44 protein-coding genes and 2 pseudogenes are annotated in these 44,166 nt (G+C 69.4%); 26 read left to right on the top strand and 20 right to left on the bottom strand.

Annotated features, from left to right (window positions below; translation table 11 throughout):
- Positions 1–108 precede the first annotated feature (108 nt).
- The 12 genes from spt to AC07N1_RS12725 all read right to left on the bottom strand — a co-directional run bounded on the left by spt (position 109) and on the right by AC07N1_RS12725 (position 11,726).
- Positions 109–1,323 (bottom strand): serine palmitoyltransferase, encoded by a 1,215-nt coding sequence (gene spt, locus AC07N1_RS12780; protein ID WP_494672166.1) that lies wholly within the window; start codon positions 1,321–1,323, stop codon positions 109–111.
- Positions 1,324–1,326: 3 nt separating this feature from the next.
- The gene (locus AC07N1_RS12775; protein ID WP_198575767.1) at positions 1,327–1,578 is read right to left on the bottom strand and encodes an acyl carrier protein; all 252 of its coding nucleotides are present in this window, start codon (positions 1,576–1,578) and stop codon (positions 1,327–1,329) included.
- Between the two features lie 80 nt (positions 1,579–1,658).
- A complete protein-coding gene (locus tag AC07N1_RS12770) occupies positions 1,659–2,615 on the bottom strand; it encodes an NAD-dependent epimerase/dehydratase family protein (protein ID WP_494672165.1) in 957 nt (318 codons plus the stop codon).
- Position 2,616: 1 nt separating this feature from the next.
- Complete coding sequence (locus AC07N1_RS12765) at positions 2,617–4,329, bottom strand: fatty acyl-AMP ligase (RefSeq protein ID WP_494672164.1); 1,713 nt, start codon at positions 4,327–4,329, stop codon at positions 2,617–2,619.
- A complete protein-coding gene (locus AC07N1_RS12760; protein ID WP_494672163.1) occupies positions 4,326–5,711 on the bottom strand; it encodes a lipopolysaccharide biosynthesis protein in 1,386 nt (461 codons plus the stop codon). The genes AC07N1_RS12765 and AC07N1_RS12760 overlap by 4 nt, the downstream gene beginning before the upstream one ends.
- Positions 5,708–6,862, bottom strand: a complete 1,155-nt coding sequence (locus AC07N1_RS12755; protein ID WP_494672162.1) for a CDP-glycerol glycerophosphotransferase family protein — start codon at positions 6,860–6,862, stop codon at positions 5,708–5,710. Before AC07N1_RS12755 ends, AC07N1_RS12760 begins: the two co-directional genes overlap by 4 nt.
- 12 nt (positions 6,863–6,874) lie before the next feature.
- The gene (gene lptC / locus AC07N1_RS12750) at positions 6,875–7,483 is read right to left on the bottom strand and encodes an LPS export ABC transporter periplasmic protein LptC (protein ID WP_494672161.1); all 609 of its coding nucleotides are present in this window, start codon (positions 7,481–7,483) and stop codon (positions 6,875–6,877) included.
- 101 nt (positions 7,484–7,584) lie between these two features.
- Positions 7,585–8,124 carry a hypothetical protein gene (locus tag AC07N1_RS12745; protein ID WP_494672160.1) on the bottom strand — a complete coding sequence of 180 codons (540 nt, stop codon included), beginning with the start codon at positions 8,122–8,124 and terminating at the stop codon, positions 7,585–7,587.
- Between the two features lie 65 nt (positions 8,125–8,189).
- Positions 8,190–8,384 (bottom strand): hypothetical protein, encoded by a 195-nt coding sequence (locus tag AC07N1_RS12740; RefSeq protein ID WP_494672159.1) that lies wholly within the window; start codon positions 8,382–8,384, stop codon positions 8,190–8,192.
- A gap of 45 nt (positions 8,385–8,429) precedes the next feature.
- Positions 8,430–9,578 carry a DSD1 family PLP-dependent enzyme gene (locus tag AC07N1_RS12735; protein WP_494672158.1) on the bottom strand — a complete coding sequence of 383 codons (1,149 nt, stop codon included), beginning with the start codon at positions 9,576–9,578 and terminating at the stop codon, positions 8,430–8,432.
- 3 nt (positions 9,579–9,581) lie between these two features.
- Positions 9,582–10,856 (bottom strand): D-arabinono-1,4-lactone oxidase, encoded by a 1,275-nt coding sequence (locus tag AC07N1_RS12730; protein WP_494672157.1) that lies wholly within the window; start codon positions 10,854–10,856, stop codon positions 9,582–9,584.
- A 204-nt stretch (positions 10,857–11,060) separates the two neighbouring features.
- Positions 11,061–11,726, bottom strand: coding sequence for a TetR/AcrR family transcriptional regulator (locus AC07N1_RS12725; protein ID WP_494672156.1), 666 nt, complete (start codon positions 11,724–11,726; stop codon positions 11,061–11,063).
- Between the two features lie 149 nt (positions 11,727–11,875).
- Between AC07N1_RS12725 and AC07N1_RS12720 the strand changes: the two genes are divergently transcribed.
- The gene (locus AC07N1_RS12720) at positions 11,876–12,976 is read left to right on the top strand and encodes a serine hydrolase domain-containing protein (protein ID WP_494672155.1); all 1,101 of its coding nucleotides are present in this window, start codon (positions 11,876–11,878) and stop codon (positions 12,974–12,976) included.
- An 82-nt stretch (positions 12,977–13,058) separates the two neighbouring features.
- The gene (locus AC07N1_RS12715) at positions 13,059–14,465 is read left to right on the top strand and encodes a M20/M25/M40 family metallo-hydrolase (RefSeq protein WP_494672245.1); all 1,407 of its coding nucleotides are present in this window, start codon (positions 13,059–13,061) and stop codon (positions 14,463–14,465) included.
- Between the two features lie 47 nt (positions 14,466–14,512).
- Here the strand turns inward: AC07N1_RS12715 and AC07N1_RS12710 are convergent.
- Positions 14,513–14,644 (bottom strand): annotated as a pseudogene (locus AC07N1_RS12710) (hypothetical protein).
- Between the two features lie 390 nt (positions 14,645–15,034).
- Here AC07N1_RS12710 and ftsQ point away from each other — a divergent pair.
- The 11 genes and pseudogenes from ftsQ to AC07N1_RS12655 all read left to right on the top strand — a co-directional run bounded on the left by ftsQ (position 15,035) and on the right by AC07N1_RS12655 (position 26,126).
- Positions 15,035–15,943, top strand: a complete 909-nt coding sequence (gene ftsQ / locus AC07N1_RS12705; protein ID WP_494672154.1) for a cell division protein FtsQ — start codon at positions 15,035–15,037, stop codon at positions 15,941–15,943.
- A gap of 33 nt (positions 15,944–15,976) precedes the next feature.
- A complete protein-coding gene (gene ftsA / locus AC07N1_RS12700) occupies positions 15,977–17,302 on the top strand; it encodes a cell division protein FtsA (protein WP_110118110.1) in 1,326 nt (441 codons plus the stop codon).
- Positions 17,303–17,745: 443 nt separating this feature from the next.
- On the top strand, positions 17,746–19,290 hold the full coding sequence (ftsZ, locus tag AC07N1_RS12695) for a cell division protein FtsZ (protein WP_494604311.1): 1,545 nt from the start codon (positions 17,746–17,748) through the stop codon (positions 19,288–19,290).
- Positions 19,291–19,567: 277 nt separating this feature from the next.
- Positions 19,568–20,038: an Lrp/AsnC family transcriptional regulator gene (locus AC07N1_RS12690; RefSeq protein WP_494672153.1), complete on the top strand. Its 471-nt coding sequence runs from the start codon at positions 19,568–19,570 to the stop codon at positions 20,036–20,038.
- Positions 20,039–20,360: 322 nt separating this feature from the next.
- Complete coding sequence (gene hisC / locus AC07N1_RS12685; protein ID WP_494672152.1) at positions 20,361–21,473, top strand: histidinol-phosphate transaminase; 1,113 nt, start codon at positions 20,361–20,363, stop codon at positions 21,471–21,473.
- Positions 21,474–21,500: 27 nt separating this feature from the next.
- Positions 21,501–22,562, top strand: a complete 1,062-nt coding sequence (gene hppD / locus AC07N1_RS12680) for a 4-hydroxyphenylpyruvate dioxygenase (protein ID WP_494672151.1) — start codon at positions 21,501–21,503, stop codon at positions 22,560–22,562.
- A 13-nt stretch (positions 22,563–22,575) separates the two neighbouring features.
- Positions 22,576–22,642, top strand: a pseudogene (locus AC07N1_RS12675) (hypothetical protein); the annotation flags it as partial.
- Positions 22,643–22,702: 60 nt separating this feature from the next.
- Positions 22,703–23,980 carry a homogentisate 1,2-dioxygenase gene (gene hmgA, locus AC07N1_RS12670; protein ID WP_494672150.1) on the top strand — a complete coding sequence of 426 codons (1,278 nt, stop codon included), beginning with the start codon at positions 22,703–22,705 and terminating at the stop codon, positions 23,978–23,980.
- A 25-nt stretch (positions 23,981–24,005) separates the two neighbouring features.
- A complete protein-coding gene (locus AC07N1_RS12665; RefSeq protein WP_494672149.1) occupies positions 24,006–25,010 on the top strand; it encodes a fumarylacetoacetate hydrolase family protein in 1,005 nt (334 codons plus the stop codon).
- On the top strand, positions 25,007–25,381 hold the full coding sequence (locus AC07N1_RS12660; RefSeq protein ID WP_494672148.1) for a Rieske (2Fe-2S) protein: 375 nt from the start codon (positions 25,007–25,009) through the stop codon (positions 25,379–25,381). The genes AC07N1_RS12665 and AC07N1_RS12660 overlap by 4 nt, the downstream gene beginning before the upstream one ends.
- A gap of 181 nt (positions 25,382–25,562) precedes the next feature.
- A complete protein-coding gene (locus AC07N1_RS12655; RefSeq protein WP_494672147.1) occupies positions 25,563–26,126 on the top strand; it encodes a GNAT family N-acetyltransferase in 564 nt (187 codons plus the stop codon).
- A 386-nt stretch (positions 26,127–26,512) separates the two neighbouring features.
- On the opposite strand, the gene AC07N1_RS12650 is transcribed toward AC07N1_RS12655, so the two are convergent.
- Both AC07N1_RS12650 and AC07N1_RS12645 read right to left on the bottom strand, forming a co-directional pair.
- Complete coding sequence (locus tag AC07N1_RS12650; RefSeq protein ID WP_487287583.1) at positions 26,513–27,334, bottom strand: flagellin; 822 nt, start codon at positions 27,332–27,334, stop codon at positions 26,513–26,515.
- A 318-nt stretch (positions 27,335–27,652) separates the two neighbouring features.
- On the bottom strand, positions 27,653–27,997 hold the full coding sequence (locus AC07N1_RS12645; RefSeq protein WP_494672146.1) for a hypothetical protein: 345 nt from the start codon (positions 27,995–27,997) through the stop codon (positions 27,653–27,655).
- A 75-nt stretch (positions 27,998–28,072) separates the two neighbouring features.
- Between AC07N1_RS12645 and AC07N1_RS12640 the strand changes: the two genes are divergently transcribed.
- Both AC07N1_RS12640 and AC07N1_RS12635 read left to right on the top strand, forming a co-directional pair.
- A complete protein-coding gene (locus AC07N1_RS12640) occupies positions 28,073–29,065 on the top strand; it encodes a helix-turn-helix transcriptional regulator (RefSeq protein WP_494672145.1) in 993 nt (330 codons plus the stop codon).
- A complete protein-coding gene (locus AC07N1_RS12635; protein WP_494672144.1) occupies positions 29,062–29,502 on the top strand; it encodes a hypothetical protein in 441 nt (146 codons plus the stop codon). Before AC07N1_RS12640 ends, AC07N1_RS12635 begins: the two co-directional genes overlap by 4 nt.
- A 3-nt stretch (positions 29,503–29,505) precedes the next feature.
- Here AC07N1_RS12635 and AC07N1_RS12630 read toward each other — a convergent pair whose 3' ends face one another.
- The gene (locus AC07N1_RS12630) at positions 29,506–30,516 is read right to left on the bottom strand and encodes a DNA topoisomerase IB (RefSeq protein ID WP_494672143.1); all 1,011 of its coding nucleotides are present in this window, start codon (positions 30,514–30,516) and stop codon (positions 29,506–29,508) included.
- Between the two features lie 105 nt (positions 30,517–30,621).
- Here AC07N1_RS12630 and rlmJ point away from each other — a divergent pair, with 105 nt between their 5' ends.
- The 3 genes from rlmJ (at position 30,622) to phaH (ending at position 33,562) form a co-directional block, all read left to right on the top strand.
- On the top strand, positions 30,622–31,446 hold the full coding sequence (gene rlmJ, locus AC07N1_RS12625; protein WP_487291666.1) for a 23S rRNA (adenine(2030)-N(6))-methyltransferase RlmJ: 825 nt from the start codon (positions 30,622–30,624) through the stop codon (positions 31,444–31,446).
- Positions 31,447–31,450: 4 nt separating this feature from the next.
- The gene (gene chrA / locus AC07N1_RS12620) at positions 31,451–32,725 is read left to right on the top strand and encodes a chromate efflux transporter (RefSeq protein WP_494672142.1); all 1,275 of its coding nucleotides are present in this window, start codon (positions 31,451–31,453) and stop codon (positions 32,723–32,725) included.
- Positions 32,726–32,815: 90 nt separating this feature from the next.
- The gene (phaH, locus tag AC07N1_RS12615) at positions 32,816–33,562 is read left to right on the top strand and encodes a phasin PhaH (RefSeq protein WP_494672141.1); all 747 of its coding nucleotides are present in this window, start codon (positions 32,816–32,818) and stop codon (positions 33,560–33,562) included.
- Here the strand turns inward: phaH and AC07N1_RS12610 are convergent.
- A complete protein-coding gene (locus AC07N1_RS12610) occupies positions 33,559–34,017 on the bottom strand; it encodes a PaaI family thioesterase (RefSeq protein ID WP_494672140.1) in 459 nt (152 codons plus the stop codon). The two genes, phaH and AC07N1_RS12610, sit on opposite strands and share 4 nt — an antisense overlap.
- A 222-nt stretch (positions 34,018–34,239) precedes the next feature.
- Here AC07N1_RS12610 and AC07N1_RS12605 point away from each other — a divergent pair, with 222 nt between their 5' ends.
- From AC07N1_RS12605 to AC07N1_RS12575, 7 genes are all read left to right on the top strand, one after another.
- The gene (locus tag AC07N1_RS12605) at positions 34,240–35,016 is read left to right on the top strand and encodes a DUF1444 domain-containing protein (RefSeq protein WP_494672139.1); all 777 of its coding nucleotides are present in this window, start codon (positions 34,240–34,242) and stop codon (positions 35,014–35,016) included.
- A complete protein-coding gene (locus AC07N1_RS12600) occupies positions 35,013–35,315 on the top strand; it encodes a DUF3253 domain-containing protein (RefSeq protein WP_494672138.1) in 303 nt (100 codons plus the stop codon). The genes AC07N1_RS12605 and AC07N1_RS12600 overlap by 4 nt, the downstream gene beginning before the upstream one ends.
- Before the next feature lie 100 nt (positions 35,316–35,415).
- Positions 35,416–36,072 (top strand): glutathione S-transferase family protein, encoded by a 657-nt coding sequence (locus AC07N1_RS12595; RefSeq protein WP_494672137.1) that lies wholly within the window; start codon positions 35,416–35,418, stop codon positions 36,070–36,072.
- 63 nt (positions 36,073–36,135) lie between these two features.
- Positions 36,136–36,519, top strand: coding sequence for a hypothetical protein (locus AC07N1_RS12590; RefSeq protein WP_494672136.1), 384 nt, complete (start codon positions 36,136–36,138; stop codon positions 36,517–36,519).
- Positions 36,520–36,567: 48 nt separating this feature from the next.
- Positions 36,568–37,152: a uracil-DNA glycosylase family protein gene (locus AC07N1_RS12585; protein WP_494672135.1), complete on the top strand. Its 585-nt coding sequence runs from the start codon at positions 36,568–36,570 to the stop codon at positions 37,150–37,152.
- Positions 37,149–38,183 carry an alpha/beta hydrolase gene (locus tag AC07N1_RS12580; RefSeq protein WP_494672134.1) on the top strand — a complete coding sequence of 345 codons (1,035 nt, stop codon included), beginning with the start codon at positions 37,149–37,151 and terminating at the stop codon, positions 38,181–38,183. The genes AC07N1_RS12585 and AC07N1_RS12580 overlap by 4 nt, the downstream gene beginning before the upstream one ends.
- A 134-nt stretch (positions 38,184–38,317) precedes the next feature.
- Positions 38,318–39,379 (top strand): Leu/Phe/Val dehydrogenase, encoded by a 1,062-nt coding sequence (locus AC07N1_RS12575; protein ID WP_494672133.1) that lies wholly within the window; start codon positions 38,318–38,320, stop codon positions 39,377–39,379.
- A 127-nt stretch (positions 39,380–39,506) separates the two neighbouring features.
- Here AC07N1_RS12575 and AC07N1_RS12570 read toward each other — a convergent pair whose 3' ends face one another.
- Entirely contained in the window at positions 39,507–40,952 is a 1,446-nt protein-coding gene (locus AC07N1_RS12570; RefSeq protein WP_494672132.1) for an MFS transporter, read from the bottom strand.
- 271 nt (positions 40,953–41,223) lie between these two features.
- Here AC07N1_RS12570 and AC07N1_RS12565 point away from each other — a divergent pair, with 271 nt between their 5' ends.
- Positions 41,224–42,402: a vWA domain-containing protein gene (locus AC07N1_RS12565; RefSeq protein ID WP_494672131.1), complete on the top strand. Its 1,179-nt coding sequence runs from the start codon at positions 41,224–41,226 to the stop codon at positions 42,400–42,402.
- 169 nt (positions 42,403–42,571) lie between these two features.
- Here the strand turns inward: AC07N1_RS12565 and AC07N1_RS12560 are convergent, their stop codons facing one another.
- Positions 42,572–43,057: a MerR family transcriptional regulator gene (locus tag AC07N1_RS12560; RefSeq protein ID WP_494672130.1), complete on the bottom strand. Its 486-nt coding sequence runs from the start codon at positions 43,055–43,057 to the stop codon at positions 42,572–42,574.
- Positions 43,054–44,166 (bottom strand): biotin/lipoyl-containing protein (locus AC07N1_RS12555; RefSeq protein WP_494672129.1); only part of this gene is annotated, 1,113 nt, incomplete at its 5' end. The genes AC07N1_RS12560 and AC07N1_RS12555, both read right to left, overlap by 4 nt.

The raw sequence follows: 44,166 nt of genomic DNA, 5'->3' as shown, positions 1-44,166 counted from the left end.
CCCCCTCAGTCGCTCCGCGACAGCTCCCCCAGAGGGGGAGCATCTGAGCAACGAAAAAGCCCCGGTCTTTCGACCGGGGCTTTCGTCTTTTCAGCTTGTCGCCGCGCCTCAGGCGGTGGCGCGCTTCTGGCCGTCGATGACGCCGAGCGCCGCGCCGACTTCGGCGAACACCTTGAGGACCTGGTCGATCTGCTCGTGGGTGTGGGCGGCGCTGATGCTGGCGCGCAGCAGCGGGCGGCTGTCGGGCGTGGCCGGCGGCAGGGCGAGGTTCAGGTAGACGCCCGACTGCAGCAGGCCGTTCCACATGGCGATGGCGCGCTCGACGTCGGGCATGGTGGCCGCGACGATCGGGCTGGCGGCCGGACCGGTGACGAAGCCCAGGGCGTTGAGACCGTCATAGAGACGGCAGGCGTTGCTGTTGAGCTGCTCGCGCAGCTGCGGCTTGGCGATCATCTGCTCCAGGGCGACCAGGGTCGAGGCGACCACGGCCGGGGGCAGCGAGGCGGTGAACATGTACGGGCGGCAGATCACCCGCATGACCTCGAAGTCGTCGAGGCTGGAGACGCAGAAGCCGCCGATGGCGCCCAGGCTCTTGGAGAAGGTGCCGACGATGAAGTCGACGTCGTCTTCCACGCCCGCGGCCTCGGCCAGGCCCCGGCCGGTGGCGCCGAGCACGCCCATCGAGTGGGCCTCGTCGACCAGCAGGTAGCCGCCCATCTCGCGCTTCACGGCGGCGATTTCCTTGAGCGGCGCGGTGTCGCCGATCATCGAATAGATGCCTTCGACGACGATCAGGCGCTCGCCGGGCACGTCCTTGAGGCGACGCAGGCGCTTGGCCAGGTCTTCGGGGTCGTTGTGGCGGAAGCGGATGACCTCGGCGTGGCCCAGGCGCGAGCCGTCATAGATCGAGGCGTGGCTGTCGGCGTCGAGGATCAGGTGGTCGCCGCGGCCCACCAGGGTCGACAGCACGCCGAGGTTGGCCTGGTAGCCGGTGGTGAACACCATGGCGTGCTTGCGGCCGTAGAACTTGGCCAGCGCTGTCTCCAACGCCACGTGGGCCTCGAAGCTGCCGTTGGCGATGCGGGAACCGGTGGTGCCGGTGCCGCGTTCCTGCACAGCTTTGACCGAGGCGGCGATCGCCTTCTCGTCGAAGGTCAGGCCCAGATAGTTGTTGGTGCCCAGCAGAATGGTGGGACGGCCCTCGACCACGCCTTCGGTCGGCGAGACGACGGCGTCGAAACGGACGGTGAACGGGTCGGCGCCCGCCTGCTGGATGGCCTTATACGCGTCGCGATAGGCCAGATGCTTGTCGAACAGACCCATCGGTCAAGCCTTGGTTCGGAGATCGTTGATCAGTTTGGAGAGGTCGCCGGTGGTTTCCACCGAGGCGAGGCGATCGAGGGGGATGGAGATGTCGAAGGTGTCTTCGAGCTCCATCACGATATTCATCAGCGCCAGCGAATCCACGGCGAGGTCGCGGCCGATATGGGTGTCGTGGGTCACCTCGACGGTCCGGCCGAGCACCTTGCTCGCGGCCAGGCCGATCTCACGCAAACTAAGATCCGTCACTGTATCCATGCCAAACGCCAGTCGCCCCCGACACAAGCACTGTCACCGTACCGTAACAGCGTCCATGTCAGATATCTGCCACAATTGAACTAGTCGCTGTATTTTTTCGGCAACCAGCCGTGAAGGCGATACCAATTGACCGTATCGCCGAAGCCGGCGGCAACATCGTGACGACTCGGCGAAGGCGCAAGGGACGGATCGGTCAAAAAGGCCCAATCGGGGTGCGACAGTTCGCGCGCCTTGCCCGGACCGAACACCGTGGGTTGTTTTGAGGTCTTGCCTGCTATCCCGGCGATCGCTCCGGCGGCGTGGATGACGGCGTCCGGGATGCGCAGCAGGCGCGGCCTCGGCGCGCCGACGGCGGTCGCGGCGGCGGCCATTATCTCGCTCCAGCCATAGCCGTCGGGCCGGCCGTCGCAGATCGAGGCCAGCCCCGTGCGGTCGCTTTCCAGCAGATCGAGGATCTGGGTCGCGGCGTCGTGCACGTGGATCATGGCCACGCGCGAGGCGGGCGACAGCACCGGCAGCAGGCGGCTGGCCTGAGCGGCGGCGAACAGGCCCAGGGTCTCGCGGTCGCCGGGACCGTAGATGGCCGGCGGTCGGACGATCAGGGCCGACGGCAGGGCGGCCAGCACCGCCTCTTCGCCGGCGCGCTTGCTGGCGGCGTAGTCGGAGAGCTGGGGCTCGCGGGCGGCCAGGCTCGAGATCAGCACCAGGCGGGCGCCGGCCTCACGGGCCGCCTCGGCGACCGCGACGGCGCCGGCCACATTGACCTTGTCGAACCCCGCGCGGGAGGCGGCCTTGATCAGGCCGGCGGCGTGGATCACCGCGCCGGCGCCGTCGCAGAGGCGTTTCAGGGCCTGGGCGCCGCCCAGGTCGCCCAGCACCACCTGCGGCTCGATCCCGCGCCAGAACGGCGAGACCGGGTCGCGGCGCGACAGGATGCGCGGAACATAGCCCCGCTCGGCCAAGGCCCGGATCAGGTGCTGGCCCAGAAAGCCGGTCGCGCCGGTGACGGCGACGACGCGATTTCCGGCCGGGGCCACCTCAGGCGCGCTCGTAGGCGCCGGCCAGGTAGGCGGCCTTGGCCTTGGAGCGGCTGAGCTTGCCCGACGAGGTCTGGGGCAGGGCGTGGGCGCCGACCAGCTTGACCTGGGTCTCGACGCCGTGGCGGGCGCGCAGCACCCCGGCCACGGTCTCGACCAGGGCCGCGCGGCTCTCGGCGTCGCCGCCGCGGGCCTGGACCAGGATGGTGACGATCTCCTCCTCCTCGGCGTCGCCGGGGACGGAGAAGGCGGCCACGTCGCCGCTGCGCAGGCCGGGGATCTCGCGCTCGGCGGTCCACTCCAGGTCCTGCGGCCAGATGTTGCGGCCGTTGAGGATGATCAGGTCCTTGGCGCGGCCGGTGATGACGATCTCGCCCTCGACCAGGAAGCCGATGTCGCCGGTGTCGAGCCAGCCGTCGGCGGCCAGCACGCGGGCGGTTTCTTCGGGCTGCTCGAAATAGCCGCCCATCAGGCTGGGGCCGCGGGCGAAGATGCGGCCGGCCCGGCGCTCGGCCAGCACCGCGCCGTCGGCGTCGCGCACTTCCAGCTCGTGGTGGGGCAGGGCGGGACCGCAACGGGCGAAGGCGCGGGCGCGCGGGGCGTCGCTTCCGACGCTGACGGCCAGGTCGTCGCGCTCCAGCCGCTCGATGTCGAGGATCTCCAGCTTCAGGCCCTGGCCCAGCGGAGCCATGGAAAGCGCCAGGGTCGCCTCGGCCATGCCGTAGCTGGCGACATAGGCCTTTTCCGAGAAGCCGACGGCGGCGAACCTTTCCGCAAAGGCCTCGACCGGGGCGGTGCGGATCATGTCGCCGCCCAGGCCCGCGCTGCGCCAGCGCGACAGGTCCAGATGGTCGATCGAGGCGGCCTCGGCGCGGCGGGCGCAGAGTTCGTAGCCGAAGGTCGGGCTGTAGGCGATCGTGCCGCCGTTGCGGCTGATCAGGTCGAGCCACAGCAGCGGCCGGCGCACGAAGGCGCCGGTGGGCAAGAGGTCGACGCTCATCTGGCTCGTCAGCGGGCTGAGCAGGAAGCCGATCAGGCCCATGTCGTGATAGAGCGGCAGCCACGAGACGGCGCGGTCGTGCGGCTTCACCTGCAGGCCGTCGCGGGTGATGGCGACGGCGTTGGCCATCAGGGCCTTGTGGGTCACCAGCACGCCGGTCGGGAAGCGGGTGCTGCCCGACGAGAACTGCAGGTAGCAGGGATGCTCGGGCGTGATGTCGGGCAGGGCCGCGCCGACGTCTTCCGGCAGCTGGGCCAGCGAACCGGAGAAGGCCAGATCGCCGGCCGCGCCGATGTCCTTCAGCCACTCGGCCATGCCGGCCGGACCGATCAGGATCTTCGCATGGGCCGAGGCGCACATGCGGGCGATCTGCTCGATATAGGCCTCGCGGCCGCCCAGCGGCGCGGGCAGGGGCAGGGGCGCGGGCACCAGGCCGGCGTACTGACAGGCGAAGAAGGCGCGCACGAAGTCGCCGTCGGTCTCGGCGATCAGGGCGACGCTGTCGCCGATCTTGGCTCCAAGCGCCAGCAGGCGGCGGGCGAGCACGAGGGACTCCTCGCGCAGCCGGGCGTAGGACAGGGCCTCGACCAGCTCGCCGCGCAGCGAATGCAGGTTGATCCCGGTCTCGCCGGTCGCGGCGAAATCCAGGGCGGCGGTCAGGGTCGGAAAGTCGGCGAACCGAACGGTCCGGCCGGAAGCGGTGGGCGTAGTCATTGCGGATCGCCTTTGCGCTCGTTCCGGGGGTCCATGCAAGTCTGTTCGCGCGCCAGTGCGTTTTCGCTCTCCCGCTCGGCGGCGGCTTCATGGCGAAGCTTCGACCTGAGGGTGAGGAACATGCCGACCGCCATGCCGGCCATGGCCAGGACCAGGGCCGCGCCGGCGCCGGTCAAACCAAAGGTCTTCAGCAGCGGGGCGAGGGCCAGCAGATAGGCGACGCTGACCACCAGGCGCACGCGCAGGGCCGCGCCGGCCGCGCGCATCGAGACCAGCATCGGTTCGATCGGCAGGGCCATGACGCCGATGGCGGCGGCGGCCACCTGCCAGGTCATGATGCCGGCGGCGGGGGCGAACTCCGCGCCCATGACGATGGTCAGCAGCCATTGGCCGGCGACCAGGCAGACCAGCAGCAGCAGCCCTGCGACCCCGCCGCCGATCAGGCCGATCTGGCGGGCCAGGCGCAGCATGGCGGCGTCGTTCTTTTGGGCGCGCAGCTTGGCGAACTCGGGATGCAGGGCGGGCAGCATCAGGCGGGCGGGTTTGGCCATGCCGTCGGCCACCTGCCGGCCCACGCGCCACAGCGCCGCCGGGCCGGGTCCGACCAGGGCGCCGACGGCCAGGGTCAGCACGTGGGTGAAGCCGACGTCGATGGTGCTGCTGAAATTGGTCGCCCAGGCGAAGCGCCAGACGCCCGGCAGGCCCGCACCGAGCGGTCCCTTGAAGGTGAAACCGTCGAGCAGGCCGCGTCCGTGCAGGCTCCAGACCGCGACGGCGGCGACGTAGGTGAAGGAGGCGACCGTGCCCGCCGCCCAGGCCAGCAGGAAACCCTCGACGGGCGCATGCAGGGCGGCGGCGATCGCGCAGCCGATCAGGCGCACGGTCGAGGAGATCGCCTGCTCGCCGGCCAGCACCTTGAAGCGGTCGAACAGGCGCAGCAGGCCCACCGCCGTGGCCGAGGTCATGGCGGCGATCGACAGGCAGTAGAGCGCCGCCGCCGGGGCCAGGTCCTGCGACCAGCCCAGCCAGCGGCTGAACAGCAGGGCGCCGCCGACTCCGAGGGTGACGCCAATGAGCGCGCCGACGCCGTCCAGCACCAGGGCCAGGCGCAACACCTGCTGGAAGGTGGTTCTGTCGCCGTCGAGCAGGGGCTTGGCGCCGTACTGCACGACGGTCTGCCAGGACTGGAACTTGGCCATGTCGCCCAGGGCCTGGGCGAAGGCGTTGATCAGGGTCAAGGCGCCGAACAGGGCCAGGCCCAGGCTCCGGCCGGCCAGCGCCATGTAGGCCAGGCCGACCACGGCGTTGACCCCCCGGCCGCCGAGCAGGGCGCCGGCGTTGGCCAGCACGCGGGCCAGGGGATTGGCCTTTTGCGGGCTCATCGGTCGAGGACGGCCAGGCGATCGACGATGGCGCGGGCGGCGCGCAGCGACGAGGCCTCGTCGGTCAGGTCGAAGGTCTCGGCGACGCCGGTCGTCTGGGCGTCCAGATAGTCGCCATGGCCGGCGAAGGCGGCGGCGGTCGCGTCGCAGACGCCGTCGGCGGTCTCAAGAACGGGGCCGTAGCGCCAGTGGTGGAAGCTCTCGTCGCCCTTCCAGTCGGCATGGGCGGGGTTGAGGAACAGGCACGGCTTGGGCGTGCGCAGGAACTCGTAGACCTGGCTGGAGGCGTCGCCGAGATAGAGGTCGGCCGAGCGCGTATAGGTCATGTCGAAGGCGGCCGGGCCGCCGAGATCGATGTGGATGCGCGGATGGCCTTCGAACCGAGCGACGGCGCGGTGGTCGGCCTCCGAAGCGGTCTCGAACAGTCGCACATGCGGGGCGAAGACCAGGTTGAACCGCTCGTCGGCGGCGAACTGCTCCAGGATCGACAGGCCGAAGGCCGGCCACGAGCCCAGGGTTTCGTGGAAGTGCGGGTTGTAGACGATGGTCGGCAGCGGCTTTTCGAAGGCCGGCACGGCGCTGGGCGGCAGGGCGTCCACGAGGTCGAACTTCGGATAGCCGACCATGGCGCAGGCTTCGGGCCGCACCCAGCCCTCGTCGACCATCCGGTCGCGCTGCTTGGGGCCGGCGGCCATCACCAGGTCGAAGGCCCGCAGGCGCGGCTCGAACGGCCCGCCGCGATCGCCGGCGCCGTGCTGGGTGTAGACGAGCGCCGTGCGGCGCACGCCCAGCTTGCGCAGCAGGGCGGTGGTGCGTTCCGGCGTGACCAGGGCGTCGTAGGTGGACAGGCGCGCGGCGTTCAACGCCAGCATCAGGGCCTTGGGCGGCGGGGCGTTCTTCGACAGCCTGCGCAGCCAGGCCGGCGGCAGCAGGCGCAGGGTCACCGGCGCGCCGCCCAGGCCGTCGAGCATGCCCTGGATGTAGTCGAGGTGGCCGGCCGAGGTGGCGGCGATCTCGACCTGGATCTGCGGCCAGCCGCGCGCCAGGGCCACGGCGGTCGACAGGCTGTGCCAGACCTGGTGCGGCTGGGCGATGTAGAGGAAGCAGATGCGGGTCGCGCGGGCGCGGTCCAGGAGTCCGAGGCCGGTCATGACGTGCGGGGCCTACTGGGTCTGGACGCGGGTGCGGACGCGGCCCTTGAAGACCACGCGGTCGCCCTTGTCGCTGACGCTGTAGCTGTCGGCGCGGACATTGCCCTGCGGTCCGGCCCCGGCGATCGGCGCGCCGCCCACGGCCTCGCCGGTCTTGGTGTCGATCCGGGCTTCCTGCGAGGCGAACTGGTAGCCCTGGCCGTTGTCGATCTTCACGTCCTTGGTCAGCACCAGCAGGTTCTGGGCTTCCTGGTAGACGCCGTCCTTCGAGGTCACCCGGGTGGCGTCGGGCTGGCCGTAGCCGCGCACCAGGGTCGGATCGACCAGCTTGACCTTGTTGGGATCGACCGCGTCGCGCTCGGCGCGGCGGGCGGTGATCAGGAAGGCGCGGCCGTCGCGCATGGCCCCGGTGAAGCGCGGATTGTCCATGGCCAGCGGCGCGGCGGTGGCGGCCTTGGTGGCGTTGCGGGCGTCGATCATCCGATAGGCCGTCTGGCCGATCACGGCGGTGCTGACCCCGACGGCGAACACCAGCAGGCCCGCCCGCATCCAGCGCGCGGAAGGCCGACGCCGGTTTCGGCGGGGCTTCTTGGCGGCGGTCGAGAGGGCGGCGGTGGTCATGCGGCGGACGATCCAGAACGGACGCCATGGATAGTCTTCAACGCGCCGCAGGCCAAAGGGGTTTTTCTGGACCGAGGTTTGCGTCGAAGCCGGGCGGAGGTTCACTTCAGCCGGAAGACGGTCACCTCGTCCTGTCGCATCGAGGCCAGGGTTTCGTTCAAGGGCGCGCCCGCCGGCGCCTCGCGGCGCTGGGCGTCGAAGGTTTCGGCCTCGATCGCGCCCGAATAGAGCCTGACCACCAGCCCGGCATGGGGCAGCTTCAGTTCCTCGCCCAGGTCGCGCAGCACGGCCGCCCAGAGGTCAATGCTGTCGGGGGCGCGATCGTCCGGCCGCGCCTCGGCCTTGCGCCGGCCCTCCATGGCCCGTGCGATCTTCGACGCCGACCAGCCCTTGCGCTTCAGGCGCTCGGCTTCCCTGGCGAAGCCCTCTTCGGCCGCGTCGGGATCGTCGGGGCCGCAGGCCAGGACGGTTCCGCAATCACAATGGCTGCGCGTGGTCAGGAACTGGCGGTCGCTGTCGCCCAGAACCTTGCGTATGGACGCGTTGTCGACCGGCGTGGCCCCGCGGCCATGCCTTTTCATGACCGCCTGCAAGGCGGCGACGTCGTCAGTGGGCGCGACCAGGGTGATGAAGCAGCACATGCACGCCTGCCTACACCAGTCGAGGAAACTCCACCATGGATCGATCACGGTGTTCGCGGGCGAAGCTAGCGCCGCGAAAGGTGATGCTTGGCCGCCCAGACGATCGCCGCCGATGACAGCAGCATGCCGGTCAGCAGCGCCCCGACGGCCAGGATCCCCGCCGGGGTGACGCGCACCTCGGCCCGGTAGCGCAGCGGGCCGGCCTCGAACTCGGCGATGGCGGTCTGCTCTTCGCGATCGAGGATCGGGGCGTCGTACATGGGGCTCAACCTCCGGCGTCGCCGGAGCTTAGCCTCGCCTGCGGATCAGCGCGAGCGCCCGCGCGCCGTGACCGGCCAGATCGCCACCAGCGTCTCGCCCTCGACCACGTGATAGGCGTCGTAGAGGTTCACGGTCGGGTCGCAGTGCGGAACGGCCAGGGTGACCCGCGCGCCCAGCGGCGGGGGCGAGCCTGACGACGGCACGAGCGCTCCGTGCTCGTCGCCCATGAAGAAGTAGCGCGAGCCTTCCGGCGCGCCGGCCACGACCTGGGGCGGGTCGGCGTCGGTGGACATCGACTTGAAGCCTGCGTCGACGGTGACCATGCCGGGGCTGTTGGCGCTGACCACCCGGGCGTCGATGACCAGCGAGCGCTGGTAGGGGCTGGCCTCGGCGCCGGTTCCGGCCAGGTCGCAGGCCAGGTACTGGTCGTCCATGAAGACGTAGGAGCCGACCTGCAGCTCGGTGAAGATCGAAAGCTCGGCGTCGATGCGGTGCGAGCCGGTGCCCGAGCCGCTGACGATCGGCGGCGCGCCGCCGGCGGCGGTCAGGGCGGCGATGACCTCGCGGATATAGGCCCCGCGATCCTCCAGGGCCGCCTTGCGCAGGTCGAAGGCCTCGATGTGCTGCTGCACGCCGCAATAGCATTGCAGGCCCGCATAGGTGAGGGCGGGCTGCGCCTGGATGGCCTCGAACAGCGCGACGGCGGCTTCGGGGGAGGCGACGCCCGTGCGGTGGATGCCAGGGTCGAGGTCGATGACCACCTCCAGCGGCTTGCCCGCCGAGGCGGCGGCCGCGCCAAGGGCGGCGACGTTGTCCGGATGGTCGGCGACGACCTTCAGGCCGGTGGTCGCAAGGTTCAGGGCCGCCAGGCGGGCGACAGCCGGCGCCGAGACGACGGGCGAAGTGATCAGCAGGCCCTCGGTCACGCCCTGGGCCGCCAGGGCCTCGGCCTCGCCGATCTTGGCGCAGCACAGGCCCACGGCTCCGGCCTCGATCTGGAGGCGTGCGATGTCGGCGCTCTTGTGGGTCTTGGCGTGCGGGCGAAGCTTCAGGCCCTTGGACGCGGCGAAGGCGGCCATGGTGGCGATGTTGGCGCTCAGGGCGGCGCGATCGACGACCAGGACGGGCGTGTTCAGCTGCTCGCGCGAGCCTTGTTGGCCGACCAGATCGGCGTGCAGGGCGATATCCGTCATGGGTCAGATCCCGAACAGCTGGGTCATGTGGGCGTTGGCGAACTTGGCGGTCGGGTCCCAGGCCTGGCGCACGCGCAGGAAGTCGGCCGCGCGGGGATAGAGCCGGTGGACGTCGGCGGGGGTCAAGCTGTGGCGCTTGGCCCAGTGCGGCCGGCCGCCGCCGCTGGCCAGCACCGGCTCGACCTCGGCGAAGGCCGGTTTCCAGTCCATCCTTGCGTACTGGTGGAACGAGATCGAGGCGCCGGGGCCGATGTTGAAGGGGCTCAGCCAGATGTCGTCGCCGGCCACGAGGCGGAACTCGAACGGGAAGGTGATCGGCAGGCGCCGCTTGCGGATATGGGCGATCGCCGCCTTCAGGGTCGGCAGGCCGGTCTCGCGCGGCATCTCGTATTCCATCTCCTCGAAGCGGACGTTCCGCTCGGAGGGGAAGATCTCGTAGGCCGGGGCCGCGCGGCGGCTGGGCGCCCCGGCCAGCTTCATCAGCAGGCGCTGCATCGGTCCGGTGAGGGCCGGGGCGGCGGCGCACAGGTCGCAGACCGCCTTGAAGATCGCCTCGTCGCCTTCGCCGCCCTTGCCGGGCTTCTCGTCGGCGGCCTCGGCCGGGACGGGGTGCAGGGTCTTGAAGATCACCTGGTCGCTGTAGGGAAAGACCCAGAACTCCATGTGCCGGGTGGCGGCCGCCAGCTCGTCGAAGCGCTCGATCACCTCGGCTAAGGGGAGGCGGCTGATCCGCTCCTCCAGGTGATAGGCCGGGACGACGTTGATGCGGATGGCGACGGCGACGCCCAGCAGGCCCAGAGACAGGCGCTGGGCCTGGTAGAGTTCGGGCTCGATGTCCGGGCCGCATTCCACCAGGCGGCCGTCGGCGGTCAGCAGGCGAAAGCCGCAGGCCTGGGTCGCGAGACTCCCCAACGCCGCGCCCGTGCCGTGGGTGCCGGTCGAGACGGCGCCGGCCAGGGACTGGGGATTGATGTCGCCCTGATTGATCAGCGACAGCCCTTCGGCCCACAGGGCGGCGGTCAGGCGCTTGAGGCTCCAGCCGGCCGGGGCCCAGACGGTCTTGCGGTCGGGCGCGATCTCGACCGCGCCTTCCAGCTCGGCCAGGTTCAGCAGCAGGTCGTCGGTCTGGCACAGCGGCATGAACGAGTGGCCGGCCCCGGTGACGCGGACCTTGCCGGTCTGGGCGACGAGGGTGGAGAGTTCCTCGATGGTGCGCGGCCGGGCGATGCGGCTGGGCGTCGCGGTGACGCTGCCCGACCAGTTCTTCCAAGCCTCCATCGGCGTTCCCCCGCTGCGATGGACTGACGATAGTAAAAACTATCGTTATTGCAAGCTGGTGTTATCGAACCTCCCCCTGTGGGGGAGGCGATCGCGCAGCGATCGGTGGGGGAAGTGGAGCAAAGCCGTACAAGCGCATTGAAAGCTGAAAACGGCCCCCCACCGGCCTTCGGCCGCCTCCCCCAAAGGGGGAGGTTCCTTGAGCTAAAGCGCCAAATCGAACGTCTCGAAATACCGATCGAACAGGCGGCCGATCTCCTGCGACAGGGCGCCGGCGTCCTGCTCGGGCTCCTCGACGGCCATTTCGGTGGCGGCGTAGGTCAGCTCGACCATCATCCGGGTGGCCACGCCGATGCGGGCGGCCGGCACGGTGGGGAAGCGGGCGGCCAGGACCTCGGCGAACTGGCCGGCGACCATGTCGCGCGAAGCGAAACGCAGCTGCTGCAGCATCGGCACGGCGCGCAGGGCCCGGCCGATGGCCGCGCCGCCGGGGAAGGCGCGGGTCATGTCGATGACGCCGGTCAGCAGGTCGGCCACCTTGGCCACGCGCTGCGCCGCCGTGTCGCCCTCCAGCCCGCCAGCCGCCATCCACTCGAACACGGCCTCGTCCTGCAGGCGCATAAGCCGGTCGCCGAGCTCCTTCAGGATCGCGTACTTGTTGGGGAAGTAGCGATAGAGGGCCGGCGGGGTCAGGCCCGCGCGCTTGCAGATGGCGTTGGTGGTCAGCTGCTCGAAGCCGGACTCGACCAGCAGTTCGCCGGCCGTGGCCAGGACGACCTCGTAGGTGTCCTGCGCGCGGGCCTGGGTCGGCCGCAGCTTGGCGTCGAGGGGGATGTCGGCGGCGGCCGTCTCGGCCGTCGGCTTGGGCATCGAGGTCTCCTGAAGTCCCGCCCAGACCTAGAGCGCTTCTCGTCGAATGCCAATGTTCGCTCATTGCCAAAGCTTAACGGGACTTCGCCGGAGCCGTGCGCCAGGGTCGCGCCCATCGCTGGGGGCGGCGGTTTCGTGGGGTTAGTTGCATGATCGATCGTCGCGGTCTGTTCGCCGCCGCCGGGGCGCTGTGCGCCGTGCCCGGTCTTTCCTTCGGATCATTGGCCCTCGCCTCGCCGGCCCAGCTCGGAGCGGCCAACCCGATCGTCGACGCCTTCGTCGCCGAGCAGAAGTTCCAGGGCGTGGTGATGATCGGGCGCAAGGGCAAGCCGTCCTACGTGCGCGCCTTCGGCTCGGCCGACATCGAAGCGAACAAGCCGGCGACGCGCGACACCATCTATTGCGTGGCCTCGATCTCGAAGTGGCTGACCACCATCGCCGTGCTGCGGCTGGTCGAGCAGGGCAAGCTCAGCCTCGACGCCCCGATCGCGACCTGGCTGCCCGACCAGCGCCCCGACACCGGCAAGACCGTGACCTTGGCCCACCTGCTGTCCAACACCAGCGGCATCCCCAACGCCTTCATGACGGCGCTGAAGGCCGATCCGGAGATCCTCAAGCGCGAGGTGACCGCCGCCGAGGCCGTGAAGCTGTTCGGCCAGGGCGACCCGCTGTTCCCGCCGGGGACGAAGTTCGACTACCACCCGGTCAACTGGTTCATCGTCTCGGCCATCGTCGAGGCGGCGACCGGACAGCCGTTCCAGGCGGTGGTGCGGGAGCTGACGACCGAGCCGCTGAAGATGCGCCGCACCCAGGCCGGCATGATCGACGCCGATCCCGCGGTGGCGAGGTCCTACTACGCCGGCCCGCCGCTGGCACCCCGGGCCAATCCGCGGCTGTCGGTGATGGCGGCCAGCGGCGGCTATTTCAGCACGGTCGACGACCTGCTGATCGCCGCCCACGTGGTCTTCGACACGCCTTTCCTGAGCGAGGCCTCGCGCAAGGCCCTGACCACGATCCGCGTGCCCGAGCAGGACTATGCGCTGGGCGGCCGGACCCGGACCCTAACCATCGACGGCCAGGTGAAGCCGGCGGCCTGGGAGACCGGGCGCACGGCCGGCTTCCGCTCGGTGCTGGGCCACCGGCTCGACACCGGCGACACGGTGGTGATCCTCAACAACACCGACCTGTCGCAGAAGGCGCTGGATCTCTTCGCCGACAAGCTGTTCGGGGCGGCGCCCCGGGTGGGCTGACGACTGCTGACAAAAGTGGGCGCGGGGCGGGGTTCTCGACTGGAAGCGCAGTGCTATGAAAAGCACCTCTTAGGGGAGAATCCTGTTCATGTTCCGCAGCCTGCTGACCGCCGTCGCCGCTTCCGCCCTGCTGGCGGGCGCTGCTCACGCTCAAGACGTCAAGACCGCCGAGGCGCTGCGCGACAAGGCCCTGACCGATCGCCTGGCCTGGGACATCACCGAAGACCTGACCACCACCGTCGGCCCGCGCCTCGTCGGCTCGCCGGGCATGGAGCGCGCCAAGGACTGGAGCGTCGCCAAGTTCAAGGCCTTGGGCTTCACCAACATCAAGGTCGATACGTTCGCCAAGCCGTCGTGGACGCGCGGCGAGGAGAGCGCCGAACTGGTCGCGCCCTATCCGCTGAAGCTGTCGATCGTGGGCCTGGGCCGCACCATCCCGACGCCCGCCGGGGGGATCGAGGCCGAGGTGGCGCTGTTCACCACCTACGCCGAGATGATCGCCGCGCCGGAAAGCGCCATCAAGGGCAAGATCGTCGTCATCACCCAGCCGATGGTCCGCGCCCAGGACGGCGCCGGCTACGGGATCGCCGGCATTTCGCGCCGCTCCGGCCCGGTCGAGGCCGCCAAGCGCGGGGCCGTGGCCCTGCTGATCCGCTCGATCTCGACCTCCAGTTCGACCGTGCCGCACACCGGCGTCACCACCAACGGCCCCGACGTGATCACCATCCCGGCCGCCGCCCTGGGCGTGCCCGAGGCCGAGCAGCTGGAGCGCCTGGCCAGGAAGGGTCCGCTGCGCATCAAGCTGAAGCTGGCCTCCAGCCTCGACGCCGGCGACGTGGCCTGGAACATCTCGGGCGACATCAAGGGCTCGGAAAAGCCCGACGAGGTGATCGTCATCGGCGGCCACCTCGACAGCTGGGACGTCGGCACCGGGGCCTTCGACGACGCGGCCGGCATCGCCATCACCACGGCCGCCGCCAAGCTGATCGGCGACCTGCCCAAGCATCCCAAGCGCACCATCCGCGTGGTGATGTGGGGCTCGGAAGAGAGCGGCGGCTCGTCGGACGCCTTCCTGGCGGCCAACAAGGCCAATCTCGAAAAGCTGGTCCTGGCCGGCGAGAGCGACACCGGCGCCGACCGCATCTACAGCCTGCAGCTGCCCAACGGCGCCGAGGGCCACCCGGCCATGAAGGCGGCGGTCCAGGTGCTCAGCCCGCTGAAGATCTATCTCGACAAGGCCCCCGCCGCCCACGGCGGGGCCGACATCGGCGGCGTCGAGGCCGCCGGCGTGCCGGTGATCAACCTGAACCAGGACGCCAGCCGCTACTTCGACTACCACCACACCGCCGACGACACCCTGGACAAGGTGGACCCGATCCAGCTGGCCCAGAACGTCGCCGCCTGGACGAGCTTCATCTACCTGGTGGCCGACAGCGAGATCGACTTCCGCGCGCTCAGCGCGGCGGCGCCCGCGCCCACGGGGCACTAACCTCTCCAAACTACCCCTCCATCGTCATCCCGGAAGCCGCGCAGCGGCTATCCGGGACCCAGGAGACTGGGCGCGGCGGCTGGCGGTGGCCGGCGCGTTGCGGAGGCCCCTGGGTCCCGGCTCTACGCTGCGCTTCGGCCGGGATGACGACCGGGGAGGGGGCGCGGGAAATTAAACACTCCCCGCGCGTGCGGCGCGTCGCCGCGACCGACGGGTGAGTCAAAAGGTCGCGAAGCGCGCGGCCGTTCATACTTTATGTGCTCATCCACAGATTTGCGGCGCCGCGGCATAGCTTGCGCCAGGCCTTGCCCAGGCAAGGAAAAGCCGCCGCAAACCCTGCTGTCGCAAGGGCGCGGCAGGGTTAACGACCGTGCCGAAATGGCGCACGTCTTGGTTGCCGGACCGTAATACGGCGGCCCCTTCGTTATGACGACATTAACGACCTTCGGGCCTTTCTACGCCTCCATAGGCGCTTCGTCCGAACCTGCCCCCGTCGTCGAACGACGGTCGGGTCCGGCGCGGCGCCGAAGGGTTCCTTTTTCTCTAGTGTCTGATGGTGGAGGACGCTTATGCCCGCGGCAGTGCGGGGGGGACCGCGCAAGCCAGCGCGCCCCCGGGCCGAAGCGCCCGCAAGTCCGAACAAGGCTCGCCCGGCTCAGCAACAGCAGCCGGCGGGGAAGCTGCACGCCGCGCGCGGCGGTGTCGGCGTCTCGCCGAGCCTGGCCCTGAGCGTCGCCGGCGGCGCGCTCGCGCTCGCCCTGGTCGTCACCCTGGCCACCGGCCACCGCGCCCAGCGCCTGGGCGAGGCGATGGTCGGCGGCGTCGACAGCGAGTTCGCCAACCTCGGCTTCAAGCTGAAGACCGTCCACGTCACCGGCGCCTCTGCCACCGCCCAGGCCGACATTCTGAAGGCCACCGGCCTCTACCAGGACCAGCCGACGCTGGGCATGGACCTGGTCGACCTGAAGACCCGCGTCGAAGCCGTGGGCTGGGTGAAGTCGGCCAAGGTGGTCCGCCTGCTGCCCGACACCGTGATGATCGCCGTCGAGGAGCGCCCGGCCCTGGCCGTGTGGCAGCACTCCGGCCGCCTGAAGGTGATCGACGCCGAGGGCCGCATCATCCGCGAGGCCGACGCCGCGCGCTTCCCGCACCTGCCGCTGGTGGTGGGGCAGGGCGCCGACCAGGCCGCGGGAAACATCCTGCCGGCGGTCAACGCCCGGCCGCGCCTGCGCGATCGTCTGGAAGCGCTGGTGCGCGTCGACGACCGCCGCTGGGACCTGCGGCTGAAAGATGGCTCGCTGATCCAGCTGCCGGCCATTGACGAAGAATCCGCGTTGATTCAATTGGATCAACTGGACCAGCGGCAACGCATCCTCGATCTTGGCTTCGCGCGCATCGACCTGCGCGATCCCGAGATGGTGGCGATCCGGCCCCGTGACTCCGTGCTGCCCGGGCAGCCGGTGGCCAACGGGGCTTAAGAACAAAAGTGATGGACTGAGGTGACCCTGACCATGTCGCGACTTGAGGACCGAAGACAGGCCCGTGACGGCCTGAAGGCGACGCTCGTGCGTCAGCCCGCGGTCGCGGCTGTCGATTTGGGCGCGTCGAAAGTCACGTGCTTCATCATGAAGGGCGACGGCATCCATCGCGACAACCGCACCCTGACGACCGCCGGGGTCGGCTATGTGCAGTCGCGCGGCGTGCGCGGCGGGGCGATCGTCAATCTGGACGAGGCCGCCCAGGCCATCGCCCAGGCCGTGGAGCGCGCCGAGACCGTGGCCGGCGTCAACGTCCAGGGCGTCAGCGTCTGCACCGCCGGCGGCCAGCTGGCCAGCCATCGCGTCCACACCCAGGTTTCGCTCGGCGCCCGTCCCATTGCGGACGGCGACCTGTCGCGCGCCATTTCCTCGGCCCTGGCCCAGGTTCGCCTGCCGGGCCGCAAGCCCGTGCACCTGCTGCCGATCGCCTGGTCGGTGGACGGCCAGAAGGGCATCCGGGATCCGCGCGCCATGTTCGGCCGCGCGCTGGGGCTGGAGCTGCTGGTCGTCTCGGTCAACGAGAACATCTTCCACACCCTGGCCCACTGCGTCGAGCGCGCCCACCTGTCGTTCGAAGGCGTGGTCGCCGCGCCCTTCGCCTCGGCCCTGGCGGCCCTGGAAGAGGACGAGATGGACCTGGGCGCCGTCTGCATCGACATGGGCGGCGGCTCGACCTCGGTGGCGGTGTTCAACAACGGCGCCCTGTGCCACGTCGACAGCCTGGCCGTCGGCGGCGGGCACGTGACGCAGGATATCGCCCGCGGCCTGCAGACCTCGGTCGCCGGCGCCGAGCGCATCAAGACCCTGCACGGCAGCGCCATCGCCTCGGCCAACGAGGACCGCGAGATGATCGAGGCCCCGCCGCGCGGCGACGATCCGGGCGCAGGCCCCGTCATCGCCCCTCGAAGCCTGCTGAAGGGCATAATCCAGCCGCGCGTCGAAGAGACCCTGGAACTGCTGCGCGAGCGCCTCAAGGCCTCGGGCGCGCCGGTGGAGCCAGGCGCGGGCATCGTCCTGACCGGCGGCGCCAGCCAGCTGGCCGGCGTGCGCGAAGTGGCCGTGCGGGTGTTCGACCGTCCGGTGCGCCTTGGCCGTCCGCGCCGGGTGCCGCACCTGGCCGACGCCGCCTCGGGGCCGGCCTTCTGCGCCGCCGCCGGCGTGCTGCACCGCGCCGCCTTCGGCCCGCGCGAAGTGGTTTCGCCCAAGGCCCTGACCGGCGGACAGGTGCGCAAGCGCCCGATGGACCCCAACGCCTCGCCGGTGGCCAAGGCCGCCGCCTGGCTGCGCGACAACCTGTAGAGCTTTCCGTCCCAAGCTGGGTCAGCCTGGAATTTCGAAGCGCCTCGCCCGAAAGGGCGGGGCGTTTTCGCGTCCGCGATCCTCTCGCGCGAACAAATCACCCGACGGGTGAATTAACCCTGTCGTTTAACTTTCTAAGTGCCTGAAAGGCCGAACAGTGTAGTTTCGCGCCCCCGAATCCAACGGGTTTGGCCCTAAAAAACGGCTAGCGGCGTTCCGTCGCACAGGGGTTTCGGCCCAGCTTGGAAACCAAGGAGTTCCAAGCAATTCCTTTGGATAACTCGCTTTTTTGCCTGTAAGCGGGATCGACCTGCAGCCGACTCAGATTATGGCTTTAACCGCCAGTTAACGATGGTGGTTGTTCTGTTAACCCGATCGTCGAGGCGTTACCGACTTGCGGTCGGTTCATTTGACGAATTCGGCGTAAGGACGCGAGGGTCCCCATGGCTATTTCACTTTCGGCGCCGCGCACCACTGAGCTGAAGCCGCGTATCGTGGTCTTCGGCGTCGGCGGCGCGGGCGGCAACGCCGTCAACAACATGATCGAGGCCGGCCTCGAGGGTGTTGAGTTCGTCGTCGCCAACACGGACGCCCAACAGCTCCAGTTCGCCAAGACCGACCGTCGCATCCAGCTCGGCGTGCAGATCACGCAGGGCCTGGGCGCCGGCGCGCACCCCGAGGTGGGCATGAGCGCCGCCGAGGAAAGCTTCCCCGAGATCGGCGAGCACCTCGAAGGCGCTCACATGGTGTTCATCACCGCCGGCATGGGCGGCGGCACCGGCACCGGCGCGGCCCCGATCATCGCCAAGTGCGCTCGCGAACGTGGCATCCTGACCGTGGGCGTGGTGACCAAGCCCTTCCATTTCGAAGGCCGCCACCGGATGCGCCTGGCCGACGCCGGCATCCAGGAGCTGCAGCGCTACGTCGACACCCTGATCGTCATCCCGAACCAGAACCTGTTCCGCGTCGCCAACGAACGCACGACCTTCGCCGAAGCCTTCGGCATGGCCGACCAGGTGCTGCACTCGGGCGTCCGCTCGATCACCGACCTGATGGTCCTGCCGGGCCTGATCAACCTCGACTTCGCCGACGTCCGCACGGTCATGACCGAGATGGGCAAGGCGATGATGGGCACCGGCGAGGGCACCGGCGAAGACCGCGCCCTGATGGCCGCCCAGAACGCCATCGCCAACCCGCTGCTCGACGAAGTCTCGCTGAAGGGCGCCAAGGCCGTGCTGGTCAACGTGACCGGCGGCATGGACATGACCCTGCTCGAAGTGGACGAGGCCGCCAACGCGATCTCGGACCAGGTCGATGCGGAAGCCAACATCATCTTCGGCGCGGCCTTCGACCCGTCGCTCGACGGCGTGATCCGCGTGTCGGTGGTCGCCACCGGCATGGACGGCGCCTCGATCCAGCAGATCGAGCCCAAGCCCGTCTCGCGCAACGTCCAGGCCCCGCCGCTGCTCGCCGAGACGACCCGTCCCGCGCCGCAGCCGGCTCCGCAACCCGCCCCGCAGCCGGTCGCCCAGGCTCCGGCCCAGCCGGAAATCCGCCCGGGTTCGCGCTACGAGGCCCGTCCGATCGAGCGCCCGACCTCGGCCTATCCGGAGCCCGCCTACGAGCCGGCCCCGCAACCGGTCCAGGCCCAGGCCGACCTCTACGCCCAGCCGGAAGCCGCCTACGAGCCGGAACCGGTCTATGAGCCGGCGCCCGCGCCGCGCGTCACCCGCATCGTCGACCCGATGGTCGCCGAGGCCGACGACGAGCCGCTGTACAGCGATCACTACGAGGATCGCCGTCAGCAGAAGAGCGGCGGCTGGATGAGCCTGTTCGGCGGCGGTCGCCAGCAACGCTACGAGCCGGCCCCGCAGCCCCAGGCGCGCCAGACCAGCTCGGTGCGCCCGCAACTGCAGCCTATCGAGCCCCAGGCCGACGACGGCGAGGATCTGGAGATCCCGTCGTTCCTGCGCCGCCTGGCCAACTGAACACCGAGTTAGTACCCAGTAAGCGTAACAGTAAGCGTACCGCGTAAGTCGAAGCGCCCGGGTCCTCTGGCCCGGGCGTTTTGCTGTTCAAGGTGCTCCCCCTGGAGGGGGAGCTGTCGCGTAGCGACTGAGGGGGAAGTGAGCTCGACGTTTGCGGCCGCGCTGACCTCCGCTGCCACTTCCCCCTCCGGCCCTACGGGCCACCTCCCCCTCCAGGGGGAGGGTCTTTGGCGACGATCCGTCATATACTGCCGGTAAATCACCTGATCCGGTCACGATGAAGCTCACCCGCACCGACAAGAAGATCCTCGACGTCCTGCAGCGCGACAGCGGGGTCACGAATGTGGAGCTGGCCGAGCGCGTCGGCCTGTCGCCCAGCCCGTGCCTGCGGCGGGTCAAGCAGATGGAGGCGGCGGGCCTGATCAGCGGCTATGTGGCGGTGCTGGATCGTCGCAAGGCCAGGCTCGACCTGCTGGCCTATGTCGAGGTCGCCGTCGATCGCCACAACGAGGCGGCCGCCGAGGCCTTCAAGGAGGCGGTGCTGCGCGAGCCGATGGTGGTGGGCTGCCACGCCATGACCGGCAGCTACGACTACCTGCTGCGGGTGGTGGCCCCCAACCTCGACGCCTATGCCGAGTTCACGATGAAGCGCCTGCTGAAGATGCCGGCCGTGAAGGACATCCAGTCGAGCTTCGTCCTGGAGACGATCAAGGACTCGACGGCCCTGCCGCTGGATTATCTTGATTGAACACCTCTCCCATAGGGAGAGGGAGGGGCCCAGGCGATAGCCTGGGAGGGTGAGGGGTTAGGGACCCTGGCCGGCTTATCTCGATGTGGTTGGTGCGAACGCGTCTGACGGCGTACGCCCTCACCCTCCCACCGCTTCGCGGCGGGCCCCTCCCTCTCCCCACGGGAGAGGTGTTGCAAGTGCAGCCTCGGAAATTCAGATAGTGGTCCTGACAGGTCATAAAGTGACCCGCATGCCTCCAAGAGCGGTCATAATCGCCACAATGCGTCTCTGCGCCTGACCTATCCTGACGTCCGTATCCCCGACTCCCGGAGCGGCCGTCATGCTGGTTCTCGATCGCAAGCCTCAAGCCGCGACCCCGATGCGCGCCGCCCTCGACGGCGTGGTCGCCTACAAGGCCGGCATGACCCTGGCCGAGGCCGGGCGGCGCACGGGCCTGACCGATTTCGCCAAGCTGGCCAGCAACGAGAACCTGCTGGGCGCCAGCCCCAAGGTCGCCGACGCGGTGATGGCCGCCGTGGCCGAGCCGCAGATCTATCCCGACCCCTATTGCGAGACCCTGCGCGCGGCCATCGGCCAGCGCCTTGGCGTGTCGTCCGACCGCCTCCTGGTGTCGCCGGGGTCCGAGGCCCTGATCGACTACGTGTTCCGCGCCGTGCTGGCGCCGGGCGATACGATCCTGCTCTCCTCGCCGACCTTCCCGGCCTACGACATCTTCGCCCGCTGCGCCGAGGCCAGGATCGTCGACGTGCCGCGCCTGGCCAATTTCGACCTCGACGTCCCGGCCGTGGCCGCCGCGGCGGCGAAGGGGCCCAAGCTGCTGATCCTCTGCACGCCCAACAACCCGACCGGCAACGCCCTCTCCAAGGAAGCCGTCGAGACGGTGCTGGCCGCCACGCCCAAGACCACCCTGGTGTTCGTCGACGAGGCCTATCGCGAGTACTACGAGGCCTACGACATGCTGGCCGTGCTGGAGGCCTGGGGCGGCCCCTGGATCGCCGCGCGCACCTTCTCAAAGGCCTATGGCCTGGCCGGCATGCGGGTGGGCTATGGCGTCGCTTCGAGCGAAGAGCTGATCGCCTATCTCGACCGCCTGCGCCCCCCGTTCAACGTCACCGCCGTCAGCCAGGCCGCCGCCCTGGCCGCCTGGAACGACCGCGAGCACCTGGCCTCGACCGTGGCGCTGACCCTGTCCGAGCGCGCCCGCGTCGAGGCGGCGCTGGACGAGATGGGCGTAGAATACACCCGCTCGGAAGCCAATTTCGTCTTCCTGCGCACCCCGGCCGGCCCCGAAGCGACCGCCATGCGTTTGTTGCATGAGGGGCTCATCGTCCGCCCGACGCCCGTCAAGGGCGGCTGGGTGCGCATCACCATCGGCCGGCCGGCCGACAACGACCGCCTGATCGCCGGCCTGCCGGCCGCGCTGGTCCCATAACGAACATTGAGCCTTAGGGAGGCTTCCATGCCCGTCACGTCCGAAAACCCGCTCGGCCTGAACGGCTTCGAGTTCGTCGAATTCACCAGCCCCGATCCGGCGGCGATGAAGGCGATCATCGAGCAGTTGGGCTTCGTGCCCGCCGCCACCCATCCGACCAAGGCCGTGACCCGCTACAAGCAGGGCCGCATCAACCTGCTGGTCAATGAAGAGACCGCCGGCCAGGTCGCCGATTTCCGCGAGGCCCACGGCCCCTCGGCCAACGGCATGGCCTTCCGCGTCGATGACGCCGAGCAGGCCTTCGCCGACGCCTTGAAGCGCGGCGCCAAGGCCGCCGACGCCGGCCGCTCGGTGCTGGGCGACGGCGCTAAGGTGCTGGAAGGCATCGGCGGCAGCTTGCTCTATCTCGTCGAAGGCGAGGGCAGCATCTACGACGCCTGGACGCTCGTTCCTGGCGCCGCCGAGGCCGAAGCGGCCAATTCGGTGGGCCTGGATTTGCTCGACCACCTGACCCACAACGTCAAGCGCGGCCAGATGCGCACCTGGTCGACCTTCTACAATCAGGTCTTCGGCTTCGAGGAGCAGAAGTACTTCGACATCAAGGGCCAGGCCACGGGCCTGTTCAGCCAGGCGATGATCGCGCCCGACAAGGCCATCCGCATCCCGCTGAACGAGAGCCAGGACGACAAGAGCCAGATCGAGGAGTTCATCCGCCAGTACAACGGCGAGGGCATCCAGCACCTGGCCCTGACGACGGCCAATATCTACGACACCGTCGAGAAGCTGCGCGCCCGTGGCGTCAAGCTGCAGGACACCATCGAGACCTATTACGAGCTGATCGACAAGCGCGTGCCGGGCCATGGCGAGGACCTGGAGCGCCTGAAGAAGAACCGCATCCTGCTGGACGGCAATGTCGGCGACGAGGGCCTGCTGCTGCAGATCTTCACCGAGAACCTGTTCGGCCCGATCTTCTTCGAGATCATCCAGCGCAAGGGCAACGAGGGCTTCGGCAACGGCAACTTCCAGGCCCTGTTCGAGAGCATCGAGCTGGACCAGATCCGCCGCGGCGTGATCACGGTCGACGCGTAAAAATATCTTTCGTCATCCCGGCCGAAGCGTAGCGTAGAGCCGGGACCCAGGAGCGGTGCGCACCGCCCCTGGGTCCCGGATAAGCCCTGCGGGCTTTCCGGGATGACGGGAAAAGTGCTGGCAAAGGCACGGGAAAACGCATGGACCTCCGCTACCAGACCGGCTTCGGCGCTCACTTCGCCACCGAGGCCGTGGCCGGCGCCCTGCCGGTGGGGCAGAACTCGCCGCAGCATGTTCCGTTCGGTCTCTATGCCGAACAGCTCTCCGGCACGGCCTTCACCGCGCCCCGGCACGAGAACCGCAGAAGCTGGCTCTACCGCTTGCGGCCCAGCGCCGGGCACGGACCCTACAAGCCCTACGCCCAGCCGCGCCTGACCAGCGCCTTCGATGCGCCCGTCACCCCCAACCGCCTGCGCTGGGACCCGATCGAGATCCCCCCCGAGCCGACCGACTTCGTCGACGGCCTGGTCACCCTGGCCGGCAATGGCGACGTCGCCGCCCAGGCCGGCATGGGCGTTTGCCTGTATCTCGCCAACGCCTCGATGAAGGACCGGGTGTTCTATGACGCCGACGGCGAGCTGCTGATCGTGCCGCAGCAGGGCGTGCTGAGGCTTGTCACCGAGATGGGCGTGCTGAAGGCCGGACCCGGCCAGATCGCGGTGATCCCGCGCGGCGTGCGCTTCCGGGTCGAGGTGGATGGCCCGTCTCGCGGCTATGTCTGCGAGAACTTCGGCGCGGCCCTGCGCCTGCCGGAGCTGGGGCCGATCGGCTCCAACGGCCTGGCCAATCCGCGCGATTTCGAGACCCCCGTGGCCGCCTTCGAGGATGTCGATGCGCCGACGCAGGTGATCCAGAAGTTCCAGGGATCGCTGTGGGCCACCGACTGGGACCACAGTCCGCTGGACGTGGTCGCCTGGCACGGCAATCTCGCGCCCTATCGCTACGATCTGGCCCGCTTCAACACCATCAACACGGTCAGCTACGACCACCCGGATCCGTCGATCTTCACGGTGCTGACCTCGCCCAGCGACACGCCGGGGACGGCCAATGTCGACTTCGTGATCTTCCCGCCGCGCTGGATGGTGGCCGAGCACACCTTCCGACCGCCCTGGTTCCATCGCAACGTGATGAGCGAGTTCATGGGCCTGGTGCACGGCGCCTACGACGCCAAGGAAGGCGGGTTCGCCCCCGGCGGCGCCTCTCTGCACAACTGCATGAGCGACCACGGGCCCGACGTGGCCAGCCATCGCAAGGCGACCGACGCCGATCTTGGCCCGCACAAGATCGAAAACACCCTGGCCTTCATGTTCGAGAGCCGCTGGGTTATCGCGCCGACGAAGTTCGCGCTGGAGCATCGCGCGCTTCAGGCCGACTATGACGCGTGCTGGGACGGGTTCCCCAAGGCCCGCCTGCCGTAACCAGAACAATGAGAGGAAGCGCCGAATGAAGCTCGCGTCTCTGAAGGGCGGCCGCGACGGCCGGCTGGTCGTGGTGTCGAACGACGTCGCCTGGTGCACAGACGCCGGGACGATCGCGCCGACGCTGCAGGCCGCGCTCGACGACTGGGAGCGCTGCGAGCCGCTGCTGCGCGGGCTGGCCGAAAGCCTGGAGCACGGCGGCGTGCCCAAGGACCGCTTCCACGAACACGACGCCCTCAGCCCCCTGCCGCGCGCCTTCCAGTGGCTGGACGGCAGCGCCTACGTCAATCACGTGCAGCTGGTGCGCCGGGCCCGCGGCGCCGAGATGCCCGAGAGCTTCTGGTCCGATCCGCTGATGTACCAGGGCGCGTCGGACGGGTTCCTGGCTCCGCGCGACACCATCCCGCTGGCCGACGCGGCCTGGGGCTGCGACCTGGAAGGCGAGATCGCCGTCATCGTCGGCGACGTGCCGCTGGGCGCGAGCCGCGAAGAGGCCCTGGCGGCCATCCGCCTGGTGATGCTGTGCAACGACGTCAGCTTGCGCAACCTGATCCCGGCCGAGCTCGGCAAGGGCTTCGGCTTCGTGCAGTCCAAGCCGGCCAGCGCCTTCTCGCCGGTGGCCGTGTCGCCCGACGCCCTGCCGGGCTGGAGCGACGGCAAGCTGTCGGGCGCGCTGCTGATCGAGCTGAACGGCAAGGATTTCGGCACGGCCGACGCCGGCGTCGACATGACCTTCGACTTCGGAACCCTGGTGGCCCACGCGGCCAAGACCCGGGCCTTGAGCGCCGGCACGATCGTCGGCTCGGGCACGGTGAGCAACCGCGGCGCGGACGGCGGCCCGGGCAAGCCGATCGCCGAGGGCGGCCTGGGCTATTCGTGCCTGGCCGAGGTGCGCACCGTCGAGACCATCCTGTACGGCGCGCCCAGGACGCCGTTCCTGCTGGGCGACGACACCGTCCGCATCGAGATGAAGGACGCCAAGGGCCACACCATCTTCGGCGCCATCGAGCAGCAGGTCGAGCGGGTTTGAGCGAAGAGGTCTCTACCGTCGGAAGGGTCTGGTCGACGCCGGCCGGGGTCAATCTCGGCCCGCTCGACCTGATCGTCGACGGGGCGGCCCGCAACTACGTTTTGCAGATCGGGACCAATCGCTTCCACGGCTTCGTGGTGCGGCGGGGCGAGGCGGTGTTCGGCTATGTCGATCGCTGCCCGCACGCCGGTCTGCCGCTGGCCCAGGCGCTGGACCAGTACCTGACCCCCGACGGCGGCATGATCGCCTGCTCCTGGCATGGGGCGGTGTTTTCGATCGAAGACGGCGCCTGCCTGGGCGGCCCCTGCGCCGGCGCCCGGCTGACGCCGTGGCCGGTGCGGGTGGAGGAGGGGCGGATCAAGACTACCTGATCCCTCGCGCCCAAAAGAAAAGCCGCCCTCCAGGAGAAGAAGGCGGCTGAGTCATTGGGAGGAAACGCCCAGAAGGGTTGAGATCTCTATAGCCGCTTCCTGACGTCGTGACAACGTTGTCATGAACTTTTCCGGAAAAAAGTTTTCGGGCTGGGCGTCGCGCCGCGGGGGAGGGGCGTCTATGTCGGACGACATGACCAGCCTGACGCTTCGCCTCGCCACGCCCGAGGACATCCCCGCCCTGACCGTGCTGATGAACGCGGCGATCGCCGAGCTGCTGACGCCGTTCCTGCCGCCCGAGGGCGTGGCTGCGTCGTTCGAGGTGATGGGGCTGGACAGCCAGCTGATCGCCGACGGCACCTATTTCGTCGTTCAGGACGGCGAGGCGATCGCCGGCTGCGGCGGCTGGAGCCGGCGGGCCACCCTGTTCGGCGGCGACCACTCGGCCGGGCGCGACGCGGCCATGCTGGACCCGGCGCGCGACGCGGCCCGGGTGCGGGCGATGTATACCCACCCCGATCACACCCGGAAGGGCGTGGGCCGCATGATCCTGGCGGCCTGCGAGCAGGCGGCGGCGGGCGAGGGCTTCTCCCGCGCCGAGATGGCCGCGACCATGGGCGGCGTGCCGCTGTACGAGGCCTGCGGCTACACCCTGATCGAGACGTTCACGGCTCCGACCTCAAAGGGCTACGACGTGCCGCTGGCCCGCATGGGCAAGGCGCTGGAGCCGGCGCCGGCGCGCTAGAGCGTTTGAGACGAAAACCTCGTCCTTCGACAGGCTCAGGATGAGGTTTTGCTACTGCCCTGGCCTATAATGGTCCTCATCCTGAGCTTGTCGAAGGACGAGGACCACGCACTGGGCCTGACTGTCGATCACCCCTCGGCGGGTCGACTGATTTCTCACCGAGCATCCCGCGCAGGCGGGGATCCAAGCCGAGGCCGCGGATAGCCCACGGCCGCGCCTCATCCTGAAAGTCCGCTTGGATCCCCGCCTTCGCGGGGAAGCGCGGATTGGGGAGGCGGGCAGATGAATCTCGGCTCGACCTGACGCCCACGAAAAAGGGCGGACCTTTCGGCCCGCCCTCGTAGTTTCGGTCGTCGGAGCGCGGCGGGCCGCGCTCCATGTTCCGCTTAGCGGAACAGGCTCAGGATCGAGCTCGACGACTGGTTGGCGATAGACAGCGCCTGGATGCCCAGCTGCTGCTTGGTCTGCAGAGCCTGGAGCTTGGCGCTTTCCTTGGCCAGGTCGGCGTCGACCAGGTTGCCCACGCCGGCGTCGAGGCTGTCTTGCAGCTTGCCGACGAAGGTCAGGTGGGTGTCGAGGCCCGTCGAGCTGGTGCCCAGCGAGGCCAGCTTGTTGGTGGCCGTCTGCAGGGCGGTGTCGATGGTCGAGATCATCGTCTTGGCCGCGGCCGCATCGGTGAACGACGTACCGGCGCTGAGGCCGATGCCGGCCAGCGACAGGGTCTTGGAGTTCACCGTGATGCCCGAACCGTCCGAGTTGGCCAGGTAGGTCAGCTTGGCGGTCTTGCCGTCGATGATGCTGGCGCCGTTGAACTTGGCGTTGCTGACGGCCTTGGTGATCTGGTCGCGCAGCGAGTTGAAGTCCGACTTCAGGGCGTTGAACGAAGCGGTGTTCAGCGAGGTGTCGGAAGCGGCCAGGGCCTTTTCCTTCATCTTGCCCAGGAGGTCGGTGACGGTGTCGCCGGCGGCCAGGGCGACGTCGATGGTGGACTGGCCGCGTTGCAGCGAGTCCTTCACGGCGTTGATCGACGAGGCGGTGGCCGACTGGTTCTTCGCGGTCGCCCAGATGGCGCCGTTGTCCTTGGCGCTACCGATCTTCTTGCCGGTGTTGATGCGCTGTTGAGTGATCTGAAGGTCGCTGTTGGTCGAGTTCAGATTTTGCAGGGCGATCATCGCGCCCGAGTTCGTGTTCACGCTGTTCAGCGCCATAACGAAGACTCCTTCTTGAGGTGTCCGGCGTCATTTTGACCCCGGAGGGCGTTTTGCCCTCCTGCAATATTTCGTAATCTCGTTATCATTGAGTGAAAATGTCGCGGTTACCGGCGCGTTCATTGTAAGCTTCTGTTAACTTAGATTGACGCAGCCGCGCGACTGAATCGCCGGGCCTCGAATTCAGAGTCATGGAGACTCTTGGCAGCCTGCGACTAGACTCTGGAGACTTGGCGAAGGGCGCGACGACCAAGCGTTGGGCGGGGTCTCTGCACGCGAGGATTCAAACTGTCCTGGCGCGCGCGGTCGGCGCTTGAGTCATGCGCAGAGGCGGGCCGGTTCGAGCGACGGCTCTTCGGTCTCGAACAGGTCGAAGGCCTCTTCCCAGGCGGCCAGCCGCGTCTCGCGCAGGTCCGCGTCGTCGACCACCCGCATCAGTTGATCCTCGCGGTCATTCCACACCAGGCCCAGATCCGTCGCCCGCTCGGCGTCGGCGCCCAGCAGCAGGATGACGTCGGCCTTGGCCGCGCGCTCGGGGCTCAGCCGCATCAGGGTGCGGCCCGCGCCCATGTCGCGGTGGATGTCGGCGAAGGCCAGCACGGCCGAGATCATCGCGGCGCTGACCGGGCGAACGTGCCAGGGCTGGCAGGCGAGGCGGCTCATGTCGGTTTCTCCGAACGAATTGCGATGACTCCTTTTCCACGTGCGTTGCGTCAAAAACGGTCGTAATGAACCGGGATGAGACATGAGAAGGCGACGAAGCTGCTCGACCTGGCCCGCCGGCTGGCCAGTTCCGCCGAAGGGTTGACGCTCGACGAGATGGCCGACGCCATGGAGGTGGGGCGGCGCACGGCCGAGCGCATGCGCGACGCGGTCTGGGCCGCCTTTCCGCAGATGGAGTCGATCGAGGACCCGCCGACCCGGCGCTTCCGCATTCCCTCTGGCCTGGACAGCCTGTTCCAGACCCCGACCGCCGAGGAGCTGGCGGCCCTGCGCACGGCGGCGGACTCCAACCAGACGGCCGGCGCCCACGGCCGGGCGGCGGCGCTGTACGCTCTCGAGGGCAAGCTTTTGTCGGCGCTGAAGGGCTCGGCCCGCCGCCGCGTGGCGCCCGACGTCGAGGCCCTGGTCCAGGCCGAGACCATCGCCGTCCACGCCGGCCCGCGTCCGCACGAGGACCAGAACGTGCTGGCGCAGATCCGCTCGGCGGTGAAGGGGCTGACGGCCCTGTCGTTCCGCTATGACGGCGGCAGCCAGCCGGGGCGCACGCGCACGGTGACGCCGCTGGGCATCCTGTTCGGCCGCAGCAACTACCTGGTCTCGCTGGAGGGAAGCAGCCCCCGGCCGCGCACCTTCCGGCTGGATCGGATGAGCGACGTCCAGGCGCTGGACAAGCCGGCCTCGCCGCCGGCCGACTTCTCGCTGCAGGCCTTCGCCGACGAGAGCTTCGGCATCTATCACGGCGACATCGAGGACGTGGTCCTGCGGATCAAGCCCGAACGGGCGGAAGACGCCATGCGCTGGCGCTTCCACTCCAACCAGGTGGTGGAGCAGGGCGACGATGGCGTGGTGACCGTCAGCTTCCGGGCCAGCGGCATGCTGGAACTGGCCTGGCACCTCTTCACCTGGGGCGACGCGGTCGAGATCGTTTCGCCCGAGGGGCTGAAGACGATCATGATCGGCGAACTGGAGAAGGCCCTGGCGGCGCACCGCGGGAGTGATCGGGGATGAAGGCGCGGACGGTGTTTCTCGCCCTGGCGGTTCTGTGCGCCGCGTCAGAGGCGCAGGCGTTTGCAGCCCAGTCGGCCGGGCAGAAATCGGTCCGACAGTTCTTCGAGGCGGTGCGAACCGGTGACGAGGCTGCCTATGTCGGCGTGGCGCCGGAGCTGGTTCTGATGTTCGCGCCCGACGCCGGGGCCCCTCTCGCCTTGCCGGACGCGAAGGCGCAGTTCGGCGGTTGCGCGCTTCTCAAGGTCTCGCGGGAAGAGGTCTTGCCGCCCTTGGAGGATTTTCCGGCGCGGCTGAGCGCGGTCATGTCGCGCGTGGCTTGTACGGGCGAGGGCGGCAAGCGCGAGGAGTTGAAGGTGGAGTTCCTGCTGGCCGGCGACAAGTTGGCCGGAGTCTCCATCGGTGGTCTGCCGCAATGGTGGAAGAGCCGTCGCGACTGAGCCTCAATCGGCCACCAGCCTCAGCAGCGCCAGTTCCCGCGCCCGCGCCGAACTGGCCCGCCGCTTGGGCAGGGCGCTGGTCTCGAAGGCTTCCAGCACCCTCGGATGGATGTAAGCCGCGCGGCAGACGGCCGGGGTGTTGCCCAGCAGGCCGGCCACGGCCTTGATGCAGAGGTTCAGCGCCTTCTTCGCCTCGGTCTTCGTCGCCGGGACGGGTTGCAGGCTCAGCGCCTCCAGCGCCGCCAGCGAGCCGTACCAGGTGCGGAAGTCCTTGGCCGAGAAGTCCTCGCCGGCCACGGCGCGGATGTAGTCGTTGACGTCGTGGCTCTCGATCGCGCGGCGCTGGCCGTCTTCGTCGAGATACTGGAACAGGCGCTGGCCGCGTAGTTCCTGGCAGGCGCCGACGATGCGGGCCAGGCGCCGGTCGCGGAAACCCGTGTGATGCACCTTGCCGCTCTTGCCCTTGAACTCGAACACCGCCCCGCCGCCGGCCAGCTTCAGGTGGCGCTTCTGCATGGTGGTGAGGCCGAAGCTCTTGTTGGCCTTGGCGTATTCGTCGTTGCCCACGCGGATCAGGGTCAGCTCCAGCAGGCGCACCACGGCGGCCAGCACCTTCTCGCGCGGCAGGCCGCGGCGGGCGAGGTCGGCGTCGACGCGCTTTCTCAAGCGGGGCAGGGCGCGGCCGAAGGCGGCCATGCGCTCATACTTGCGGGCGTCGCGGTCGGCCCGCCAGTCGGGGTGATAACGATACTGCTTGCGGCCCTTCTGGTCGCGGCCGATCGCCTGGATGTGGCCGTTGGGATCGGGGCAGATCCACACGCCGGTCCAGGCCGGCGGAATGACCAGGGCGCGGATGCGCTCCAGCGTGGCCTCGTCCTTCACCGTCCGCCCGTCGGCGTCGGCGTAGTGGAAGGCGCCCGGCTTGCCCAGGCGGGTCAGGCCCTGCTCCTGGTCGTTGACATAGGCCAGCAGGGTCTTTTCGGCGGCGGGCGTCTCGGCGGTGTCGCGGGCCATGGCGCTCACCGCGCGCCGAAGACGGAAAAATGCCGGGTCATGCGTTCGCTCCCAACCCAATCTCGGCCAACGTGGTAGAGCGTTCGTCCGTTCCGGGGAGCTTCGATGAACTACCGCCACGCCTTCCACGCCGGCAATTTCGCCGACCTGCAGAAGCACGCGATCCTGCTGGCCCTGCTCGCGGGCCTGACCGCCGACGAGTCGCCGCTGGCGGTGATCGACACCCACGCCGGCGCCGGGGCCTACGACCTGCGCGGCGACATGGCCCAGAAATCCAAGGAGGCGGCCGCCGGCATCGGCCGCCTGCTGGCCGAGGGCGACGCGCCTGCGCCGTTCGCCCCGCTGCTGAAGGCGGTCGAGGAGTTGAACGTCGGCGACGCCGAGGCGCCGCTCTATCCGGGCTCGCCGCTGCTGATCGCCCGCGCCCTGCGCCGGGGCGACCGCTACGCCGCCTGCGAGCTGCGCGACGACGACTTCGACCAGCTGCGCAAGGTGCTGGGCCCCTACGCCTTCGCCCAGGCCCTGCAGGCCGACGGCTACGCCACCGCCGAGGCCCGCGCCGGGCGCGGCGGACGCACCTTCGTGCTGATCGATCCGCCGTTCGAGCGTCCCGACGACTACGCCCAGTGCGTGGCCACGGTGCGGGCCGTGCGCAAGGTCGATCCGGCCGCCGTGCTGGCGATCTGGACCCCGCTGAAGGACCTGGAGACCTTCGACGCCTTCATCCGCGCGCTAGAAAACGTCACGGACGACGCGCTAGTCGCCGAGCTTCGCCTGCGGCCTCTGAGAGACCCGATGAAGATGAACGGCAGCGCCATGGTGCTGGTCGGCGCCCCGGCGGCGATCGAGCCGCAGGTCCGCGAGATCACGACCTTCCTTGCGCAGCGCCTGGGCGATGCGGGCGCGGCCGCCCGCGTCTGGCGCGCCTGACCGCGTGAGCCAGGCCCCCAGTCTCCGTCAGGCCTGCGCCGTCTGGCTGAAGGTCGGCTGCCTGGGCTTTGGCGGGCCGGCCGGGCAGATCGCCCTGCTGCACCGCGAGGTGGTCGAGAAGCGCGCCTGGGTCGACGAGGACCGCTTCGCCCATGCCTTGAGCTTCTGCATGCTGCTGCCGGGTCCCGAGGCCCAACAGCTGGCGACCTGGCTGGGCTGGCGGCTGCACGGCGTGCGCGGCGGCCTGGCGGCGGGGCTGCTGTTCGTGCTGCCGGGGCTGGCGGCGATGCTGGCCCTGTCGGCGCTCTATGTCGTCCATGGCCAGGCGACGTGGGCCGCGCCGGCCCTGCTGGGGCTGAAGGCAGCGGTGGTCGCCCTGGTGCTGCAGGCCCTGATCCGGATGGCCGGGCGAGCGGCGCGGGGGCGGGCGGGCAAGATCGCCGCCGTCCTGGCCTTCCTGGCGCTGAGCTTCACGATCGCGCCGTTCCCGCTGGTGATCCTGGTCGCCGGCCTGGCGGGCTGGTTCTTCGGCGCCCGCGCCGCCGCTTCCGACGCCTTGGCCGAACCTGCGCCGCTGAAGGGGGCGGGCAGGGCGGCCCTGACCTGCCTCGCCGTCTGGCTGGCCCCGGTGGCCCTGGCCTTCGCCCTGGCCCCGCGCTCGGCCCTGGCCCAGATCGGGGCGGTGTTCAGCGGCCTGGCGGTGGTCAGCTTCGGCGGGGCCTATGCGGCCCTGGCCTATGTCGGTCAGGTGGCGGGCGAGCTGAACTGGCTGACGCCCAACCAGATGCTCGACGGCCTGGGCCTGGCCGAGACCACGCCGGGACCGCTGGTGCTGACCTTCGTCTTCGTCGGCTTCGTGGCCGCCTGGCGCGACGCCGACCCGGCCCTGGCCTGGCCGGCGGCGATCGCCGGCGGGCTGATGGCGGCCTGGGCGACCTTCGCCCCGTCGTTCCTGTGGATCTTCGCCGGCGGACCCTTCGTCGAGCGCCTGCGCACCCACGCTCGCGCCGCGTCGGCCCTGTCGTGGGTGGGGGCGGCGGTGGTCGGGGTGATCGCCAGCCTGGCCCTGTGGTTCGCCGTTCACCTGCTGTTTCGCAGCGGGAACGAGGCCGCCTGGGGGCCGTTCCGGACGACGCTGCCCGATCTCTTCAGCCTCGATCCCGTCGCGCTGGGCCTGACGGTCCTGGCCTGCGGCCTGACCTTCGCCCTGCGGCTGCCGATCCTGGCCCTGGTGGGGGTGATGACGCTGGCGGGCCTGGCCTGTTCGGCTTTGTTCTGAAGGTTACTTAAGGTCAGCATTTTTGCGCTTGCGAACCGGCGTTCTGTGTTATGCTGCGCCGCACAATCGCGATCGACGGAGTGAACGGCCATGGTCTCCTCGTCCTTCCTGCCCCTGTCTTCCGAGAGTCCCGAAACGCCGTCGGCGCCCAACCTCTTCATCGGGGCCGCATCGCCCCTGTGGGCGGTGTTCGGCGGCGCCGCCGTCGCCGGCGCGACCTGGTGGTGGTGGTCCAACCGATGGCGTGAAGCCGTCAATATCGAGGCCCTGATCGCCCTGGCGCCCGAGCCGGTGTCGCGCGGCGTGCTCGACGAGCCGGCCCCGGCCCTGATCGCCACGCCCGCCGAGGTGGTCGAGGCCGCCGTCGCCGAGGCCGAGCCGATCGTCGAGACGGTCGCCGCCGCCACCGCGGAAATCGTCGAGACCGCCGCCGAGGTCCCCCTGGCGCTCGCCGAGGCCTCGGTCGAGGTGATCGAAGCCGTCGTCGAGGCCGCGCCCGAGCCGGTCACTCCCGTCGCCGAACTGGTCGCCGAACCGGTCGAGGCCGTCGTCGAGGAGGTCGTCGCTCCGGCTGTCGAGGCCGCCAAGACCGCCGCCAACGACATCGCTCCCAAGGATATCGCCGACGACCTGACCCTGCTGGTCGGCATCGGTCCCAAGCTGGCCGCCTCGCTGGCCGAGCTGGGCGTCACCCGCTTCCGCCAGATCGCCGACTGGAGCGCCGACGAACTCGACAGCTTCGACAAGCTGCTCAGCCTCAAGGGCCGCGCCGAGCGCGACGCCTGGATCGCCCAGGCCAAGCGGTTGGCCGAGGGGACGGGTTCGACGGGCGGCTAGGCGCCGCCCATCGCCCAGATCTTCTTGATCACGCCGGAGAAGGACAGCATCGGCTGGCCGCCGGTGGAAAGCAGGCCGCGCACGAAGATCATCGAGCCGCCGGCGCGGATCACCTCGCCGGTCGCCTCGATCAGGTCGCCGGGCTTGGCCGGGCCGACGAAGTCGCCGTTCAGCGACACGGTCACGGCCTTGGCGTTCTCCAGCTCGCGCCAGGCGATGGCGAACAGCGAGAAGTCGGCGAAGGTCAGCATGCAGCCGCCATGCATGAAGCCGCCGCCGTTCATGTGGCGCGGCTCGGCCCGGAAGGCGCAGCGCACCTTGCCGTCCTCCTCGCGGAAATAGAACGGCCCGGCCGCGTCCTCGAAGGGATCCTGGCCCGTCCAGGTGCGCCATCCGGCCCAGTCGCCGTCCTCGACCAGCTTCGGTCCGCTGACGATCTCGTTGCCGCCGTCCATGCCCTGCGCTCCCGTACTTTCTCGTTGTTTTGCTGTTCAGCTAAGACCCCGGCGCACGCCGAAGCAAGCGGGCGTCTGGCCGCGGCCGTCGAACTGAGGCAGGTTCGCCCGGAACTTGCGGGGCTTGGAATGCGCATGTGGGGTAGAACGATCGCTTCAGCCCTGGCGGCCTTCGCCCTGGCCGCGTCCTTGGCGAGCGGCGCGTCGGCGCAGGACGCGCCGATGATCATGCCGATGTCGGAATTCCAGCTGGAGATGCGAGCGGCGCTGCTCAAGCTCGACCCAACCCTGCGCATCGACCTGGTCGGCGAGGACAGCCTCAAGGTCCGCCAAGCCAAGGCGAAGGGCCAGGAGAGTCTGTCGTTGTTCCTGGGCAACGCCTATGAGCGCTATCGCAAAGCGCCCGAGGATCTGGAGGCGATCATTGGCCAGTGGACGCGGGTCGTCGCTTCAGGGGGGGAGCGCGCCGTGCTTGAACCCAAGAAGCTGGTGGTCCTGATCCGACCGCAGGACTACCTAGAAACGGCGAAGGCCGGCGAACTGGTCGCAAGGCCTCTGGTGGGCGACTTCATCGAGATCTTGGCCATCGACGAAGGCGAGAGCTTCCGGCTGGCCACTCAGGAGGAACTGAAGAAGGCCGACGTCGGGATCGCCGACGCCTGGGCGGCGGCGCGCAGGAACACCAGCGAGAAGATCGGTCCGTTCAGGATCGAACTTTTCGAGCCCGGAATCTGGCTCGTCACCGATGATGCAAGTCTTGCGCTGAACCTCGTGTCGATGCCCGAGCGCTGGGCCGAGCAGGGCATACAGATCAAGGACGAGGCGGCCGTCGTCTTCCTCCAGCGCAACATGCTGTTGCTGGCCGACGCGAGTGATCCGGCGAGGCTTTCGCTCGTCAGGCGGTTCGTGAAGGTCAGCGAGAGCGAGCCCGAGGTCTTCTCGACGACGATTTTCCTTTATCGCCACGGAAACTGGTCGGTGCTAGAGCCGAGCAAATGACCACCCCGATCCAAGACACCATCCTTTCGCAGCTGGCCGATCTGCCGGCCGGCAAGTCCATCGACCCGATGTCGGTGGCCAAGACCCTGCAGCCCGAGCGCTGGCAGCGGCTGCTCGGCCACGTCCGCACCGACGCCGTCGAGCTGGCCAAGCAGGGCAAGATCGTCATCCTGCGCCACAACAAGCCGGCCAATCCCGAGAAGTTCCGGGGCGTGTACCGCCTGCGCCTGCCGCTGGAAGGCGACCCGACCAGCTTCCCGGATGTGGCCGATGACGGGGCCGACGACACCGAGGCCTGAGCCGCTTCAGGACCCGCCCCGAAGTCGTCGGTGGGTGGGTCTTGAAATGAAACTGAATCGATGAACCTATGAGCTTCTCAAATACATCGGGAGGCTCGTCATGATCGTCTTCGGCTCGTCGCTTTCCCCCTTTGTGCGCAAGACCCTGGCCTTCGGGGCCGAGAAGGGTCTCGTGCTCGAGAACCGGGTGTCGCCGCCCGGGACCCTCGACCCCGACTTCGCCGAGTGCAGCCCGTTCAAGAAGATCCCGGCCTTCCAGGACGGCGACTTCCGCATCTCGGACTCCACCGCGATCATCACCTATCTCGAGGCCCTGCATCCCGAGCCGAACCTGATCCCGGCCGAGCCGCGCGCTCGCGCCCGGGCGGTCTGGTACGAGGAATACGCCGACACCATCCTGGTGGCGGCCGGCGGCAAGATCTTCTTCAACCGCATCGTCGCCCCGCGCTTCATGCGCAAGCCCGGCGACGAGGCCATCGCCGCCAAGGCGCAGGCCGAAGAGCTGCCGCCGGTGCTCGACTATCTGGAGACCATCGTGCCCGACGCCGGCGGCTTCCTGCTGGAGGGCCGCCTGACCCTGGCCGACATCGCCGTGGCCAGCCCCTTCGCCAACCTGCGCCACCTGGCGCTGGACCTGTCGCGCTGGCCGCGCACCAAGGCCTATACCGACGCCATACTGGCGCGCCCCTCGTTCGCCGAGCTGATCGCCAGGGAAGAGGGCCTGCTGGCCATGTTCGCGGCCCCGACCGCGGCCTGATCGCTTGCCAAGCCGCGCTTGCCAGCGGAGATTGAGCGGCAAGCGCGGGGAGAGCCAGCCGTCATGTCCAACCCGTCGCCACCCGACCTCTTCACCGACGAGGAGGCGCTCTCTTTGGCGGCCGGCCCGCAGGATCGCCTGCGCGTCCTCCGGGCGATCGAGGCCAACTTTAAGGTCATGTTGCATTGGACGGCGACCCAGCCGCTATCGGACGCGATGATGGTCGATGCGAAGGCCCAGGCGACGAATTTTCTGACCCAGCTCTGGAAGCATGGTTCGCTGTTCGGGGCGACGGCTCAGGAGGCTTTCGAGGTCACCTGCGACGCGAGCAACAACCCGGCCTCGGGCCCGCTCGCCCTCGTCTTGCGGCTCGATACGGCCCTTGCTCTCGACGCGCCCGGCAAGCTCATCGCCGTGCCCTTCCAGTTTCCGGTGGGCAGGTCGTAAGGCCGCACGCCCTTGGCGCGGGACCGGCGGCCGCCTAACTGCGGAGCCATGTCGCTCGACGCCCTGCTTTCCGAGATCCGCGCCTGCCGGGCCTGCGCCGGCGAGCTGCCCGAGCCCCGACCCGTCGTGCGGGTGGGCGAGGGGACGCGCCTGCTGATCTGCGGCCAGGCGCCGGGCCGGCTGGTGCACGAGACCGGCCTGCCGTTCAACGACCCGTCCGGAAACCGCCTGCGCGACTGGATGGGGATCGACCGCGACACCTTCTACGGCCGGCCCGAGATCGGCGTCGCGGCCATGGCCTTCTGCTTTCCGGGCACGAACCCGAAGGGCGGCGACTATCCGCCGCCACCGCGCTGCGCCGAGCTCTGGCGCAAGGACCTGCTGGACCTGCTGCCCAAGGTCGAACTGACCCTGCTGGTGGGAAGCTACGCCCAGGCCTGGGCGCTGGGCGAGGCCATGAAGCCCAGCATGACCGAGACGGTCGCCGCCTGGAGCGAATATGTCGGGTACGGCGTTCTGCCCCTGCCGCACCCGTCGTGGCGCAACACCGCCTGGCTCAAGCGCAATCCCTGGTTCGAGGACGAGGTGACGCCCTATCTTCGCCGCCGTGTCGCGGGCATGTTGGCCGCATGAACCGCCGGAGCCTCCTCCTCACCGTCGGGGCCGCCGGCCTCGCCGCCGCCTGCGCCCCCATCACCCAGCGCCCGGACCTGGCCCCGCTGGGCCTGCGCGGCGCCCGCCTGGAAGACGACTGGCTGGTCAGCTTCGACGGCGCCAAGCTGGGCATCAAGCGCTGGCTGCCTGAGGGCGGCGCGCCGACCCACGTGGTCGTCGGCCTGCACGGCATGAACGACTATTCCAACGCCTATCACCTGGCCGCGCCGTGGTGGGCCCAGCAGGGCATCGCCACCTACGCGCTGGACCTGCGCGGTTTCGGCCGCTCGCCCGGCCGGGGCGTCTGGGCCTCGAGCGACCTGATGATCGAGGACGTCCGCACCCTGGTGGCCCTGGTGCGCGAGGCCCATCCCGAGGCCAAGGTCTCGCTGGCCGGGGTCAGCATGGGCGGGGGGCTGGCCATCGCCGCCATGGCCACAGACAACCCGCCGGCCGCGGACTCCCTCCTGCTGTTCGCCCCCGCCGTCTGGGGCTGGTCGAACCAGCCTCTGCCCTACAAGACCAGCCTGTGGATCACCGCCCACACCGCCCGCGGCTGGGTGGTCAAGCCGCCGGAGTGGCTGGTCCAGAAGGTTCGCCCCACCGACAACATCGACGAGCTGCGCCGTATGGGCCGCGACCCGCTGATGATCTGGGGCGCGCGGTCCGACACCCTCTACGGTCTGGTCGGGCTGATGGAGCGGGGCTGGGCGTCGCTGGGCAAGGTGAAGGTCCCCGTGGCCTATTTCTACGGCGCCAACGACGAGATCATCCCCGACGAGCCGACGCAGCAGGCCGCCCGCCGCCTGAAGCCCGACGATCGTTCGGCGTTCTACGCCAACGGCTACCATCTTCTTCTGGTCGACAAGCAGGCCGAAGTCGTCTGGCGCGACGCTGCTGCGTTCCTCAAGGATCCCCAGGCCGACCTGCCGTCGGGCGCGCCGCCGATCCCGGGCGCGCCGACCGCGCCGAATGTCGTCAAAGTTCAGGGCGTTCCGGCCGGACGCTAGTCGAACGTCCGGCGTATTGCAGTGCGAAAAGAACGATCATCGGTCTATGTGACAAAAGGCCGATGAAGTGATCCTTGCGGCGACGGTCGTTGGGGCGTACATCCCGGCGCACTGTTTTCAGGCTGAGGCACGGCATGACCTTGTTCGATCTCCCCGATTTCGAGGGACACGAAGGCGTCCATTCGTTCTACGACGAGAAGACGGGCCTCAAGTCGATCATCGCCGTCCACTCGACCGCGCGCGGCCCGGCCGCCGGCGGCTGCCGGATGTGGGACTACGCCAGCAGCGAAGCGGCCCTGACCGACGCCCTGCGCTTGTCGCGCGGCATGTCCTACAAGAACGCCATGGCCGACCTCGACTTCGGCGGCGGCAAGGCCGTGATCATCGGCGACAGCCGCAGCCAGAAGACGCCGGAACTGTTCGAGGCCTTCGGTCGCGCGGTCGACAGCCTGGGCGGCAGCTACTGGACGGCCGAGGACGTCGGCGTCTCGCCGGCCGACCTGGAAAGCACCCGTAGGACCACCCGCTACGTCGCCGGCCTGGAAGGCCACGCGGCCGCCTCGGGCGATCCCTCGCCGGTCACCGCCGAGGGCGTGTTCCGCGGCGTGCGCCTGTGCGTCGAGCGCGCCCTGGGCCGCGATCTCAAGGGCGTCAAGGTCGCCATCCAGGGCGTCGGCCATGTCGGCGCCTACCTGGCCGAAAAGCTGCACGCCGCCGGCGCGCAGCTGATCATCGCCGACGTCAACCAGGTCGCCCTCAATGAGGTGGCCGCCAAGACGGGCGCGGAGATCGTCTCGACCGACGCCATCTTCGACGTCGAGGCCGACGTGTTCGCGCCGTGCGCCCTGGGCGGGGCCATCTCGGCGACGACCCTCCCGCGCCTGAAGGTCAAGGTCATCGCCGGCGGCGCCAACAACCAGCTGGCCGACGCCCTGATCGGCCAGACCGTGTTCGACCGCGGCATCCTCTACGCCCCGGACTACGTCATCAACGGCGGCGGCATCATCAACGTCGCCGCCGAGATCCGCGCCCTGGAAGCCGGCGGCGCCTTCGACCCGGCCTGGGTGGCGACCAAGCTCGACCGCCTGGCCCTGACCCTGGCCGAGGTGCTCGACCAGTCGAAGGCCGAGGGGCGTCCCGCCAACCTGGTCGCCGACGAGATCGCCCGCGCGCGGATTTCGGCGGCTCGCCCCTGATCGCCCAAGCGGGGCGACCCCCTCAGTCGCTCCGCGACAGCTCCCCCAGAGGGGGAGCATCTATTCAGCGCAAATCCTCCCCCTCTGGGGGAGGTGGCCCAGAGGGCCGGAGGGGGCCGCGCAGCGGCTACCGCCCGCTCAGGCTCGCCCCGGCGTCCTTGTCCAGCCGCAGATAGACCGGCAACGCCAGCAGGGTCACCAGCCCGATCGCCGCGAACGGCAGGGTGAAGCTGGCGGGCGTCAGGCCGCCGGCGCCGACGTCGCGGGCCATGTGCAGCATCAGACCACCGAAGCTGACCCCCAGGGCCAGGCCGACCTGCTGGCTGACCGCCGCCAGGGTCGAGGCCGCCGCCACGCGCGGCTGCGGCACGTCGGCATAGGCGATGGTGTTGGCGGCGATGAACTGGCTGGACCGCGCGAAGCCGCCGACCAGCAGCAGGGCGATCATCAGTCCCATCGGCGTCGAGGCGGTGAAGAGGCCCGGGACGGCCGTCATGATCGCCGTGGCCACGACGAACACCGCCAGGGCCGAGCGGAAGCCGTAGCGCTTCAGTAGCGCGCTGGCGAATGGTCGGGCGACCAGCACGCCGGCCCCGGTGGCGATGGTCACGGCGCTGGCCTTCAGCGGGCTCCAGCCCAGCGCCACCTGCAGCAGCAGCGGCATCAGGAACGGGCTCGCCCCGATCCCCAGCCGCACGAAGGTGCCGCCCAGCAGGCTGGCCCGATAGGTCGGAAAGCGCAGCAGGGTCAGGTCCAGGATCGGCCGGCTCACCACCTTGCAGCGCCGCAGATAGAGCCAGCCCGCGCCCAGCGACACCGCCAGCAGGGCCAGCTGCAAAGGCGGCGGCAGCAGCGGCAGGCCCGCCGTCTCCGCCAGGCCGATCAGGCCCGACAGCGCGATGGCGCTCATGATGAAGCCGGGGGTGTCGAAGCGGCCGGCTTCGCGGTCGGGCGCGCCCTTGGGCACGAAGCGGCGCACGGCGATCGCCCCGACCAGGCCGATCGGCAGGTTCAGGTAGAAGATCCACGGCCAGTCGGCGATCGACAGCACGAAGCCGGCGATCGGCGGTCCGATCAGCGGCCCGATCATGGCCGGCATGGTGAACCAGCCCATGGCGCTGATCAGCTTGTCCTTGGGCGTGGAGCTGACGACGATCAGCCGCGCCACCGGCGTCATCATCGCCCCGCCGATCCCTTGGATCACCCGCGCCCCGACCAGCTGGGCCAGGCTCTGCGACAGACCGCACAGCGCCGAGCCGCCGAGGAACACCAGCATGGCCAGCAGGAACACCCGCCGCGCGCCATAGCGCTGGGCCGCCCAGCCGCTGGCCGGGGTGAACACCGCCAGGGCGAGAATGTAGGAGGTGAGCGCCAGCTTCAGGTGGATCGGGTCGGCCGAGAAGGCCTGGGCCAGGCGGGGCAGGGCGGTCGACAGGGCCGTGGAGTCGATGAACTCCATCAGCAGCGCGCTGGCCACGGCCAGGGAGACGAGGCGGGTGGTCCAGGGGGACGGATCGGGCGCTTCGGTTTCGAGGGAGGGCGCCGGGCGCGGATCTGAGGCGGGATCGGACACGGGCGCCAGTTACGCCCGGCGGGCCGCCGGCTCAAGGAAAGAGTGGATAACTTCGGTCCCCGGAGGTCGTTGAACCCAGGCGAAACCTCGCCCTTCGACAAGCTCAGGGTGAGGTTTCTACTGAACCGCCGAGCCTGAATTGGTCCTCATCCTGAGCCTGTCGAAGGACGAGGGCCACGCTCGGCCTCGCCCGTTGCGTCCATCGAGGGATCGGCCCATTCTGCCGAACAGACGTTCGAGACCTCCCCAGAGACTCCCTGAGACCCGGCCGATGTTCCTTCGCTTCTTCTCCGAGCTGCGCCAGGCCAAGGTGCCGGTCAGCTTGCGCGAATACCTCCTGCTGATGGAGGCCCTGGACAAGGGCGTCATCGACCGCTCGATCGACGACTTCTACTACCTGTCGCGCGCCAGCCTGGTGAAGGACGAGAAGAACCTCGACAAGTTCGACCGGGTGTTCGGCCACGTCTTCAAGGGGCTGGAGACGACGGGCGAGGGGATCACGGCCGACATTCCGGAAGAGTGGCTGAAGGCCCTGACCGAGAAGTTCCTCACCGACGAGGAGAAGGCCCAGATCGAGGCCCTGGGCGGCTTCGAGAAGCTGATGGAGACCCTGCGCGAGCGCCTGGCCGAGCAGAAGGAGCGCCACCAGGGCGGCAACAAGTGGATCGGCTCGGGCGGCACCTCGCCGTTCGGCAACAACGGCTACAATCCCGAAGGCGTGCGCATCGGCCAGGACAAGGGCCGCCACGGGCGGGCGGTGAAGGTCTGGGACAAGCGCGAGTACAAGAACCTCGACGACAGTGTCGAACTGGGCACCCGCAACATCAAGGTGGCGCTACGCCGTCTGCGCAAGTTCGCCCGGACGGGCGCGGCCGAGGAGCTGGACCTGCCCGGCACCATCCGCGGCACGGCCGAGAAGGGCTATCTCGACATCCAGCTGCGCCCCGAGCGCCGCAACGCCATCAAGGTGCTGATCTTCTTCGACATCGGCGGCTCGATGGACGGCCACATCAAGCTCTGCGAGGAGCTGTTCAGCGCCGCCAAGACCGAGTTCAAGAACCTGGAGTTCTACTACTTCCACAACTGCCTCTACGAAGGCGTGTGGAAGGACAACAAGCGCCGGCACACCGAGAAGGTCCCGACCTGGGAGGTGCTCCACAAGTTCCCGGCCGACTACAAGGTGATCTTCGTCGGCGACGCCACCATGAGCCCCTACGAGATCACCTATCCGGGCGGCAGCGTCGAGCACTGGAACGAGGAGCCCGGCGCCATCTGGATGAGCCGGGTCACCGACATCTACCAGAGCTGCATCTGGCTCAATCCCACCCCCGAGCGCCACTGGGACTACACCCAGTCGATCGGCGTCATGAAGCAGCTGATGAACGAGCGCATGTTCCCGCTGACCATCGACGGGCTCGACAAGGCGATGCGGGAGCTGGTGCGGGGGTGATTACGGTCCTTCTCCCCTTGTGGGAGAAGGTGGCGCCGAAGGCGTCGGATGAGGGGTCTCTCAAAAATCCGACGCCGCACCCGGTCGTTCCGTTATCGCAGCGGAGAGGGCTATCGACCCCTCACCCGACCCGCTTCGCGGGCCACCCTCTCCCGCAAGGGGAGAGGTATCAGAGACCGGAAAGATACCCCGCGATCGCCGTCCGCCGCGCATCCAGCGCCTCCAGCTGCGCCCGCAGCCGCGCCTTCAGCCGATCCGGGCACGCCCCGTCCTCGCCCAGCAGCTCGGCGATCTCGGAGATCGGCAGGCCCAGGGCCTTGAGGTCGGCGATGGCCGACAGCCGCGTCCGGGCCGCCTGGCCCAGGGTGCGGACGTTCTTGGGGCCGCGGCCGCAGGCGATCAGGCCCATCTCCTCGTAGTGGCGGATGGCGCGCAGGGTCAGGCCCAGCTGCTCGGCGACGACGCCGATCGGGATCTCCGAGGCGCGCAGCGAAAGGCGCGGGGCCGGCCCGATGGGGTTTGTGGCGACGGCGGTGTGAGCAGCAGGCATCGGAACTCCCTTGCGAAGGCTCGTCTGGGCGCGGCGGCGACGCTCGACCAGGGCGATGGCCGCCTTTGTCCGCGGGCCGGGGATGGAGAGGTCATGGAGGTTCATTGAAACTCCACCAGCACTTGGTCGGCGGCGACGGGATCGCCGGCCTTGGCGTTGACGGCTTTGACGACGGCGTCGCGCTCGGCGCGCAGGATGTTCTGCATCTTCATGGCCTCGAGCACGCAGACGATCTCGCCCTCGCGGACCTGCTGGCCGATCTCGACGTCCATCGAGACCACCAGCCCCGGCATCGGCGACAGCACCAGCTTGGAGGTGTCGGCCGGGGCCTTGGCCGGCAGCTTCTCATGCAGCTCGGCGCTGCGGGCGGTCAGCACCAGCACCCGGGCCTTGGCGGCGCGATGGCGGATGGTGAAGCCCTCGGCGGCCGGGGCGACCTCGGCGGTGAAGGCCTGGCCGTCGAGCACGGCCCGGAAGGCCGCAAGGCCCGGCCGCCAGGCGATGTCGGTCAGGACGAGGCTGCGGCCTTCGTCGAGCAGGGTGACGGTCAGGCCCTGGTCGCTCTCGGCCTCGAACCGCACGCGGCGCTTGGCGTGGCCGACCACCACCGTCCAGTCGGTGCGCCTGGAGCCCAGCCGCCGGGCCAGCACCCGCTGCAGGGCGCAGCCCGCGGCGGCCAGGATGTCCAACTGGACCGGCGTCGGCTGCGTCCCCGCGAAGCCGTCCGGGAACTCGTCCTTGATGTAGCTGGTGGCCAGCTGGCCGGAGATGAAGCGCTCCTGGTCCATCACCGCGGCCAGGAACGGCACGTTGTGGCTGGGGCCCTCGATGTGGAAGTCCTCCAGCGCCCGGGCCATGCCCTTGACCGCCTCGGTCCGCGTGGGAGCCCACGAGCACAGCTTGGCGATCATCGGATCGTAGAACATCGAGATCTCGTCGCCCTCGCGCACGCCGGCGTCGTTGCGGACGGTGTAGGCGCCTTTGTCGCCTTCCTCTGGAGGGGCGTAGCGGACGAGGCGCCCGATGCTGGGCAGGAACTTGCGGTAGGGATCCTCGGCGTAGATCCGGCTTTCGACCGCCCAGCCGTTGATCGCCAGGTCGTCCTGTCCGAACGCAAGCGGCTCGCCGGCCGCCGACCGGATCATCTGCTCGACCAGATCCAGGCCCGTGATCAGCTCGGTGACCGGATGCTCCACCTGCAGGCGGGTGTTCAT

This window comes from Caulobacter sp. GW821-FHT09B11, from assembly GCF_059418205.1.
Note: the sequence above shows the minus strand (reverse complement) of the source record. Positions and strands in the feature narration are given on the sequence as shown.

Excerpts from the sequence above, each read along its gene's own strand:
- spt (WP_494672166.1), bottom strand. The coding sequence starts at position 1,323 with ATGGGTCTGTTCGACAAGCATCTGGCCTATCGCGACGCGTATAAGGCC.
- AC07N1_RS12775 (WP_198575767.1), bottom strand. The coding sequence starts at position 1,578 with ATGGATACAGTGACGGATCTTAGTTTGCGTGAGATCGGCCTGGCCGCG.
- AC07N1_RS12765 (WP_494672164.1), bottom strand. The coding sequence starts at position 4,329 with ATGACTACGCCCACCGCTTCCGGCCGGACCGTTCGGTTCGCCGACTTT.
- AC07N1_RS12760 (WP_494672163.1), bottom strand. The coding sequence starts at position 5,711 with ATGAGCCCGCAAAAGGCCAATCCCCTGGCCCGCGTGCTGGCCAACGCC.
- AC07N1_RS12755 (WP_494672162.1), bottom strand. The coding sequence starts at position 6,862 with ATGACCGGCCTCGGACTCCTGGACCGCGCCCGCGCGACCCGCATCTGC.
- lptC (WP_494672161.1), bottom strand. The coding sequence starts at position 7,483 with ATGACCACCGCCGCCCTCTCGACCGCCGCCAAGAAGCCCCGCCGAAAC.
- AC07N1_RS12745 (WP_494672160.1), bottom strand. The coding sequence starts at position 8,124 with ATGTGCTGCTTCATCACCCTGGTCGCGCCCACTGACGACGTCGCCGCC.
- AC07N1_RS12740 (WP_494672159.1), bottom strand. The coding sequence starts at position 8,384 with ATGTACGACGCCCCGATCCTCGATCGCGAAGAGCAGACCGCCATCGCC.
- AC07N1_RS12735 (WP_494672158.1), bottom strand. The coding sequence starts at position 9,578 with ATGACGGATATCGCCCTGCACGCCGATCTGGTCGGCCAACAAGGCTCG.
- AC07N1_RS12730 (WP_494672157.1), bottom strand. The coding sequence starts at position 10,856 with ATGGAGGCTTGGAAGAACTGGTCGGGCAGCGTCACCGCGACGCCCAGC.
- AC07N1_RS12725 (WP_494672156.1), bottom strand. The coding sequence starts at position 11,726 with ATGCCCAAGCCGACGGCCGAGACGGCCGCCGCCGACATCCCCCTCGAC.
- AC07N1_RS12720 (WP_494672155.1), top strand. The coding sequence starts at position 11,876 with ATGATCGATCGTCGCGGTCTGTTCGCCGCCGCCGGGGCGCTGTGCGCC.
- ftsQ (WP_494672154.1), top strand. The coding sequence starts at position 15,035 with ATGCCCGCGGCAGTGCGGGGGGGACCGCGCAAGCCAGCGCGCCCCCGG.
- ftsA (WP_110118110.1), top strand. The coding sequence starts at position 15,977 with ATGTCGCGACTTGAGGACCGAAGACAGGCCCGTGACGGCCTGAAGGCG.
- ftsZ (WP_494604311.1), top strand. The coding sequence starts at position 17,746 with ATGGCTATTTCACTTTCGGCGCCGCGCACCACTGAGCTGAAGCCGCGT.
- AC07N1_RS12690 (WP_494672153.1), top strand. The coding sequence starts at position 19,568 with ATGAAGCTCACCCGCACCGACAAGAAGATCCTCGACGTCCTGCAGCGC.
- hisC (WP_494672152.1), top strand. The coding sequence starts at position 20,361 with ATGCTGGTTCTCGATCGCAAGCCTCAAGCCGCGACCCCGATGCGCGCC.
- hppD (WP_494672151.1), top strand. The coding sequence starts at position 21,501 with ATGCCCGTCACGTCCGAAAACCCGCTCGGCCTGAACGGCTTCGAGTTC.
- hmgA (WP_494672150.1), top strand. The coding sequence starts at position 22,703 with ATGGACCTCCGCTACCAGACCGGCTTCGGCGCTCACTTCGCCACCGAG.
- AC07N1_RS12665 (WP_494672149.1), top strand. The coding sequence starts at position 24,006 with ATGAAGCTCGCGTCTCTGAAGGGCGGCCGCGACGGCCGGCTGGTCGTG.
- AC07N1_RS12655 (WP_494672147.1), top strand. The coding sequence starts at position 25,563 with ATGTCGGACGACATGACCAGCCTGACGCTTCGCCTCGCCACGCCCGAG.
- AC07N1_RS12650 (WP_487287583.1), bottom strand. The coding sequence starts at position 27,334 with ATGGCGCTGAACAGCGTGAACACGAACTCGGGCGCGATGATCGCCCTG.
- AC07N1_RS12645 (WP_494672146.1), bottom strand. The coding sequence starts at position 27,997 with ATGAGCCGCCTCGCCTGCCAGCCCTGGCACGTTCGCCCGGTCAGCGCC.
- AC07N1_RS12640 (WP_494672145.1), top strand. The coding sequence starts at position 28,073 with ATGAGACATGAGAAGGCGACGAAGCTGCTCGACCTGGCCCGCCGGCTG.
- AC07N1_RS12635 (WP_494672144.1), top strand. The coding sequence starts at position 29,062 with ATGAAGGCGCGGACGGTGTTTCTCGCCCTGGCGGTTCTGTGCGCCGCG.
- AC07N1_RS12630 (WP_494672143.1), bottom strand. The coding sequence starts at position 30,516 with ATGGCCCGCGACACCGCCGAGACGCCCGCCGCCGAAAAGACCCTGCTG.
- rlmJ (WP_487291666.1), top strand. The coding sequence starts at position 30,622 with ATGAACTACCGCCACGCCTTCCACGCCGGCAATTTCGCCGACCTGCAG.
- phaH (WP_494672141.1), top strand. The coding sequence starts at position 32,816 with ATGGTCTCCTCGTCCTTCCTGCCCCTGTCTTCCGAGAGTCCCGAAACG.
- AC07N1_RS12610 (WP_494672140.1), bottom strand. The coding sequence starts at position 34,017 with ATGGACGGCGGCAACGAGATCGTCAGCGGACCGAAGCTGGTCGAGGAC.
- AC07N1_RS12605 (WP_494672139.1), top strand. The coding sequence starts at position 34,240 with ATGATCATGCCGATGTCGGAATTCCAGCTGGAGATGCGAGCGGCGCTG.
- AC07N1_RS12600 (WP_494672138.1), top strand. The coding sequence starts at position 35,013 with ATGACCACCCCGATCCAAGACACCATCCTTTCGCAGCTGGCCGATCTG.
- AC07N1_RS12595 (WP_494672137.1), top strand. The coding sequence starts at position 35,416 with ATGATCGTCTTCGGCTCGTCGCTTTCCCCCTTTGTGCGCAAGACCCTG.
- AC07N1_RS12590 (WP_494672136.1), top strand. The coding sequence starts at position 36,136 with ATGTCCAACCCGTCGCCACCCGACCTCTTCACCGACGAGGAGGCGCTC.
- AC07N1_RS12585 (WP_494672135.1), top strand. The coding sequence starts at position 36,568 with ATGTCGCTCGACGCCCTGCTTTCCGAGATCCGCGCCTGCCGGGCCTGC.
- AC07N1_RS12580 (WP_494672134.1), top strand. The coding sequence starts at position 37,149 with ATGAACCGCCGGAGCCTCCTCCTCACCGTCGGGGCCGCCGGCCTCGCC.
- AC07N1_RS12575 (WP_494672133.1), top strand. The coding sequence starts at position 38,318 with ATGACCTTGTTCGATCTCCCCGATTTCGAGGGACACGAAGGCGTCCAT.
- AC07N1_RS12565 (WP_494672131.1), top strand. The coding sequence starts at position 41,224 with ATGTTCCTTCGCTTCTTCTCCGAGCTGCGCCAGGCCAAGGTGCCGGTC.
- AC07N1_RS12560 (WP_494672130.1), bottom strand. The coding sequence starts at position 43,057 with ATGAACCTCCATGACCTCTCCATCCCCGGCCCGCGGACAAAGGCGGCC.